Origin of the sequence: Pseudomonas sp. Sample_22 (assembly GCF_004307635.1) — a bacterium.
Classification (GTDB): domain Bacteria; phylum Pseudomonadota; class Gammaproteobacteria; order Pseudomonadales; family Pseudomonadaceae; genus Aquipseudomonas.
Map to the genome: position 1 here is coordinate 1 of NZ_RCNY01000005.1, position 57,140 is coordinate 57,140.

Below are 57,140 nucleotides of genomic sequence, written 5' to 3' on the forward strand. Positions count from 1 at the left end.
GGAACGCGGAGCGTCCCTTGAGGCATTCCCACGCAGAGCGTAGGAACGATCATCAAGGTCGATCTGGCCGAATTCGTCAGCGCCTGGCCAGCCGGTTAAAGATCGTTCCCATGCTCTGCGTGGCAATGCAGCCCGGGACGCTCTGCGTCCCATTGGAACGCGGAGCGTGACTTGAGGCATTCCCACGCAGAGCGTGGGAACGATCATCAAGGTCGATCTGGCCGAATTCGTCAGCGCCTGGCCAGCCGGGTAAAGATCGTTCCCACGCTCTGCGTGGGAATACAGCCCGGGACGCTCTGCGTCCCATTGGAACGCGAAGCGTGACTTGAGGCATTCCCACGCAGAGCGTAGGAACGATCATCACTTAGGCGACGGCCCCTGGCACCAGCGGAAATTCCAGGCTGGCAATGAATCCCCCCTCAGGATGATTGGCCAGCACCAGGCTCCCGCCATGCCGCTCCGCCGCACGCCGGGCGATGGCCAGACCCAGGCCATGCCCGGGCGCTGTCTGCCCGGGTGCCCGATAGAACGGCTCACCGAGCTGATTCAAGTGTTCGGTGTTTACCCCCGGCCCATGATCGCGCACGGTCACGACAATTTTCTCGCCATGACGTAGCGCCTGCATTTCAATCGGCAGCCCCCCTGGGGGATTGAAACGCTGGGCGTTGCGCAACAGGTTGTCCACGGCGCGCTCGATCATGGTCGGCCAGCCGGTGAGATTCAATTGTGGTTCGGCTTCCAGATGCACGAGTTGGTCAGGTGAGCCCAGTTGAGCATCCTTTTGCAGGGCGTTGAGCAGTCCGTTGAGATCCACCTCTTCGGCGCTGGCGTTGTCGGCATCGACTCGCGCCAATACCAGAATCTCGCTGATCAGTGCTTCGAGCCGGTCGCACTCACGGGTCAGGCGCGGCCAGAGCTTTTCCCGTTCTTCAGGCGTGGCCCGTTCGGCCAATGCCAGCGCTATGCGCAGGCGGGCGAGGGGGGAGCGCAATTCGTGGGACACGTCACGCAGCAATTGCCGCTGGCTGCCGATCAGGCTTTGCAGGCGTGCGCCCATGCGGTTGAAGTCGTTGGCCAGCACCCCGAACTCATCGCGGCGATTGGCCAGCTTGACCAGGCTGTTCTGCTGATAGGTGGTTTGCCCCAGATCATGCACGGCGCCGCGCAAACGGCTGAGCGGGCGGGTGATGGAGAGGGTCACGAACAGGCTGAACAGGGTCAGCACCACCAGCGCGATCCCTAGCGCACTCAATGGCCAGAGCAGGCTGTCGCGGTGCCAGGCATCGAGTTCCGGATGGGGAATGCGGTAGATCAGCAGGTAGGTATCGCCGGTTTTTTCGCTGGTGTATTCGTCGGTCAGACGACGCCAGGGCAGGCGGCGGTCATCGTTGTTCTGCCGTGCTTCGAAGGCTGCCGCGCGGCGGGGGAAGGTGCCGCGAACCACTGGGTCGCCACTTTCGTTGAGCACCTGAACGTCGATGTGATAATGGCGCTTGCGTTCCTGCAGCAGATCTTGTGCTGCGTCCTCACCTTGAGATTCGTATATTTGCGTCCACTCTTGCGCCAGGGTGTTGAGGCCCGGGTGGCGGCTGAGGATCCAGGCATCCTGGTTGAGCATGTGCCCGAGCAGAATGGAAAGCCCTGCAACCAGAGCGATGGCCAGCCAGAAGCTGGCCAGGATCCGCCAGAACAATGAACGCACAGAAAGCCCTCAACCAGACACGAATCATTGTAGGAGTGAGCCTGCTCGCGATAACGGTGTGTGAGTCAATAGTTGTATCAACTGACACTCCGTTATCGCGAGCAGGCTCACTCCTACATGGAAATCAACAACATCAGACCCAACGGTGTTCAGCAGTTGGGTCCGGGTTAACGCATTATTGCGCTTTTTGCGGTTGTTGCGCTTTCCAGGCCTTGAATTCAGCCCATTCGGCGCGACGCTCAGCTTGCTTTTTCTGGATTTCGTCGAATTTCTTCTGCTGATCCGGTTTCAGCAAGGCGCGGACATCAGCCTCCGCTTTTTTGTGGTTGGCGGCCATTTCGTCCTTCATGGCTTTCTGGTCGGCTGGCGACAGTTTCTCCAGGTATTTGTCGACCAGTTGCTTACGCTCATGCATCTGCTCGCCCATGATCTTGCGGATCTGCTCACGCTGTTCGCGGCTCAGGTCCAGTTGGCTGTAGGGGCCTTTACCGTGCATCCCGTGCATCTGGCCGCCGTGGCGCGGGCTATCCATCGGCCCATCCATCGTGCCGTGACCTTCAGGCATGGCCATGGCGACGGTGGGCAGGGCGGCAGCGAACATCAGAGCGATTAGGGTCTTGCGCATGGTGAATCTCCTTGTCTCATTCCCGGTACGTTCCGGATGAGTACAGATTACGCAGATCAAGGTCAGCGGCAGTCAGCGGAGTGTAAGGCTTGGGTAAAGATGGTTTTCTACCTTCCTGACAAAACAAAACCCTGTGGGATCCGGTTGCCAGCGATGGCGTCATGGTTTACGACGCATGGCTCAAGGCCCATAGCAGGCAAGCCAGTTCCCACAGTCAATCGGGTTGGGTTCAGAGACTGTAGTAATAACCGCGGCTACGCAGCGCCACGATGCGTGGACGCCCATCGGGGTGCGGGCCGATTTTCTTGCGCAGGTTGCTGACGTGCATGTCCAGGCTGCGGTCATACAGGGTCAGCTTGCGGCCGAGGGCGATTTGCGCCAGTTCCTGTTTGTCCAGTGGCTCGCCGGGCTGCTTGAGCAGGGCTTCGAGCAGACGGCTTTCGGAAACCGTCAGGGTCAGTTCCTTTTCATCGATGCTGACCACACCGCGTACCGGGCTGAAACACAAGTCGCCCAGTTCCAATTGGCTGGACACCGCGGCCGGATGGCTGCGACGCAACACGGCGCGCAGCCGGGCGGTCAGTTCACGCGGGTCGCACGGTTTGGCCAGGTAATCGTCGGCACCCAGTTCCAGACCCAGGATGCGATCCAGGGGTTCGCCGCGGGCCGAGAGCATCAGCACCGGCAGGTCCGGGTGATCGCTGCGTAACTGCTTGAGCAGTTCCAGGCCGCTGCCGTCCGGCAGCATCACATCCAGAACCACGGCCGCCGGAGAGGTTTCAGCCAGCGCACGACGGGCGCTCTGGCCATCGTGGCAGGCGCGAACCTGAAAGCCTTCCTGACTCAGCCAACTGCTCAGAAGCTCACACAGCTCCTGATCATCATCAATTAATAACAGTTCGCTCATGACTCACTCAATTTAGCCATTGTCGACGTTTTCGCCGTGCACCACTGGCGAAGATACCGCAGAGCAGGGCCAATAGCGCTACCCCGGCGCCAATGACGAACCACTGTTGCTGATCGGTCAGCAAACGCGGCAACGCACTGCCGGCCTGGGCCTCCTTGAGTTGCAGCTTCAGGCGCTGGTTCTCCTGGCGCAACCGGGTCAGCTGGGCGCTTTCGCGTTCGCCATCGGCATTCTGCAATTGTTTGCTCAGTTCTTCCCGTTGCCGTTCGCTTTCTTTCAAGCGTTGCTGCAACTCGTTGATCTGGCTGCCGGCGCTCAGGGACAAAGGCGTCGAATTGCCACCCTCGGAGCTTTCCTCACCGTGGGCGGGGGCCATGATCGACAACGTGACCAACAACAGACACAACGGACCTTTGCGCATCGCGACTCCTCATTCCAATACGAGTATTGGGAAGTTGTCGGCCGGCAAACGGGAATAATGAGCGCTTGAGAACGCGATGAACCGATAAGGTTCACCGCGTGAGGGAGGCGTTACGGCAGGACTTGCTTGAACGGTTTGACCAGAACGCTGGCGTAGACGCCTGCGGCGATGTACGGATCGGCATCGGCCCAGGCTTGTGCGGCGCTCAGCGAATCGAATTCGGCGACGATCAGGCTGCCGGTGAAACCCGCTGCGCCCGGATCATTGCTGTCGACAGCCGGATGTGGACCGGCCAGAACGATGCGACCTTCACCCTTGAGCACTTGCAGACGCTCAAGGTGCGCAGGCCGTGCGGCCAGGCGGGCTTCCAGGGAGTTGGCGACGTCTGTGGCAATGATTGCGTAAAGCATGTCAGTCCTCGGTTTTTGGCGATGGGGTATCGGCGTCGTGCAGATGACGGGACAGGTAGATGCCCTGGCCAATCAGGAACAGCAAGGTCATGCCCAGGCTGCCGAAGACCTTGAAGTCGACCCAGTAGCTCTGGAAGGTGAACGCGACGAACAGGTTGGCGGCACCGCAAAACAGGAAAAACACGATCCAGGCGATGTTCAGGCGCGTCCAGACAGGTTCCGGCAACGTCAGCGCGTGGCCCATGATGCGTTTGATCAGCAGGCGGTCACCGATGAAGTGGCTGCCGATGAAGCCCAGGGCGAACAGCCAGTTGACCACCGGCGCCTTCCATTTGAGGAAGGTTTCGCTGTGGAAGGCCAGGGTCAGGCTGCCGAAGACCAGACAGGCGACGAGGGTCAGCCACTGGCTCTTCTCCAGCTTGCGCTGTTTGATGAACAGCGCGCCGTAGACCACCAGCGAACTGATGATCAGCATCGCGGTAGCGCTGTAAATACCGCCTACAGTTACCTCATGGCCGGCGATGTCGACGACCCGTGGATCGATTTTGAAGACGATGAAAAACAGCAGGAGCGGGATGAAATCGATGAATTGTTTCACAGTGGCAGCCAGAAGCAGGATGTGGCGGCATAATAACAAACATATGGGCGCGCGATAGCGCCAGCTGATTTGAGGTTACAAAGCCCTGTGAATGTTGATTTGCACTGCCATAGCACGGCCTCCGATGGCGCCCTGGCGCCTGCGGTACTGGTTGCGCGTGCATTCGAGAAAGGCGTGCGAGTCCTGGCCTTGACCGATCACGATACCCTTGAAGGCATCGCCGAGGCCCGCGAAGCGGCGGATGCGCTGGGAATGCAACTGGTCAATGGCATCGAATTGTCCTGCACCTGGGGCGGGGCGACCATTCATGTGCTGGGCTACGGTTTCGACGTCCATGCCGCGCCATTGGTCGAGGCGATTGCCAAATTGCACGATGGCCGCTGGCTACGGTCCGAAGAAATAAGTCGCAAACTGGCGTTGAAAGGCATGCCGGGGGCGCTGGAAGGCGCCCGGCAGATCCAGCAGGAGCTGGGCGACAGTGGCAACGCTCCGGCCCGGCCGCATTTTGCCGACTGGATGGTCCGCGAAGGTTTTGTAAAGGATCGCGCCGAAGCGTTCCGCAAATGGCTGGGTGCCGGCAAGCTGGGCGACGTCAAGCAACACTGGCCGACCCTTGAAGACACCGTCGAAACCCTGCGCGCGGCCAAGGCCTGGGTCAGTCTGGCCCATCCTTGGCATTACGAGTTCACTCGCAGCAAGCGTCGTCGCCTGATTGCCGACTATATTCAAGCAGGCGGCCACGCGATCGAAGTGGTCAATGGCTATCAGCCCGCCGAGCAAGTGGGCAGCCTGGCCATCCTGGCTCGCGAGTTCGGTCTGCTGGTCAGCGCCGGCAGTGATTTCCATGGCCCGGGCGGGTGGTCGGAAATCGGTGAGTACCGCCCGCTCCCGGAGGATCTGCCACCCCTGTGGTGCCGATTCAAACATGACCCAGTTATTGCCGCCGTCTGAACAGGTAGAGAATGTGAGTCAATTTTTCCAGATTCATCCGGAAAACCCGCAAGCGCGCCTGATCAAACAGGCTGTCGAGATCATCCGTAGCGGCGGGGTGGTGATTTATCCCACGGACTCCTCCTACGCCATCGGTTGCCAGATCGGCGACAAGGTCGCCGTGGAGCGTGTGCGCCGTTTGCGTGGCCTGGACGACAAGCACAACTTCGCATTGATCTGCAGCGACCTGTCGCAACTGGGCCTGTTCGCCAAGATCGATACCGGCACTTTCCGCATTCTCAAGGCTCATCTGCCGGGGCCGTACACCTTCATTCTCAACGCCACCCGTGAAGTCCCGCGGCTGTTGCTGCACCCGAAAAAACGCACCATCGGCCTGCGGGTGCCGAGCCATCCGATCGCCTTGGCGTTGCTGGACCAACTCGGCGAGCCGCTGATGAGCGTGAGCCTGATCATGCCCGGTGAAACCGATCCGATGTTCGATCCTTATGAAATGCGCCAATTGCTCGAGCATCAGGTCGACCTGATCATCGACGGCGGTTTCGGCGGAATCAAGGCCTCCACGGTGATCAACCTCGCCGATGGCGAACCGGAAGTGATCCGCGTCGGTTGCGGCGATCCAACGCCGTTCATGGCCGAGGCGTAGATGTCTGCAGTAGAACCCGTCGACAGTCAGGCCGGAGCCCAGCAAGAGCTGCCCTTCGCCATGGTCTATGGCCAGGCGGTCATGGAAATGCCGCTGGATCTGTACATCCCGCCGGATGCGCTGGAAGTCTTTCTCGAAGCCTTCGAAGGCCCGCTCGACCTGTTGCTGTACCTGATCCGCAAACAGAACATCAACATCCTCGACATCCCGGTGGCGGAAATCACCCGCCAATACATGGGTTATGTCGAACTGATGCAGTCGGTGCGCCTGGAACTGGCCGCCGAATATCTGGTGATGGCCGCGATGCTGGCCGAGATCAAGTCGCGAATGCTGCTGCCGCGGGCCGAAACCGTCGAGGAAGAGGAAGAGGATCCGCGTGCCGAACTGATCCGCCGCTTGCAGGAGTACGAGCGTTTCAAGGCTGCGGCCGAAGGCATCGACGGCCTGAGTCGTGTGGGTCGCGATGTGCTGGTGCCCAAGCTCGACGCCCCGGAGGCACGGGCGCGCAAGTTGTTGCCGGATGTGCGCTTGTCAGAGTTGTTGATGTCGATGGCGGAAGTGTTACGCCGCGGCGACATGTTCGAAAGCCATCAGGTCAGCCGCGAGGCACTGTCGACCCGCGAACGCATGAGCGATGTACTGGAACGGCTCAAAGGCGGCGGTTTCGTGCCGTTCGTCGAGCTGTTCACCGCTGAAGAAGGGCGCCTGGGGGTTGTCGTGACGTTCATGGCCGTCCTCGAACTGGTCAAGGAATCCTTGGTCGAGTTGGTGCAGAATGAGCCGTTCGCCGCGATCCATGTCCGAGCCCGAGCCGAATAACGAGTTTAATCATGAACCTGAGTGAACCCCGCGAGCTGGCGCCATTGCTTGAAGCCTTTCTGTTGGCCTCGGGAAAGCCGCAATCCCTGGACCGTCTGTTCGAACTTTTCGAAGAGGGCGAACGGCCGGAGCCGGCGGTTTTCAAGAAAGCCCTGACCCTTCTCGGCAAGTCTTGCGATGGCCGGGCGTACGAGTTGAAAGAAGTCGCTTCCGGCTATCGTCTGCAAATCCGCGAGAAGTTTTCGCCGTGGGTCGGTCGCTTGTGGGAGGAACGACCGCAGCGCTATTCGCGGGCCATGCTCGAAACCATTGCCCTGATCGCCTATCGACAGCCGATCACCCGGGGCGAAATTGAAGATGTACGGGGGGTGGCGGTCAACAGCCAGATCGTCAAGACGCTGATGGAGCGCGAGTGGATTCGTATTGTCGGTTACCGCGATGTGCCGGGCAAACCGGCGATGTTCGCCACCACCAAGGCGTTTCTCGATCACTTCAACCTGAAAAACCTCGACGATCTGCCGCCGCTGGCGGAGTTGCGCGAACTGGAGCCCGACCCTGTGCTCGATTTCGACGACGCGCCTGTTCCGGCGGCGTTGCAGGAATTGGCGGACGCCAGCGCCGAGCCGGAAGAGCCGAAGGAGGAAACCAGTTTCCACACGCTGTTGCTGGAACTGGACAGCATGGAAGAGGGGATCAAGACCGATTTCGACGATTTGTTGCGAGATGGCGTGGCGCCTGAGTTGGATTCGGAGCAGCCGGACATCGAGCCCGAAACTGAAGTTTTGCAGATCGAACCTGAGCCGGAAATTGAACCCGAGCAGGAAGACGACATCCTCGGCGTGGCCGAGGCCCGGGAAAAACTCCTGGCTGCCGTTGCCGCACTGGAACAGCCGAAACCCGAGCCTGAACTGAGCGACGAAGAAGCCGAAGCCCTGGCCTTGGCCGAAGCCATCGAAGTCGAACGCCGCCAATTCGAAGACTGACACAACCCTGTAGGAGCCGGCTTGCTGGCGATCGCATCACCGCTATTCCTCCGATGCACCGTGGTGATGCCATCGCCAGCAAGCCGGCTCCTACAGAAGGTTTGCAACCATCGAGGTCACCGGTCGGCGGAAAATTAAGTAAGCCACCATCGATCGGCTACTCTCTGATGCGCAAACGCCCGCATGCGCGTATGATTCGCGACCCTTCGGCGATCCCTTCGCCCGAGTACCCAGTTTTCAGAACACACCGGGAGGTGCCCAGATGAGTATCAAAGACCAGAAAGACGACCAGGAAATCGGCCCAGCAGGCGAAAAACTGCAGAAAGTCCTCGCCCGTATCGGCGTCGGCTCGCGCCGTGACGTGGAAGCCTGGATCAGCCACGGCCGTATCAAGGTCAACGGCAAAGACGCCACCCTTGGTCAGCGTGTCGACATGCACGACGCCATCACCATCGATGGCAAGGTGATCAAGCGCGAAGAGGCTGCCGAGTCGGTCCGCCGCGTGATCATGTACAACAAGCCCGATGGCGAGATCTGCACCCGTGTCGACCCGGAAGGCCGCCCAACCGTGTTCGACAAGATGCCGCGCCCTAAAGAGGGCCGCTGGATCAACATCGGTCGTCTGGACATCAACACCACCGGTCTGCTGATGTTTACCACCGACGGTGAGCTGGCCAACCGCCTGATGCACCCTTCCTACGAAATGGACCGTGAATACGCGGTACGTGTGCGTGGCGAAGTCGACGACGAGATGATCGAGCGCCTGAAGGCTGGCGTTGTCCTTGAGGACGGCCCGGCCAAGTTCACCGATATCAAGCAGGCACCCGGTGGTGAAGGTTTCAACCACTGGTATCACTGCGTGGTAATGGAAGGTCGTAACCGTGAAGTTCGTCGTCTGTGGGAATCCCAGGGCCTGGTGGTCAGCCGTCTGAAGCGCGTGCGTTTCGGCCCGGTGTTCCTCAACTCCGACCTGCCGATGGGTCGCTGGCGCGAAATGAGCCAGTACGAAGTCGACATTTTGAGTGCCGAGGTTGGCCTGACGCCGGTCGCAATGCCGCAGATGAACGCCAAGAGCAAAGACAAGCTTGACCGGATGCAGCGTAAATCGTCGCGGCCGATGGCCAAGACCGAGCGCGTGCGGACTTTGCGTCCAGCCACTGGCGCGGCCGCTGCACCTGCCGCACCACGTGCAAGCCGTGAGCCGCAGATCGAAGGCGAGCGCCCAGGTCGCAAGCCTGTTGCCCGTCAGGACGGTGAGCGCGGCCCGCGTACGCCGCGTCCGGCCAATGGCCGTACCGAGCGTGGCGAAGGTCGTGGTACGCCGGTAGCGGATCGCCCGGCCGACACCAAGCGCCCGGCCAAGCCTGCGCCGAAGCGTCCGGGGATCAAGCTGGTCGACGGTGATACGCCATCGGGCAAGCGCCGTGGTGCACCAGCGGGTTCGGGTCAGCGCCCGGGCTTCGGTCGTCGCAAGCCGGAGTGAAGCAGCGGTAAGCTTCAGGCGACAAGCTGCATGTGAAAACGCCAACCTTCGGGTTGGCGTTTTTTTTCGTCCGGCTTTATGTCTGTGCTGTTTTTGAAGGCCTCATCGCGGGCAAGCTCAATCCCACAGCGTTCTATGCCGGGTACAAAACAGTGAATAAAACACAGATCCCTGTGGGCTTGCCCGCGATGGCGCCATATGCAGCACAGAGTTGCCCAAGGTGGAAAGCCAAAATTACAGCCTGTAAAGATTTCATGACGAAATCAACGGGTAAACCCCATGAAATCGCCTTCCCCTTGGTTTCGTAAGAAAATTCTTACGCGCCATTGCCTCGCATCCATCTTTCACCGCTCTAGCCCGCTTGTTTCAATACGCCATGCAGGGTCAGATGCGCGCCATGCCTGTCGTGCAGGTGCATAACAAAAAGGAGGCGCAATGAACGCCGCAATCCGTTTTCATTTCTCCGCAAGGGGCGTTTGGTTATTCGTCCCTGTCGCTGATCCGCAAGGGTCTGATCCTTTATTTGCAGCCGTCCGACTCGTTCGGGACGGACACGGGCAATCCCGGCCATAGACACGCTTGTCCAGCGGGTCTGGCAGCAGGGGGTTAGCGGTGTACAATGCGCGCGTTTTACCTGTGACCTCCTGCGCATCTGCGCAAACCTCAAGGCTATCCGCCTTGTTCACTCCGCCGCGTCACGAGCGTGTCGGGTTCGATTTCGTCACAGATAAAAACAAACAGGTGACGCATGACCGTTGTAAATACGCTGAACTCCTGGTGCCTGCGCTGGGGTTTGATCGGTGCCGCTTAACGCCTTTGCTGAGCAGCAACGTCTTCTGAACATCATCAAACCTTGCGTGAGACCCTTTTCATGAGTGGACAAAACTCGCATTCAGGCGAGCTGAAACGCGGCCTGAAAAATCGCCACATTCAACTGATTGCCCTCGGTGGCGCGATCGGTACCGGTTTGTTCCTCGGTTCGGCCGGGGTGCTGAAATCCGCCGGGCCGTCGATGATTCTCGGCTACGCCATTTGCGGCTTCATTGCCTTCATGATCATGCGCCAACTGGGCGAAATGATTGTCGAAGAGCCGGTGGCCGGTTCCTTCAGCCACTTCGCACACAAATACTGGGGCGGTTTTGCCGGTTTCCTCTCGGGCTGGAACTGCTGGATCCTGTACATCCTGGTGGGCATGTCCGAACTGACAGCCGTCGGCAAATACATCCACTACTGGGCGCCGGACATCCCGACCTGGGCCACCGCGGCAGCGTTCTTCGTGCTGATCAATTTGATCAACCTGGCCAACGTCAAAGTGTTTGGCGAAGCCGAGTTCTGGTTCGCGATCATCAAGGTCGTGGCGATTGTCGGCATGATCGGCCTGGGCAGCTATCTGCTGGTAAGCGGTAACGGCGGCCCACAGGCTGCGGTGAGCAATCTGTGGTCCCACGGTGGCTTCTTCCCGAACGGCGTCAGCGGTCTGGTGATGGCCATGGCAATCATCATGTTCTCTTTCGGCGGCCTGGAAATGCTCGGTTTTACCGCCGCCGAAGCCGACAAACCGAAAACCGTGATCCCGAAAGCGATCAACCAGGTGATCTACCGGATCCTGATTTTCTACATCGGCGCACTGGTGATCCTGCTGTCGTTGACTCCATGGGACAGCCTGCTGACTACCCTGAACGCTTCCGGTGATTCCTACAGCGGCAGCCCGTTCGTGCAAGTGTTCTCGATGCTGGGCAGCAACACCGCCGCGCACATCCTCAACTTCGTGGTCCTGACGGCGGCGTTGTCGGTGTACAACAGCGGCACCTACTGCAACAGCCGCATGCTGTTGGGCATGGCCGAACAGGGCGATGCGCCGAAAGCTCTGGCGAAGATCGACAAGCGTGGCGTGCCGGTTCGTTCGATCCTGGCGTCGGCTGCGGTGACGTTGATTGCGGTCCTGCTGAACTACCTGATTCCACAGAACGCACTGGAACTACTGATGTCGCTGGTAGTAGCGACCCTGGTGATCAACTGGGCGATGATCAGCTTCTCGCACTTCAAGTTCCGCCAGCACATGAACAAAACCAGACAGACGCCGTTGTTCAAGGCCTTGTGGTACCCGTACGGGAACTACGTCTGCCTGGCGTTCGTGGTGTTCATCCTTGGCGTGATGCTGATGATCCCGGGGATCCAGATCTCGGTGTACGCGATTCCGGTGTGGGTCGTGTTCATGTGGGTTTGCTACGGCATCAAGAACAAGCGCAGTGCCCAGCGTGCCATGCAGGCAGCGGTGGAGTAACTCCGCGCAAAAACAACAAACCCGGCCAAGTGCCGGGTTTTTTGTTTTCAGGCTTCACACAAAACCCTGTGGGAGCGGGCTTGCCCGCGATGGCGGAGTGTCAGGCGCTATCAATATTGAATGTGCCGGCCTCTTCGCGGGCAAGCCCGCTCCCACAGGTTTATCAGCGCATCATTCGCGGTATCCTGCACGCTCTGACTACGGACGTTTTTCCATGCTGGTGATTTCCAACAATGTGCATCTGCCGGATGCCGAGATCGAGTTGACCGCCATTCGTGCCCAGGGCGCGGGTGGGCAGAACGTCAACAAGGTGTCGAGCGCGGTGCACCTGCGCTTCGACATTCCGGCGTCTTCCTTGCCTGAGTTCTACAAGGAGCGGCTGCTGGCGTTGCGCGACAGTCGGATCACCAGTGACGGCGTGCTGATCATCAAGGCCCAGCAATATCGCACGCAAGAGCAGAACCGCGCCGATGCCCTGGAGCGTTTGGTCGAGCTGATCCAGAGCGCCACCAAGGTCGAAAAGAAACGCCGCCCGACCAAACCGACCCTTGGCTCGAAAACCCGTCGGCTCGAATCCAAGAGCAAGCGCGGCAACATCAAGGCCGGGCGTGGTAAGGTCGATTTCTAGCGCGCATCCCGGGTTTCACGCAGCTTCGGAGCCTGACGATACAAGTAGACGCTGAGCGCCAGGCCACTGAGTGCCGCCAGCGCGGCGAACAAAAAGATCGACGCAAAACCGAAACCGGCCGCAATGGCACCGGCCAGCGGTCCGGTGATCCCCAGCGACAAATCGATGAACAGTGAATAAGCCCCCACTGCCGCGCCACGGCTGGAGGCGGGCACCAGATTGACCGCTTCCACACCGAGCGCCGGAAACACCAGCGAGAAACCGAAACCCGTCAAAGCCGCGCCTGCCAGCGCCCAGTACGCGTCGGGTGCCAGCCACAGCAACAACAGGCCCAGGGTTTCTACCGACAAACAGGCAATCGCCACGCGAAAGCCGCCGAGGCGGTTGATCAGGTTGCCGAACAAAAGGCGCGCGCCAATGAAGCTGGCACCGAACAGGCTCAGGCATAACACCGCGTTGTCCCAGTGCTGCGTGGCGTAATACAACGTAATGAACGTGGCGATGGTGCCGAAACCGATGGAGCCCAAGGCCAGGCCGCAGCCGTGCGGCAATACTCGGCCGAGCACATGCATGAATGGCAAGCGCTCACCGACAACAATGGGCGCGGCGGTTTTCGGCCAGGCCAGCAGCAGGCCAAGCGCAGCCAGCAGCACGATGCTGACGCCCATGCTCCACAAGCCCATTTTGCTGACCAGCAATACGCCCAGCGGCGCGCCGACCGCCAGCGCGCCATAGCTGGCAATACCGTTCCACGAAATGACCTTGGCGGTGTTCGCCGCGCCGACCCGGCCGATGCCCCAGCCAATTGAACCCGAGCCCACCAGACTTTCCGCGCTGCCCAGGACCAGGCGGCCGATCAACAGGCTGATCAGGCTGAGCATCGGCAAGCTTTGCGTCCAGGCTGAAATCAGCATGAACACACCGCTCAAGCCACAACCGGCGAGGCCATACATGACCGCCAGTTTGCTGCCTTTGTTGTCGATGATTTTCCCGGCATACGGGCGGCTGAGCAGGGTGGCCAGGTACTGCACGCTGATTACCAGGCCCGCAATCACTGCGCCGAAGCCCAGGTCGCTATGGACATAACCGGGCAATACGGCCAAGGGGATGCCGATGTTCAGGTAGCCGATGAAGGTAAAAAGGACGATGGATACAACTTGCAGCGTGACCGCCAAGGGGCGCTGGTGTTCAGGCATGGGTAAAGGTCCACGGTAAAGCAGGATAGATAGGCTGCTTATGATAGCGGGGCTGGCTGTCGTGGGTTGCGAAAAAGTAAAACTATTTGCCGGGCGGTGTCACTCGGGCTTGGCAGGGGCAACCAGTTGCGTGGTGACCAGTGCAGCCAAGGCATTTTCTTCGGTGCCGAAGCGGGCAAGCAAAGCGGCTTGTTTCTCGGGGGAGAGGCGATTCCAGATCTCGATCATTTTCTCGGCGGTGCCGATCAGGACGCTGGCCTGGGCTTCGCTAAATTCATCGGTCATGGTTCAAGGCTCGTTCAGGCAGTGTGGAAAGCGCATGTTAGCGCTTTCCACACGGTCTGTACGGCGGGTGTTTCAGTCTTCTCTGTCAGCCTGGCGGCTGTCAGGTGCTTCTTTTGGCTCGGGCTGTTGGGCACCGGCTTGTTGCGTGGTCGTCTGCTCAGGTACGTGCAGGCTTGGGAAGGGGAGATTAGGAATCTCGTGCATGGTTGCGCTCCTCGCTAAGTCTGTTGATAGATCTGGTAGATCCGCGCTTTTAAAAAAGCCTGGGCAGGATACAGCACTAAAAATGACAATCGGACTTTTATATCCATTTGTTTCGACGGATGGAGTTGTCTATACAAATCGGTAGATTCGCGCACATACAACTGTGGGAGCGAGCCTGCTCGCGATGCGGTGTGTCATTCAACGGTGTTGTTGACTGATTGACCGCTATCGCGAGCAGGCTCGCTCCCACAGAGGGACTCGCAGTATTTGCGATTTTACTTGCAGACGCTGGCAATCGCCTCGGCCAGCAAATCCAGACGCGTGGCATCAATCCCCGCCACGTTGGCCCGGCCTGAGCTGACCATGTACACGCTGTGGTGATCGCGCAGGTTTTTCACTTGCTCCGGCGACAGGCCGGTATAGGAGAACATCCCGCGCTGCACGCCAATGTGCGCAAATCGCTCGCGCAAACCGTGGGGCTCGAGTGCTTCCACCAGACCGCTGCGCAGTTGGGCGATACGCAGGCGCATCGCTTCCACTTCGTCGGCCCACAGGCGTTTGAGCTCCGGATCGCCGAGGATGGTTGCGACGACGGCGGCACCGTGGTCCGGCGGTGTCGACCACAGGTTGCGGGCGATGTTGGCCAATTGACTGCGGATATCGGTGAGTTTGTCGGCGGTTTTCGCGCAGACAATCAGCGCACCGGTACGGTCGCGGTACAGCCCGAAGTTCTTCGAGCAGGAGCTGGTGATCAGCACCTCCGGCAGCTCGGCGGCGAACAGTCGGGTGGACCAGGCATCCTGTTCCAGACCATCGCCGAAGCCCTGATAAGCGAAGTCGATCAGCGGCAGCAGCTCGCGTCTGCGAACAACTTCAAGCACCCGGCGCCAGTCCTCGTGGGACAGATCGAACCCGGTCGGGTTGTGGCAGCAGGCATGCAGCAACACCACGTCGCCCTTTGGGGCTTCATTGAGCGCTGCGAGCATCCCGTCGACGTCGAGTCGGTTGTCACTGCCCACGTACGGGTAATGACTGACCTTGACCTTGGCTGCTGCGAAAATCGTTTCGTGGATCGGCCAGGTCGGGTTGCTCAGCCATACCCCGCGACCCGGCAGGCATTGGGCGATGAAGTCAGCGCTCAGGCGCAACGCTCCGGTGCCGCCGGGCGTTTGAGTGGCGCCAGCGCGCTGTGACTCGATCAGCTTGGAATCGGCGCCAAGCACCAATTCATTGATCGCTTTGCCAAATGCAGGTTCGCCGTGACCACCAATGTAGGTCTTGGTGGTCTGACGTTCCACCAGGCGCGCCTCGGCCAGCTTCACCGATTGCGGAATCGGCGTCAGGCCCTGGGCGTCCTTATAGACGCCCACGCCAAGGTCGAACTTGCGCGGATTCGGGTCCTGCGCATAAGCCTCCATCAGGCCCAGGATCGGGTCGCCGGGCACGCGGCCGATGGCGTCGAAGTGCATTACTTGCGGCCCTCGGCGTCCTTGGCAACGATGTCAGTGCGCGCGGCCATGATGAAGTCATTGCGGTGCAAGCCTTTGATCGAGTGGCTCCACCAGGTCACGGTGACTTTGCCCCATTCGGTCAGCAGGCCCGGGTGGTGACCTTCGGCCTCGGAGATTTCACCGACAGCGTTGGTGAACGCCAGGGCGTGTTTGAAGTTCTTGAACAGGAAAATCTTTTCCAGCTGCATGATGCCGTCGCGGACTTCGATGTTCCAATCCGGGATCTGCTTGATCAGGATCGGCAGTTCTTCGTCGCTGACCTGTGGAGCATCGGCGCGGCAGGCTTCGCAATGGGCTTGGGTAAGTGCGGTCATGATGTGTTCCTGAAATCGAATGTTGAAAATCGGCCGTCAGTAGCGCCCACGCTAATGCAAAGCGTCGGTTTCTGACAGGCTCACTTGATTCTAAAAGCGACGGATCACGCGGCTTTTGGTTTGGGCGGAAATTTTGGTGCGTGAAGACCCATCTGCATCGCTTGCTTGACCATGCCCATGATGTCTTCGTGGGCGAGGTCGAACAGGCGCTTGAGGTTCGGCAGCGCGAAATACAGTGGCTGCAAAATGTCGATGCGGTACGGCGTGCGCATGCATTCCAGCGGATCGAACGCCTGGTGTTCGGGTTCGTCCGACAGGCAATAAACGGTTTCTTTAGGCGAGGACAGAATGCCGCCGCCGTAGATGCGCTGGCCTTGTGGAGTGTCGACCAGGCCGAACTCGATGGTCATCCAGTACAGGCGCGCCAGGTACACGCGTTCTTCCTTGGTCGCTTGCAGACCAAGCTTGCCGTAGGTGTGGGTGAATTCGGCGAACCAAGGGTTGGTCAGCAACGGACAGTGGCCGAAGATCTCGTGGAAAATATCCGGCTCTTGCAGGTAATCCAGCTCTTCGCGGGTACGAATAAAGGTGGCCACCGGAAACTGCTTGCTGGCGAGCAATTCGAAAAAGGTCTGGAAGGGGATCAGCGCCGGTACACGGGCGACCTGCCAACCGGTGGTTTCACCGAGGACCTTGTTGATCTCGCCCAATTGCGGAATGCGGTCGTGGGGCAGACCGAGTTTTTCGATACCGTCCAGGTACTCCTGGCACGCACGCCCTTCGATCACTTTCAGTTGGCGAGTGATCAGCGTGTTCCACACCGCGTGTTCTTCGGCGGGGTAGTCGATAAAACCTTGCGCATCGGGCTCGCGAGCCACGTATTGCGTCTGCTTCATGCTGCTCTCCTGCTAAGGGATTTCATTCTTGTTATGTGCTGCTATGGACCCAGAAATAACCCATGAATTGCGCGATGGCAGCAGGTGATCCCCGTTGTACGTAGGAAAATCCTCCAAATATCGTAAAGTTTTCGTTACGTTTTATAGGTTGTCGCGCAGGTGTTGAGATTGGTGGGTGGGAAAAGCGCTCCACCTGTCACATAATCTTGACGACTAACTGAGCGCTCTAGCAGAAATATTCTTGCCGTGGGCCTCATTCACCACTGTTCGGGCCTTTATATGCGTATCAAAGTCCACTGCCAGAACCGCATCGGCATCCTGCGTGACATTCTCAACCTGCTGGTGGAGTACGGCATCAACGTCGCTCGCGGTGAAGTGGGTGGTGAGCATGGCAACGCGATCTACTTGCACTGTCCGAACCTGATCAACATTCAGTTCCAGGCTTTGCGTCCGAAATTCGAAGCGATTGGCGGGGTGTTTGGCGTCAAGCGTGTAGGCCTGATGCCTAGCGAACGTCGGCACATGGAGCTCAATGCGCTGCTTGGTGCGCTGGAGTTTCCAGTGCTGTCGATCGACATGGGCGGCTCCATCGTCGCGGCCAATCGTGCGGCGGCGCAGTTGCTTGGTGTTCGAGTCGATGAAGTGCCGGGGATTCCGCTGTCTCGATATGCCGAGGACTTCGATTTGCCGGAACTGGTGCGCGCCAACAAGTCGCGAATCAATGGGCTGCGGGTCAAGGTCAAGGGCGACGTGTTCCTGGCCGACATCGCGCCGCTGCAATCAGAGCATGACGACAGCGAAGCCATGGCCGGTGCCGTATTGACGCTGCACCGCGCCGACCGGGTGGGCGAACGCATCTATAACGTGCGCAAGCAGGAGCTGCGTGGTTTCGACAGCATCTTTCAAAGCTCGAAAGTCATGGCCGCGGTGGTGCGCGAAGCGCGGCGCATGGCACCCCTTGATGCGCCGCTATTGATCGAAGGCGAAACCGGAACCGGCAAGGAGCTGTTGGCGCGCGCCTGTCATTTGGCCAGCCCGCGCGGGCAATCGCCGTTGATGGCGCTCAATTGCGCCGGTCTGCCGGAGTCCATGGCCGAGACGGAATTGTTCGGCTACGGCCCGGGTGCCTTCGAAGGTGCGCGTGCCGAGGGCAAGCTCGGGCTGTTGGAACTGACGGCGGGCGGTACGCTGTTTCTCGATGGCGTCGGGGAAATGAGCCCGCGCCTGCAGGTGAAATTGCTGCGCTTTCTGCAGGATGGCTGCTTCCGCCGCGTAGGCAGTGATGAAGAGGTTTATCTGGATGTACGGGTGATCTGCGCCACCCAGGTCGATCTCTCCGAACTGTGCGCGCGGGGCGAGTTTCGCCAGGACCTCTATCACCGCCTGAACGTGCTGTCGCTGCACATTCCGCCCCTGCGCGAATGCCTCGACGGTCTGACGCCGCTGGTGGAGCACTTCCTCGACCAGGCGAGTCGGCAGATCGGTTGCCCGCTGCCGAAACTGGCGCCAGCGGCCATGGACAGGCTCAGTCATTACCACTGGCCGGGCAACGTCCGGCAACTTGAAAACGTATTGTTCCAGGCGGTTTCCCTGTGCGACGGCGGTACGGTCAAAGCCGAGCACATTCGGTTGCCGGACTACGGCGTGCGTCAGCCGCTTGGCGATTTTTCGCTCGAAGGCGGGCTGGACGAAATTGTCGGGCGCTTCGAGAAAGCGGTGCTGGAGCGGTTGTACTCCGAACATCCGAGCAGTCGGCAATTGGGCAAGCGGCTGGGGGTTTCGCACACCACCATCGCCAACAAGTTACGCGATTATGAGGTGGGCAAGGAGCCTGGCACCTGAGTCAGTCCCATGAGCCAGGCCTCTAAATCAGGCCCATAAATCAGACCCTAAGTCAGGCACCTGTGGCGAGGGAGCTTGCTCCCGTTCGGGCGCGAAGCGGCCGCAGTACTGTCATTGATTGATCGTTCCCACGCAGAGCGTGGGAACGAGCAGGTGGCGGAAGCTGAAGGTTGCCGTGAAGCGGCATGACACCGCCGGTTTTTCGTCTCTGTACAAATCCCCCATCCCCCTCCGAATCCCCTCGAGTCCTTTGTTTACCGGGCCTCGCGCCGCCAAAAACAAGTTGGTCTGCAAATTGCTTATGCCACGTCAATACAGCAGTGGGCGGCAAACGTCCGGCAGGCAGAGGAAAGATTGTGGACAAGTACCTTTATGTGGCAATGACCGGCGCCAGCCAGAATGCACTGGCGCAGAAGGCTCATGCCAACAACCTCGCGAACATCTCCACCAACGGCTTCCAGAAAGACCTGGAGCAGGCGCGTTCGATGCCGGTGTTCGGCGACAGCTTTCCGGCGCGAGCGTTTGCCATGTCCGAACGCCCGGCCACCGACTTTTCTCCCGGCTCGCTGGTAGAAACCGGCCGCGACCTCGATGTCGCCGTGCAGGGCAACGGCTGGCTGGCGGTGCAGAATCCCGATGGCGGCGAAAGCTACGTGCGCACCGGTAGCCTGGTAGTCGATGCACTTGGCGTCTTGCGCGCCGGCAACGGCATGCCGGTGATCGGCAACGGCGGACCGATTGCCGTGCCGCCCGAGCAGCAGATCGAAGTGGGCGAAGACGGCACCATCAGCATTCGTGCGATGGGTGAAGGTCCTCGCGTGATGGCCGAAGTCGATCGCATCAAGCTGGTCAATCCGGACATCAAGAACATGACCAAGGGCCTGGACGGTTCGATCCACACCAGGGACGGTCAGCCGGCGCAAGCCGATGCCAACGTCAAGCTGGTGTCCGGTTTCCTTGAGTCGAGCAACGTCAACGCCGTGGACGAGATGACCTCGGTGCTGGCCTTGTCGAAGCAGTTCGAACTGCACATCAAGATGATGAACACCGCCAAAGAAGACGACCAGGCCATGGCTCGGGTCTTGCAGATCAGCTAATTACCAGAACGTCGCGCCGTAAAACAGGCGCACGAGGAGAATCGAATGCTTCCGGCTCTATGGGTTGCCAAAACCGGTCTGTCCGCCCAGGACACCAACCTGACCACCATTTCCAACAACCTGGCGAACGTGTCGACCACGGGTTTCAAACGTGACCGTGCCGAGTTCCAGGACTTGCTCTACCAGATCAAGCGTCAGCCAGGCGCCCAGTCGACCCAGGACAGCGAACTGCCGTCGGGCCTGCAACTGGGTACCGGTGTGCGCATTGTCGGCACCCAGAAAAACTTCAACGCCGGCAGCCTGCAAACCACCGAGCAGCCACTGGACATGGCCATCGACGGCCGCGGTTTCTTCCAGATCCTGCAGCCGGACGGCACCACGTCCTACACCCGCGACGGTACTTTCCACCTGGACTCCAACGGCCAGATCGTCAACGCCAGTGGCTTCGCCCTGGAACCGGCGATTGTCATCCCGAACGATGCCCAGACCTTCACCGTCGGCAAGGACGGCACCGTGTCCATCACCGTGGCCGGCAACCCGGCTTCCCAGGTGATCGGCAACCTGCAAACCGCCGACTTCATCAACCCGGCCGGCCTGCAAGCGGTGGGTAACAACCTGTTCCTGGAAACCGCCGCCAGTGGTGCACCGCAAGTCGGTACCCCGGGTCTGGCAGGTTTCGGTACCACGCTGCAGAACACCCTGGAAACGTCCAACGTCAGCACCGTTGAAGAGATGGTCAACATGATCACCACTCAGCGTGCCTACGAGATGAACTCCAAGGTGATCTCCACCGCCGATCAGATGCTCTCGTTTGTAACGCAGAATCTGTAATCAAGTCTATGAGGCGGTCATGCGGCCGCCTGCAACACCGTGAGGTAAGGGTCATGAATCGCTTCGTTTCTGTTCTGGCATTGAGTGGGATCACCGTGCTCGCCGGCTGTGTCGGTCCGACACCCAAGCCCAATGATCCTTACTACGCTCCGGTGTTGCCGCGCACGCCGCTGCCGGCTGCCGCGAACAACGGTTCGATCTACCAGGCCGGTTTCGAGCAGAACCTCTATAGCGACCGCAAGGCGTTCCGGGTCGGTGACATCATCACCATCACCCTGAACGAGAAGACCCAGGCCAGTAAAAACGCCAACTCGCAAATCGGCAAGAACAGCAAGGCCAGCATCGGCCTGAGCTCGCTGTTCGGTTCCACCCCCAACACCAACAACCCGTTCGGCAGTGGCGACTTGAGCCTGGACGCCAGCTATGAAGGCGACCGCGCGACCAAGGGTGACAGCAAGGCGGCGCAGGGCAACACCCTGACCGGTTCGATCACCGTGACCGTGGCCGACGTGCTGCCCAACGGCATCATTGCCGTGCGCGGCGAGAAGTGGATGACGCTGAACACCGGCGATGAGCTGGTACGGATTGCCGGATTGGTTCGTGCCGACGATATCTCCACCGATAACACCGTGTCGTCGACCCGTGTCGCCGATGCGCGCATCACTTATTCGGGCACCGGTTCGTTTGCCGATGCGAGTCAGCCAGGCTGGTTCGACCGTTTCTTCCTCAGCCCGCTGTTCCCTTTCTAGGTGGCTACGTTGAATTTCAGAAGTCTCATCGTTGCCGCACTGATGCTGTCCGCGGCCTTCAACGCTCAAGCCGAGCGGCTGAAGGACATCGCCAGTATTTCCGGCGTGCGTTCCAACCAATTGATCGGTTACGGCCTGGTGGTCGGGCTTAACGGTACCGGCGACCAGACGACGCAAACCCCGTTCACCCTGCAGACCTTCAACAACATGCTGTCGCAGTTCGGCATCAAGGTGCCGCCTGGCTCGGGCAACGTGCAATTGAAAAACGTCGCGGCAGTGTCGATCAGCGCCGATTTGCCTCCGTTCGCCAAACCGGGGCAGCAGGTCGACATTACCGTATCGTCCATCGGTAACTCCAAGAGCCTGCGCGGCGGTACATTGCTGCTGACGCCGCTCAAGGGTATCGATGGCAACGTCTATGCGGTGGCCCAGGGCAACCTGGTGGTGGGCGGTTTCGATGCCGAAGGTCGCGACGGTTCGAAGATCACTGTCAACGTTCCCTCGGCCGGTCGCATCCCTGGCGGTGCTTCGGTTGAACGAGCGGTGCCGAGCGGTTTCAACCAGGGCAATAGCTTGACCCTGAACCTCAATCGTTCCGACTTCACCACGGCCAAGCGCATCGTCGACAAGATCAATGACATGCTCGGCCCAGGCGTGGCCCAGGCCATCGACGGCGGTTCGATTCGCGTGACTGCGCCGCTCGATCCAAGCCAGCGGGTCGACTATCTGTCGATCCTCGAAAACCTCGAAATCGATCCGGGCCAGGCGGTGGCGAAAGTCATCATCAACTCCCGTACCGGCACCATCGTGATCGGTCAGAACGTCAAGGTTTCTCCGGCCGCCGTCACCCACGGCAGCCTGACGGTAACCATCACCGAAGACCCGATCGTCAGCCAACCCGGCCCGCTGTCCAATGGCCAGACCGCCGTCGTGCCGCGCTCGCGGGTCAACGCCGAGCAGGAAGCCAAGCCGATGTTCAAATTCGGCCCGGGCACCACCCTCGACGAAATCGTCCGTGCGGTGAACCAGGTCGGCGCGGCACCGGGCGACCTGATGGCCATCCTCGAAGCACTGAAGCAGGCCGGCGCGTTGCAAGCCGACCTGATCGTGATTTAAGGACGGCAATCTATGGACATGTTCAAGAGTGGGCGGGTCAGCAGCAGCGATTCGGGTGCATTCTCCGACCTGAACCGCCTGAACCAGCTCAAGGTCGGCGACAAGAACAGCGACGCCAACATGCGCAAGGTTGCGCAGGAATTCGAATCGCTGTTCCTCGGCGAGATGCTCAAGTCCATGCGCTCGGCCACCGAAGCGCTGGGCAAGGACAACCCGCTGAACACCGCCGAGGCCAAGCAGTATCAGGAAATGTACGACCAGCAACTGGCCGTCTCCATGTCCCGCGAGGGCGGTGGCATCGGGCTGGCGGACGTGTTGATGCGGCAGATGTCGAAAAACAAACCGCTGGCTCCGGGTGAGGCGGCGACGTTGTCCGCCGCCAAGCAGGAGGCGGCGAAAGCCGCCGCGCAAACGCCGATCGCGGCGGGCACGGTGGCAATCAACGGGCCGTTGTCGCGGGTCAATGGTCAACGTCCTTTATGGGCTTCGCGTTCGGTCAGCGCACCGACAGGCGAGGGCGCACACAGCAACGACATGGCGCTGATCAATCAGCGGCGCCTGGCATTGCCGCCGAAACTGGCTGACCGCTTGCTCGCCGGCCTGGTGCCTTCGGCAACGACTACGGCGACTGCGGCAGTCAACAAAACGCCATTGCCGGAGCGCACCACCCTCACCGGTGCCGGGCCTCTGTACAACGGCGACTGGTTGGCCAATGCGCAGGCAGCATCGGGCGCAGGCTTGCAGATCCATGGTCGCGCCATCGCCCAGATTCCACTGGCGCCGGCGAAGAAAGCCTTCAGTTCCGCCGACCAATTCGTCAACACCATGCTGCCGATGGCCAAGGAAGCCGCCGAACGCATTGGTGTCGATCCGCGTTACCTGGTGGCGCAGGCTGCCCTGGAAACCGGTTGGGGTAAATCGGTCATGCGCGCACAGGACGGCAGCAGCAGCCACAACCTGTTCGGCATCAAGGCCAGCAGCAATTGGAAGGGCGATTCAGCGCGCGCGATCACCAGCGAATTCAGAAATGGCGAGATGGTCAAGGAGACGGCCGAGTTCCGTTCCTATGCCTCTTACAAGGACAGTTTCCATGATCTTGTGACGTTGTTGCAGACGAATAATCGCTATCAAGATGTCGTGAAGTCGGCCGATAACCCAGAACAGTTTGTACGCGAGTTGCAAAAGGCCGGTTATGCAACCGACCCGGACTACGCAAGCAAGATTTCGCAGATAGCCAAGCAGATGACGAGTTACCAGAACTACGCTGCGGCGGGCGTTTCCACCACGCCTTTATAGGCATAAGGTCATAAGGTCTGAACCATGAGTTTGCTCAACATCGGAATGTCGGGTTTGTCCGCTAGCCACGCCTCGCTGGTGACTACCGGTAATAACATTTCCAACGTCGATACCGTCGGGTACTCGCGCCAACAAACTGTGCAGAACAGCAAAAATTCTATTCAGTATGGCAATGTGTTCATTGGCACCGGGACCACGCTGGCCGATGTGCGTCGGGTATACAACAGCTATCTCGATGCCCAGTTGCAAACCACCACTTCGCTCAACAGCGATGCCCAGGCTTACCTGGGACAGGCTACTCAGGTCGACAAGCTGTTGTCCGACAGCGGCACCGGTGTGAGCAAGACCTTGCAATCGTTCTTCGCTTCCTTGCAGACGTTGGCCGGTAACTCCAACGACAACGCCGCACGTCAGGCCTTGCTGACCAATGCCCAGGGCCTGAGCAGCCGTTTCAACGCGATCTCCGAGCAGTTGAAGCAGCAAAATACCTACATCAACGACCAGTTGGGTTCGATGGCCGATCAGGTCAACAAGCTGGCGTCGACCGTTGCCGCGTACAACAAGAAAATCGCCGAAGTCAGCGGTTCCGGTGGCACGCCCAACGAACTGCTGGACCAGCGTAACGAAACCATTCGCCAGCTCAACGAACTGGTTGGTACTCAGGTGACTGAAACCGAAGGCCGCCTCGATATCTATCTGGGCAGCGGCCAGCCACTGGTGGTCGGCGATACCGTCAACAAATTACGCGTGGCGCCGGATCCTGCCGATCCAACTCGCTCCGCGATCATCATGGATCGCAACGGCTCGTCTGTGGATATCACGTCGGTGATGAGCGGCGGTGAGATGGGCGGGCTGGTGCGTTATCGCAATGAGGTGTTGACGCCAGCGGTCAATGGCCTGGGGCGCATCGCCATGGTCGTGGCTGATCAGGTCAACAAGCAGTTGGGCCAAGGTCTGGACCAGAACGGCAACTTCGGCGCGAATCTGTTCAACAACATCAACAGTGCCGCAGCGATCAGCCAGCGCAGCATTGCCAACGGCAACAACAACCCGGCTTCCGGCAACCTGAACGTCACCATCAATGACACCAGCAAGGTGCAGGCCAGTGACTATCAGGTGACCATCACCGCCACCGGTTACAACGTGCGTCGCCTGTCGGACAACACCGACATGGGCAACTTCGCCTTCGCCACGCCGCCCGCTGCACAACCGGTCATCGACGGCTTCAGCCTGAGCATCAACGCCGGCACCGTCGCCGCTGGCGACAGTTTCAAGATCACCCCGACCCGCGGCTCAGCGGCGGACATGACCACCGTCATGACCGACACAAAGACCCTGGCCACCTCCGCGCCGCTGACCTCGACCAAGGCCTCGGGTAACGACGGTACCGGTGCGGTCAGCCAGCCGAGCCTGAAAACCCAGCTGGATATTTATGATCCAGTGCAGCGTTTGGAAGTGCAGACGGCGGTCAAGGCATCGATGCCGGTCCGGATGTTGATGACCAGTGCCACCGCCTATGAAGTGTTCGACTCCAAGGGCAACAGCATCGGCACCGGTAGCATCGTCCCGGGTCAGAATAACGACCTGAACATCGCCGTGCCGTACACCGATGCCGGCGGCAACCCCAAGACCTTCAACGTTGCGATGACGGTAAGCGGCAGTCCCGCCTCGGGTGACAGTTTCAATATTTCCATGACGGCTGCCGACAGCACCGACAACCGCAATGCCCAGTCGCTGCTTGCCCTGCAAACCAAGGCTACCGTCGGCGCCAGCGCCACCAGCCCGGGCGTGAGTTTTACTGAGGCCTATGGTGGCCTGGTGACGACTGTTGGCTCCCTGACCAAGCAAGGTCAACTGGATGCCACGGCTACCGACACCATCATGACCGGTGCGCGCAATGCCCGTGACTCGTTGTCGGGCGTCGACCTCGATGAAGAGGCGGGCAACCTGACCAAATACCAGCAGTACTACACGGCCTCTTCGCAGATCATCAAGACTGCGCAGGAAATTTTCAGCACCCTGATCAATGCCCTTTAAGGAGCCGTAGAACATGCGTATTTCTACAGCACAGTATTACGCCACGACGGCTGCCAACTATTCGCGCAACCTCAACAACGTGATGAAGACTGCCGAGCAGGCCAGCAGCGGCGTCAAGCTTGAAACGGCGGCGGATGATCCTGTCGGTGCGGCTCGCCTGCTGCAGCTCGAGCAACAAAAAGCCATGCTGGGTCAGTACACCACCAATATCAGCGCGTTGAACACCGCTCAGGCGCAGGAAGAGAGCGTGCTGGACAGCATCAACAACGTGTTGCAGAAAGTCAGTGAGTTGGCGATTCGTGCCGGCGGTGGTTCGTTGAACGACGATGACCGCAAATCCATTGCCGCCGAACTGAAACAGTCCGAAGAGCAATTGCTGAGCCTGATGAACAGCAAGGATGCCAACGGCAAGTACATCTTCTCTGGCGCCAGCAACAACACTCAGCCTTTCGTGCACAACAGCGATGGCACCTACAGCTACCAGGGTGATCAGACTCAGTTGGAATTGAAGATCGGCGATTCCATGTCGCTGGGTCTGAACGATACCGGATGGGAAGTTTTCCAGCAGGCGATCAACGCTGCGCGCAGCAGCACCACCATGACCGCTCCTGCTGTTAATGACGGTCGCGTGGACCTGTCCCCGGGGCTGGTGAGTTCCGGTCCGGCGTTCGATGCGAATTTCCGCAACGGCCAGCCTTACACCATGTCATTCACCAGCAGTACCCAATTCGTGATTACCGATGCGTTGGGCAATGACGTCACCGCCGAAGCGACGGGGGGTGGCAAGTTTGACCCGAATGCCAAGGGCGGTTCCGACGTCAACTTCCGTGGTGTCACCTTCAAGCTCGATATCACCTTCCAGCCGGGTGATACGCCCGCCGACTCCGCCAGCGCTGATGCGGTGATCGCCGGGCACAGTTTCCAGTTGGCGGCAAAGCCGGACAGCTTCGTCGCCAACCGCGCTCCAAACAATCCGTCGACAGCGATCATTACCCAGACTGCGGTGACCAACGCTGCCGATTACAAGAGTTTCTTTCCCGAAGGCGGGGCGGTGCTTAAGTTCACCGGCCCTGGGACCTTTGAGCTGTACGCGCGCCCATTGACCAACACCAGCACGCCGGTAACCACCGGAACAGTGGTGGCTGGCGTGGCGACAGCAGCGGGTGTCAGCTTCACGCTCGGTGGTACCCCTGCAACGCCAGCTGCCGGTGATCAGTTCGACATCGCGGTCAACACCCACCAGACCCAGAATGTCCTCGATACCATCAGCCAGCTGCGTTCGGCGCTCGATGCGCCGACTCAAGGCAACCCTGTTGCCCAGCGTTTTCTGGAGGACACCATCGCTTCGGCCATTGCCAACCTGAACAACTCCAAGAACCAGGTCGACCTGGCGCGGGGTGCGATCGGTGCACGGGGCAATGTGATGGACATGCAGGCAGAGCAGAACACCAGCACTGGTCTGATCAACGAATCGACCGGCAACTCGATCAAGAACGCCGACCCGGCTGAAGTCCTGACGCGCCTGACCTTGCAGCAAACCATGCTGCAGGCTGCGCAACTGGCGTTCGCCAAGGTTTCCCAGCTGAGTCTGTTCAACAAGCTTTGAGTCGGTCTTGACCGCTCGCGGCCAGTCCCTGTCACCGGGGGCTGGCTTTTTTTTGCTCTTTTTTTGTAGGAAGCGAGGCGCAAAGGGCGGAATCAGGGCCATAAAATCAAATAAAGCAGCGATCTCTGAGTGACCCGTCAGTCAAAACGCGCATCTTCACTGTATCCTGTCTGCGGGCGGTGAAAGGTGGCGGATGTTCAAGGTGTTTGCTTGAGCGCCGACGATGCCAGGCCCTGACTGTAGACGCCCTCGATTCAGCGAGCGGCGATGTTCAGCTGTTTATTATTGGGAAGCCATAATGATTGGCATAAAAAATATTGCGAGTTACGTGCCGGTAGCCGGGGTTGATAACTACGCCCAGGGTGCAAAGTTCGACAAGGATGAAACCTTCATCCTTGGCAAGATCGGTTCGGCGTTTTTGCCGCGTATGGATGCCGATCAGGAAACCTCCGACCTGTGTGTCGAAGCCGCCAATGCGCTGTTCGCCGCCAGTCCCGAACTCAAGCGTGAAGCCATCGACTGTCTGATCGTCGTCACCCAGAACGGTGATGAAGAAGGGCTGCCGCACACCGCTGCGATCGTTCAGGACAAGTTGGGCCTGCCGACCCATGTCGCCGCTTTCGATATTTCCCTGGGCTGTTCCGGTTACGTCTACGGCATTTATGCGATCAAAGGCTTCATGGAAGCGGCGGGGCTGAAAAACGGCCTGCTCATTACCGCCGACCCGTATTCGAAGATTGTCGACCCGGAAGACCGTAACACCACCATGCTGTTCGGCGATGCCGCCACCGCAACCTGGATGGGCGAAAACGCTGTCTGGCAGTTGGGCAAGTCGAAGTTCGGCACCGACGGTTCCGGTGCACCGCACTTGAAGGTTACCGATGGTGTGTTCTTCATGAATGGCCGTCAGGTATTCAACTTTGCACTGTTGAAAGTCCCGGCGCATTTGCATGAGCTGCTGGACGAGTCGAACCTCCAAGCCGGCGACATCGATGCCTTCTGCATTCACCAGGGCAGCGCGGCCATCGTCGATGCCGTGGCGCGTCGCTTTGAAGAAGGTGAGCCGGAGAAGTTCGTCAAGGACATGCTCGAAACCGGTAACACGGTTTCATCGAGTATTCCGTTGCTGTTGCAGAACCACGTGTTCGATTCGAAATGGACGCGCGTGGCGATCAGCGGCTTTGGCGTAGGCCTTTCGTGGGGCTCGGCGATTCTTTATCGCGGCTGATCAATCCGAACGCAGGCAAAAAAAACGCCCGGCAACTCAGGTTACCGGGCGTTTTGCGTTTTTCTGGCGCCGATTTTTTGTCTGTAAAGCCTTGAAAATAAAGGGCTGGCACGCTGCCACTAAAAAATTAGAAAAAACCCCTCAAGCAAAGCCACCTCACGACGATAACTATTACGTAGGTTCTCTAGGCCACACCCGGCGGATGCCAGGGCCGGAAGCCGCAGTATCCATCCAACGAGGATTTCGTCATGGCTTTAACTGTAAACACTAACATTGCATCCTTGAGCGTTCAAAAGAACCTGACCCGTTCGTCCGACGCCCTGCAAACTTCGATGCAACGCCTGTCTTCCGGCCTGCGTATCAACAGCGCTAAAGACGATGCGGCCGGCCTGCAAATTTCCAACCGTCTGACCAGCCAGATCAACGGCCTGCAGACTGCCATCAAGAACGCCGGTGACGGTATCTCCATCGCGCAAACTGCTGAAGGCGCGATGCAGGAATCCACCAACATCCTGCAGAAAATGCGTACTCTGGCTCTGGCTTCTGCGAACGGCTCGCCAAGCGCTGAAGACCGTAAGTCGAACAACGCTGAATACGCTGCTCTGACTTCCGAGCTGACCCGTATCGCTACCACCACTACTTTCGGTGGTCGTAACCTGCTGGACGGTTCTTTCGGTACTACCGCTTTCCAAGTCGGCGCCAACGCCAACCAGACCATCAACATGACTCTGGGCGACGTATCGGCTAACAACATCGGTTCCCAGCAGCTGAAATCCGTGGCCATCGCGCCAAGCGCAGCCGGTGTGACTGGTGGTGCAATCGCAATCACCGGTGGCGGCCAAACCGCTTCTATCACTACCGTTACCGGTCAGTCTGCCAAAGCTACTGCTGCTCAGATGAACGGCGCTATCGGTGGTCTGTCGGCTACTGCCAGCACTGAAGTGAAATTCGGCGTCAACACCGCAGCCATCACTGGTGCTGCTCCAGGCACCGCGAACTTCTCCATCCAGGTAGGTTCGGGTACTGCTGTCAACCTGGTTGGTGTAACCGACACCGCTGGTCTGGCTGACCAACTGAAGTCCAACGCTGCCAAATTGGGCATCAGCGTTAACTTCAACGCCACTACCAACAACCTGGAAATCAAGTCCGACACTGGTGAGAACATCATCTTCGCCGGCGCTGACGCCAGTGCTCAGGCTGGTATCACTGTTGCTGCAAAAGATGGTGCTGGTAACTTCGGTGCCGGTGTTGCCGCTACCGCTGCTGCTCTGCAAGTGACCGGTGCTGTTTCCCTGAACTCCACCAACAGCTACTCGCTGAACGGCGCTGGTGCTACCGGTCTGTTCGTAGCTGCCGGTACTACCGTCAGCTCGGCCAAAACCGTCGTCAGCAACACTGACGTGACCACTGCCACCAACGCGCAAAACGCTGTTGACGTGATCACCCAGGCCATTGCCAACATCGACTCCCAGCGTGCTGACCTCGGTGCGGTACAAAACCGTTTCGACAGCACCGTGTCGAACCTGCGCAGCATCTCGGACAACTCCACTGCTGCTCGTGGCGTGATCCAGGACGTTGACTTCGCGGCCGAAACTGCTCAGCTGACCAAGCAACAAACCCTGCAACAGGCTTCCACCGCGATCCTGTCCCAGGCCAACCAGCTGCCATCGGCTGTACTGAAGCTGCTGGGTTAATCCTGCGCTTTGATGACTGACGGAAGGGCGCGTTTACGCGCCCTTTTGTCTTTTTCATGATGAGGAGATCAGGCATGGACATGAGCGTCAAGTTGAACCAGTCCTATCCCGCCGTTGCCCCTCAGGGCGCAACGCCGAATGTCACTGACAAGCAGGAGCAGTCCAGGGTTGAAGCTCTTTCGCTCTCGAAATCCGAGCCCAAGCGCGACGACCTGGAAAAGGCTGTCACCGATATTCAAGAGTTTGTCCAGGCTGCGCAGCGCAATCTGGATTTTTCCATTGATGATTCCACCGGCCGAGTCGTGGTCAAGGTCATTGCCACCGATACCGGTGACGTGATTCGCCAGATCCCTTCGGAAACCGCGTTGAAACTGGCGCAAAGCCTGTCGGACGCCAGTAGTTTGTTGTTTGACGACAAAGTCTGAACTGGCATGAATTTTGTTGCTGTCACCGATTAAGACGCGCTTAGTCAAGAAGTCGGCAGCCACTGGATAAGGAGAGAGATGATGGCGGGTACAACGGTTAGTGGTATTGGTTCGAACATCGATACCCAGTCGATCGTGAAGTCTTTGGTCGATTCCGAAAGGGCGCCGAAACAGACGCAGATCAACAACCAGACGCTGAAAGCAACCACCTCGCTGTCGTCTATCGGCAAAATCCAGGCGGCACTGGATGCCTTCCGTGGTGCGTTGGAAAACATGAAGACAGCCTCCAGTTTCAGTGGTCTGAGCGGCTCATCCTCTGACGAAAAAGTCGCCACCGTGACCACTGGCACCGGCGCGGCTGCAGGCAGTTTTTCGTTGCTGGTCACCCAGCTGGCAACCGCGTCGAAAATCTCGACCAAGGTCTTTGCCGGCGGCGCTTCTTCGGTGGTCAACGCAGGTTCCGTACCCAGTACGCTGACCATCAAGCAGGGCTCGGACACCTTTGATGTCAGCGTTCCCGCGGGAGCGACCCTGCAGCAGGTGCGGGATTCGATCAACTCTCAGTATGCCAACAAGGGGTTGAGTGCCAACATCCTGACTGATGCCAATGGTTCCCGGATGGTGCTGACCTCGACCACCACCGGCGTCGGTTCGGATCTGACACTGTCGGGTAGCTCCGGCCTGGAAACCGGCACTTCCGTCCTCGCTACGCCACAGAATGCCAAATACACGCTCGATGGCGTGGTGATGGAATCCAAAAGCAACACCATTGCTGATGCGGTCAGCGGCATTACCGTCAAGCTGACAGGGGTTTCTCCCGTGCCGTCTGGTGGTGGTGCGGCAACGCCGGCGACCATAACCGTGTCTGCAAACAATTCGACACTGAAGTCGTCGGTAAAGGGCTTTGTCGATACGTACAACGCTCTGATCAAGGCGGCCAACTCCGAGACCCAGGTAACCACTAATGCTGATGGATCAGTGACGTCGGGTGCCCTCACCGGGGATGCATCGCTGCGTTCCCTGCTGTCGGCGGTGCGCACCGAGCTGAACGCGATGGGTGGAACCGGTCAGATGAAGTCGCTTGCTCAGTTCGGCGTCAAGACCGACCAGAAGACCGGGTTACTGTCGATCGACGACAAGTTGTTCGACGCCGCAGCGCAGACCAATGCCGCTGACATCAATGGCATTTTCAGCGGTGATACCGGTTTGCTGGCGCGCATGAAAAAAGCCACTGACAGCTTTGCCCTGAGCAAGACCGGCGTCTTCGCCGCGCGCTCGGCAAGCCTGACCGACAGCCTTAACGATCTGAAAAAGCAGCAGGACTCCCTTGATGCACGCATGGCCAGCCTGCAGTTGAGTCTGACCGCCAAGTACACCGCAATGGACTCCCTGGTGGCCAAACTGCGGGCGCAGAGCGACAGCATCATGACCACGCTTAATGCGCTGAACAATCCGAAGGACGATTGATCGGCATCAAGCATTAAAAAACCCAGGCAGTCTGTAATGACAGCGCCTGGGTTTTTTCATTGGTGGACGGTCTGCGTTAAAGTTATCTGTCGCTCAGTCGACATAAAGATCAGAGCCTTCCCAATTTCAAGCTGTTGTCTGTCACGAGGTAGAAACATGAACCCCATGAGAGCCCTTCGCCAATACCAGAAGGTCAATTCCCATGCTCAGATCTCTGAAGCCAATCCCCATCGTCTGGTGCAACTGCTGATGGAAGGCGGGCTGGATCGCATGGCCCAGGCCAAGGGCGCTATGGAGCGTGGCGACATCGCACTCAAGGGGTTGATGATGGGCAAGGCCGTGGACATCATCATCGGCCTGCGCGATGGCTTGAATCCGGAAAAAACCGACGATCCAGCGTCGCTCCAACAGCTCGACAATTTGTACGCCTACATGATGACGCGCCTGATGGAAGCCAATCGCGATAACAATGCGGCGATCATCGACGAAGTCTCAGGCTTGCTCGAAACCCTGAAAAGCGGTTGGGATGCCATTGCCAATCAATAGGCCCAAGGGTCTGAGGATCACGTCATGAGTCAAGCACTGCGGCGCATAGAAGAAACCCGTGAAGCCCTGATCGATGCCCTGGCGGCGCGAAACTGGGATGCCATAGGCGAGCTGGATTCGGCCTGCCGCGAGTGCGTGGACGAAGTGCTCAGTGAGGCACCCATCGACGAAGAAGCTGTGCGCAGCAATCTTGAGGGGTTGTTGGCCGTGTATAAAGACTTGCTGACGGCGACGATGGGTGAGCGTCAGGCGATAGTCGACGAGATGTCGCAGATCACCCAAGCACAAAAGGCATCAAAGGTTTACCATCTGTTTGGTTAATTGACGCCAGTTAATCCAAACAAAGTGCGCCATAAATTTGACTGTGCACGGATTTTTGACTTAACTAGTGGCTGTTCCAGATTTCAGTCGTCTTCAGGCATATCAGGCCTGCAAGCGTTTAGCTTGCCCCAGCATTTTGGGCATTGAGTTGACTAGGGAAGTTGCTATTGCATGTGGCGTGAAACCAAAATTCTGCTGATTGATGACGATAGCGTCCGCCGCCGCGACCTGGCGGTGATTTTAAATTTTCTCGGTGAAGAAAATTTACCCTGCGGAAGCCATGACTGGCAGCAGGCTGTCGGCTCTTTGTCGTCTAGTCGAGAAGTAATCTGTGTCCTCATCGGGACGGTCAATGCTCCTGGTGCACTTTTGGGCTTGCTAAAGACACTCTCGACCTGGGATGAGTTCCTTCCGGTTTTGTTAATGGGCGATAATTCTTCCATTGACTTGCCTGAAGACCAGCGTCGCCGGGTGCTTTCGACTCTCGAAATGCCACCGAGCTACAGCAAATTGCTCGATTCGTTGCACCGTGCCCAGGTCTATCGCGAGATGTACGACCAGGCCCGCGAGCGCGGTCGTCATCGCGAACCCAATCTTTTCCGTAGTCTTGTCGGCACCAGCCGGGCGATTCAGCACGTCCGCCAGATGATGCAGCAAGTCGCCGACACCGATGCCAGCGTGCTGATCCTCGGTGAGTCCGGTACCGGCAAGGAAGTGGTCGCGCGCAACCTGCATTACCATTCCAAGCGCCGCGAAGCGCCGTTCGTGCCAGTCAACTGCGGGGCTATTCCTGCCGAGCTGCTCGAGAGCGAATTGTTCGGCCACGAGAAGGGCGCCTTCACCGGCGCGATCACCAGCCGCGCCGGGCGTTTTGAACTGGCCAACGGCGGTACCCTGTTCCTCGATGAAATCGGCGACATGCCGCTGCCGATGCAGGTCAAATTGCTGCGCGTGTTGCAGGAGCGCACCTTCGAGCGCGTGGGCAGCAACAAGACCCAGAGCGTCGACGTGCGCATCATTGCGGCGACCCACAAGAATCTCGAAAGCATGATCGAGATCGGCACTTTCCGCGAAGATTTGTACTATCGCCTGAATGTGTTCCCGATCGAGATGGCGCCCTTGCGCGAGCGCGTCGAAGATATTCCGCTGTTGATGAACGAGCTGATCTCGCGCATGGAGCACGAGAAGCGTGGTTCGATTCGCTTCAACTCCGCCGCCATCATGTCCCTGTGCCGTCATGGTTGGCCGGGCAACGTCCGTGAGTTGGCGAACCTGGTGGAGCGCATGGCGATCATGCACCCGTACGGGGTAATCGGCGTGGTCGAGTTGCCGAAGAAATTCCGCTACGTCGACGACGAAGACGAGCAGATGGTCGACACCCTGCGCAGTGATCTCGAAGAGCGCGTGGCGATCAACGGCCATACCCCGGACTTCACCGCCGGTGCCATGCTGCCGCCGGAAGGCCTGGACCTTAAGGACTACCTGGGTGGCCTGGAGCAGGGCTTGATTCAACAGGCGCTCGACGATGCCAACGGCATTGTGGCGCGTGCTGCCGAACGCCTGCGTATCCGACGCACCACGCTCGTGGAGAAGATGCGCAAGTACGGCATGAGCCGTCGTGACGGAGATGAACAGGCGGATGATTGACGCCTGTTTTTCAAGTCATTCATTTATAGGCGGTTTTTTTTTAGGCACGGGTATTGCTACATCCCTCGCAACGTTCCGTTTAACTGACGGTCAGCACAGCGAGAGAGCACGATGCCCCAAGCCGCCCAGATGTCTCATGGCCCTGATGCCCTGGGGCAATCATCGTCCGTAGAACAGGCCAGCCGGCTTGGCCTCGAGCAGGCTTTCGCACTGTTCAACCAGATGTCGAGTCAATTGACCGACTCCTACAGCATGCTTGAAGCGCGGGTCACCGAGCTCAAGGGCGAACTGGCGGTCGTCAGTGCCCAGCGCATGCAGGAGCTGGCGGAAAAAGAACGCCTGGCCAACCGTCTGCAAAACCTTCTCGATCTGTTGCCCGGTGGTGTCATCGTCATCGACGCTCAGGGTGTGGTGCGTGAGGCCAACCCGACGGCCTGCGAGCTGCTCGGCCTGCCGCTCGAGGGTGAGTTGTGGCGTCATGTCATTGCGCGCTGCTTTGCGCCGCGAAAAGACGATGGTCACGAAGTCTCTTTGAAGGATGGTCGACGCCTGTCGATTGCCACGCGTTCGCTGGACGCTGAGCCCGGTCAATTGGTGTTGCTCAACGACCTGACTGAAACCCGTCATCTGCAAGATCAACTGGCTCGACACGAGCGGCTGTCCTCCCTGGGGCGCATGGTTGCCTCGCTGGCCCATCAGATTCGTACGCCCTTGTCCGCTGCATTGCTCTACGCCAGTCATTTGACCGAGCAAGCGTTGCCCGTCGAGACTCAGCAGCGTTTCGCCGGGCGGCTCAAGGAGCGTTTGCACGAGTTGGAGCATCAGGTACGCGACATGCTGGTGTTCGCGCGCGGCGAGTTGCCGTTGACCGACCGCGTCACGCCGAAGCAATTGATGCAATCGTTACAAGCGGCGGCGCTGCCCCACGTGCAGGATCTGCCGATCCGCTGGCAGTGCGACAGTCATGCCGGTGATCTGCTGTGCAATCGCGACACCCTGGTCGGTGCGCTTCTCAACCTTATCGAAAACGCCATTCAAGCCAGCGCCGGTGACGTGCGCTTGAAGGTGCATCTGTATGCCCGGGACAACCATTTGCGCGTGTGTGTCAGCGACAGCGGCAGTGGCATCGAAGGCACCGTGCTGGCGCGTCTGGGTGAGCCATTTTTCACGACCAAAGCCACCGGCACCGGTCTCGGCCTGACCGTGGTCAAGGCGGTTGCCCGTGCTCATCAGGGAGAATTGCAGCTGCGTTCGCGAATCGGTCGCGGCACGTGTGCGCAGGTAGTCCTGCCGCTTTTTGTCAGCGATAAAAGCAGCGCTCAGGGAGCGGAGTGAAGGTCATGGGTATCAAGGTTCTGCTGGTCGAAGATGACCGCGCGCTGCGTGAAGCGTTGGCCGATACGCTCTTGCTCGCCGGGCATGATTACAAAGCCGTCGGTTCGGCGGAAGAAGCCCTGGCGGCGGTCGAAACCGAGGCGTTCAACCTGGTCATCAGTGACGTCAACATGCCGGGCATGGACGGGCATCAACTGCTTGGCCTGCTGCGCGCGCGACAACCGCAACTGCCGGTGTTGCTGATGACGGCGCACGGTGCGGTGGAGCGGGCGGTCGATGCAATGCGCCAGGGTGCGGCCGATTATCTGGTCAAGCCGTTCGAGGCCAGGGCATTGCTCGATCTGGTATCGCGCCATGCGTTGGGCAATCTTGGCGCCAGCGACAACGAAGGGCCGGTGGCTTTCGAGCCGGCCAGTGCGCAACTCCTGGAATTGGCCGCACGTGTAGCACGCAGCGATTCCACAGTGTTGATCTCGGGTGAGTCCGGCACCGGAAAGGAGGTGTTGGCGCGCTACATCCATCAGCACTCGCACCGCGCCAGTCAGCCATTCATTGCGATCAACTGCGCGGCGATTCCCGACAACATGCTCGAAGCCACGCTGTTTGGTCACGAGAAGGGCTCGTTCACTGGCGCCATCGCGGCCCAGGCCGGCAAGTTCGAGCAGGCCGACGGCGGGACCATCCTGCTCGACGAAATCTCCGAAATGCCCCTGGGGCTGCAAGCCAAGTTGTTGCGTGTGCTGCAAGAGCGCGAAGTCGAGCGGGTCGGTGCGCGCAAGCCGATCACGCTGGATATTCGCGTGGTCGCCACCACCAACCGGGATCTGGCCGGGGAAGTGGCGGCGGGGCGCTTCCGTGAGGACCTCTATTATCGTCTGTCGGTGTTCCCGCTGGCATGGCGGCCGCTGCGGGAGCGTACCGCCGATATTCTGCCGCTGGCCGAGCGGCTGCTGGCCAAGCACGTCAACAAAATGAAGCATGCCGCGGCGAGGCTGTCGCCCGAGGCGCAGGCGTGCCTGATCGCCTACCCGTGGCCGGGCAATGTGCGCGAACTGGATAACGCGATTCAACGCGCATTGATCCTGCAACAGGGCGGCATGATTCAGCCTCAGGATTTCTGTCTGGCAGGGCCGGTGGCTTGCGCGCCGTTGCCGGCATTGGTGCCGCTGTCGACGCCGCTGCGCACGGTGGAAGTTGACGCCGAGTCTGCCGGGGCGTTGGGCGATGACCTGCGACGTCGCGAGTTCCAGATGATCATCGACACCTTGCGCACCGAGCGCGGCCGCCGCAAGGAAGCTGCCGAGCGTCTGGGCATCAGCCCGCGCACCTTGCGCTACAAGCTGGCGCAGATGCGGGATGCCGGAATGGACGTCGAGGCGTATCTGTTCGCCACCTGACCCGCTCTTGCAGAGGGGCTGGCTGGAAAGCTGGCACCCTTGTTGCTAACACCTCATTACCCGCCGAGTGAGTGTCAAAAAATTGCGGGCCGCCAAAGAGAGAAATCATGAGCCAAGGTATTGAATTCAATCGGTTGATGCTGGATATGCGCGCCATGCAAATGGATGCCATGTCTGCGCCTAAATCGACTGCCGCCGTCCCTGAACTGAATGGCAGCAGCTTTTCCGACATGCTCGGTCAGGCCGTCAATAAAGTGAACGACACCCAACAGGCTTCCTCTCAGTTGGCCAGCGCCTTCGAGATCGGCAAGAGCGGCGTCGATCTGACGGACGTGATGATTTCCTCGCAGAAGGCCAGCGTGTCTTTCCAGGCATTGACCCAAGTACGTAACAAGCTGGTTCAGGCTTACCAAGACATCATGCAGATGCCGGTTTAAGGACGAGATTGAGTCATGGCAGAAGCAGTCGCCGATAATGTTCCGGCCAAGGCCACTCCAGTAGACGGCAAACCGCCGCTGTTCGGGTTGTCCTTCCTGGAAAACCTCTCCGAGATGACCATGCTGCGTCAGGTGGGCCTGTTGGTCGGCCTGGCTGCGAGCGTGGCGATTGGTTTTGCCGTGGTGTTGTGGTCCCAGCAGCCGGACTACCGTCCGTTGTACGGCAGCCTGGCCGGTATGGACGCCAAGCAAGTCATGGACACCCTGGCCGCCGCCGACATTGCCTACACCGTCGAACCGAACTCCGGCGCCTTGCTGGTCAAGGCTGAAGACCTGTCCCGTGCGCGGCTCAAGCTCGCCGGCGCTGGTGTCACTCCCAGCGATGGCAACATCGGTTTTGAAATTCTCGATAAAGAGCAGGGCCTGGGCACCAGCCAGTTCATGGAAGCGACCCGTTATCGTCGTGGCCTCGAAGGTGAACTGGCCCGGACCATTTCCAGCCTGAACAACGTCAAGGGTGCCCGCGTGCACCTGGCGATTCCGAAAAGCTCGGTGTTTGTGCGCGATGAACGCAAGCCGAGTGCGTCGGTACTGGTTGAACTGTATTCCGGCCGCTCGCTGGAGCCGGGCCAGGTGGTGGCCATCGTCAATCTGGTGGCGACCAGCGTTCCCGAGCTGAGCAAGTCGCAGATCACCGTTGTTGACCAAAAGGGCAACCTGCTCTCCGATCAGGCGGAAAACTCCGAACTGACCATGGCCGGCAAGCAATTCGATTACAGCCGCCGCATGGAAAGCATGCTCACCCAGCGTGTGCACAACATCCTGCAACCGGTGCTGGGCAACGATCGCTATAAAGCCGAAGTCTCGGCCGATGTGGACTTCAGTGCCGTCGAGTCGACTTCCGAGCAGTTCAACCCCGATCAACCGGCGTTGCGCAGCGAGCAGTCGGTCAACGAACAACGTACCGCCAGCAATGGTCCGCAAGGTGTCCCCGGTGCATTGAGCAACCAGCCACCCGCGCCGGCCTCCGCCCCGCAAACCACCGCTGGCGCCGCGCCTGCTGCCGGGATGGTCCAGCCAGGCCAGCCGCTGATCGATGCCAACGGCCAGCAAATCATGGACCCGGCCACCGGCCAGCCGATGCTGGCGCCATACCCGGCTGACAAGCGTCAACAATCCACCAAGAACTTCGAACTCGACCGTTCCATCAGCCATACCAAGCAGCAACAGGGTCGTCTGAATCGCCTGTCGGTGTCGGTGGTGGTGGATGACCAGGTCAAGGTCAACCCGGCCAACGGTGAAACCACCCGCGCACCGTGGACCGCCGACGAATTGGCGCGCTTCACCCGTTTGGTCCAGGACGCGGTCGGTTTCGATGCCAGCCGTGGTGACAGCGTCAGTGTGATCAACATGCCGTTCTCTGCCGATCGCGGCGAAGTGATCGCCGACATTCCGTTCTATTCCCAGCCTTGGTTCTGGGACATCGTCAAGCAAGTGCTGGGTGTCCTGTTCATTCTGGTGCTGGTGTTCGGCGTACTGCGCCCGGTGCTCAACAACATCACCGGTGGTGGCAAGGGCAAGCAGCTGGCCGGTATCGGCAGCGATGTCGAGTTGGGTGGCATGGGTGGTCTGGACGGCGAACTGGCCAACGACCGTGTCAGCCTTGGCGGCCCGCAAAGCATCTTGCTGCCTAGCCCGAGCGAAGGCTATGACGCACAGTTGAACGCAATCAAGAGTCTGGTGGCAGAAGATCCGGGTCGTGTGGCCCAGGTCGTGAAAGAGTGGATTAACGCAGATGAGTGATAACCGAGCCGTTGCCGCCAAGCTGACCAAGGTCGACAAAGCCGCGATTCTGCTGCTGTCCCTTGGCTCTACCGATGCCGCCCAGGTGTTGCGCCACATGGGGCCCAAAGAGGTCCAGCGTGTGGGCGTGGCCATGGCGCAGATGGGGAACGTTCACCGTGAGCAGGTCGAGCAGGTGATGAGCGAGTTCGTCGACATCGTCGGCGACCAGACCAGCCTGGGCGTCGGCTCCGACGACTACGTGCGCAAAATGCTCACCCAGGCCTTGGGCGAAGACAAGGCCAACGGCCTGATCGACCGCATTCTGTTGGGTGGCAACACCAGTGGCCTCGACAGCCTGAAGTGGATGGAACCCCGCGCCGTCGCCGACGTTATTCGTTACGAGCACCCGCAGATCCAGGCGATCGTGGTGGCGTATCTCGACCCGGACCAGGCCGGTGAAGTGCTCGGCAACTTCGACCACAAGGTGCGTCTGGACATCATTCTGCGGGTTTCCTCGCTGAACACCGTGCAGCCAGCGGCCCTGAAAGAACTCAACCAGATTCTCGAGAAGCAGTTCTCCGGCAACTCCAACGCTTCGCGAACCACCCTGGGTGGCATCAAGCGTGCGGCGGACATCATGAACTTCCTCGACAGTTCGATCGAAGGCCAGCTCATGGACTCGATCCGCGAAGTCGACGAAGACCTGTCCGGTCAGATCGAAGACCTCATGTTCGTGTTCAACAACCTGGCCGATGTCGACGACCGCGGTATCCAGGCATTGCTGCGCGAAGTGTCTTCCGATGTGCTGGTCCTGGCGCTCAAGGGCTCGGACGAAGGCGTCAAAGAGAAAATCTTCAAGAACATGTCCAAGCGTGCCGCCGAACTGTTGCGCGACGACCTCGAAGCCAAAGGCCCGGTGCGTGTCAGCGATGTGGAAACCGCGCAGAAAGAAATCCTCACCATCGCCCGCCGAATGGCCGAAGCCGGAGAAATCGTTCTCGGTGGCAAGGGCGGCGAGGAAATGATTTAAGCCCATGGCCAAGCATGATGATTTACCCACTGACCTGATCCGGGCCGGGGATGTCAGTGGTTTCGATACCTGGGCGCTGCCCAGCTTCGACCCGCCAGCCCCCGAGCCTGAACCGGAGCCGGAACCCGAGCCGCCGGAAATGGAAGAAGTGCCGCTGGAGGAAGTCCAGCCACTGACCCTCGAAGAACTCGAAAGCATTCGCCAGGAAGCCTATAACGAAGGCTTCGCGGTGGGTGAAAAAGAAGGTTTCCATAGCACCACCCTCAAGGTCCGCCAGGAAGCCGAACAGGCATTGGCGCCAAAGATCGCCGGGCTGGAGCAACTGATGGCGCATCTGTTCGAGCCGATCGCCGAACAGGACACCCAGATTGAAAAGTCCTTGGTCGATCTGGTGCAGCACATCACCAAACAAGTGATTCAGCGCGAACTGGCCATTGACTCGACGCAGATCGAACACGTCATGCGCGAGGCGCTCAAGTTGTTGCCGCTGGGCGTGGGCAACGTGCGGCTGTACATCAATCCGCAGGATTTCGAACAGGTCAAAGCCCTGCGCGAACGCCATGAAGAAACCTGGCGCATTGTCGAAGACGAATCGCTGTTGCCGGGCGGCTGTCGGGTCGAGACCGAGCACAGTCGTATTGACGCCACGGTGGAAACCCGGGTCAAACAGGTCATGGACAAATTGTTCGATCAGCTCCACGAGCAGGCACTGCACCCAGCTGCGCCGGACGTGAGCCTTGAGCTGCCGGTCGAAAACAAGCCCGCAGTCGCAGCCGATGCGGATCTCCCCGATGCGCCTTGAACGGACCAGTTTCGCCAAGCGTCTGAGCAGCTATGCAGAGGCCACGGAACTGGCTGGCGCACCGATTCTTGAAGGCCGCTTGCTGCGTATGGTCGGCCTCACCCTTGAGGCCGAAGGCTTGCGCGCGGCGATGGGCAGTCGTTGCATGGTCATCAATGACGACAGCTACCATCCGGTGCAGGTCGAAGCCGAAGTCATGGGCTTCTCCGGCAGCAAGGTCTTCCTGATGCCGGTCGGCAGCGTCGCCGGTATTGCACCCGGTGCCCGCGTCGTTCCTTTGTCCGACACGGGTCGCTTGCCGATGGGCATGAGCATGCTTGGCCGTGTACTCGATGGCGCCGGTCGTGCACTGGATGGCAAGGGCGGGATGAAGGCCGAAGACTGGGTGCCGATGGACGGCCCGACCATCAACCCGCTCAAACGCGAACCGATCAGCGAGCCGCTGGATGTAGGCATTCGTTGCATCAACGGCATGCTGACGGTCGGTCGCGGCCAGCGCCTCGGTCTGTTCGCCGGTACCGGCGTCGGTAAATCCGTGCTGTTGGGCATGATGACCCGCTTCACCGAGGCCGACATCATCGTCGTCGGGCTGATCGGCGAGCGGGGTCGTGAAGTTAAAGAGTTCATCGAGCACATCCTCGGTGAAGAAGGGCTCAAGCGTTCGGTGGTGGTGGCGTCCCCGGCGGACGATGCACCGCTGATGCGTCTGCGCGCCGCCATGTACTGCACACGAATCGCCGAATATTTTCGTGACAAGGGCAAGAACGTCCTGTTGCTGATGGATTCGCTGACCCGTTTCGCCCAGGCCCAGCGGGAAATCGCCCTGGCCATCGGCGAGCCACCTGCGACCAAGGGTTATCCGCCTTCAGTGTTCGCCAAGTTGCCGAAACTGGTGGAACGAGCGGGTAATGCCGAGAAGGGCGGCGGTTCGATCACAGCGTTCTACACCGTGCTGTCCGAAGGCGATGACCAGCAGGACCCGATTGCCGACTCGGCGCGGGGCGTGCTCGACGGGCACATCGTGCTGTCCCGGCGCTTGGCCGAGGAGGGGCATTACCCGGCCATCGATATCGAGGCGTCCATCAGCCGGGTAATGCCGGCGGTGGTGTCACCGGAACACATGACCCGTGCGCAGTATTTCAAGCAATTGTGGTCGCGTTATCAGCAAAGTCGCGACTTGATCAGCGTCGGCGCATACGTCGCCGGTGGTGACCGCGAGACCGACCTGGCGATCTCCCTGCAACCGCAACTGGTCAAGTACTTGCGCCAGGGTCTCAACGACAGCATCAGCCTGGGCGAAAGCGAAGCGTATCTCGCCTCGATCTTCGCGCCCGCGGCGGGCGGCTAACCGGCCATGGCCCAGACTCGGGCAGGGCGCCTGGCCCCCGTGGTGGAAATGGCCGAGAAGGCCGAAAAAACCGCGGTCCAGCGCTTGGGGCACTTTCAAGGGCAAGTGCGGCTGGCCGAAAGTAAACTCGCCGACCTTGAAGCCTTTCGTCTCGACTATCAGGAACAGTGGATCGTGCGCGGCAGTAGCGGCGTGTCGGGCCAATGGCTGCTCGGGTATCAGGGGTTTCTGGCGCAATTGGGCACGGCCATCGATCAGCAGCGGCAAAGCCTGGCCTGGCACCAGAACAACCTGAACAAGGCACGGGACACCTGGCAACAGGCGTTTGCCCGGGTCGAAGGTTTGCGCAAACTGGTGCAGCGGTATGCCGATGAAGCGCGGGCCATCGAGGACAAGCGCGAACAGAAACTGCTGGATGAATTATCGCAGCGCTTGCCACGGCAGGATCAGTATTGAATCAGGCTGACCGCGTTATCGTTCATCGCGGGCAAGCCATGCTCCTACGGGATTGTTGCGATCTTGTAAGCTTCATGAAACCTGTAGGAGCATGGCTTGCCCGCGATAGCGATCCGACGGCCGTCACAACGCCTTGCCTTGCCCCAACCTCTACCAAATGCTAAACCTTGTACAAGCAGGTTCACCAATGACAAGGAAGCCATGACATGTCAGTTGTTACAGAAGTATCCCCCGACGGCCAGAAGCTGACGATATCGGTCAAGGGAAGGTTCGATTTCGCCAAGCATCAAGAGTTTCGTGAGTCCTACGAACACAAAGATCTTGGAGCGGTTGTAGTCGACCTGAAAGAAGCGACCTATCTCGACAGCTCTGCGCTGGGCATGTTGCTGCTGTTGCGTGATCACGCTGGCGGTGAAAACTCCGATATCCGCGTGGTCAACAGCAGTTCGGATGTGAGGAAAATCCTCGCCATCTCCAACTTCGACAAACTGTTCGACATCAGTTGACCGCCGTGCACGCTGCACTGGAATCATTGACGATCCTCATCGCCGAAGACAGCGCGGCCGATCGCATGCTGCTATCGAGTATTGTCCGCCGTCAGGGCCACGAAGTACTGACGGCAGCCAACGGTGCCGAAGCGGTCGAGGCGTTTCGCCAGAATCGTCCGCAACTGGTGTTGATGGACGCGATGATGCCGGTGATGGACGGCTTCGAGGCAGCACAGCAGATCAAGGCACTGGCCGGGGAAACCCTGGTGCCGATCATCTTCCTGACCTCGCTTTCCGAAAGTGAAGCGCTCGCCCGCTGCCTGGAGGCCGGGGGCGACGATTTTTTGGCAAAACCCTACAACCAGGTGATCCTCGCCGCCAAAATCAAGGCGATGGATCGCTTGCGGCGGCTGCAAGCGACCGTGTTGCAACAGCGTGACCAGATTGCCCGGCACCACGATTATCTGCTCAACGAGCAGCGGGTGGCCAAGGCCGTGTTCGACAAGGTGGCCCATTCCGGTTGCTTGAACGCTGCCAATATCCGCTACCTGCAATCGCCTTACGCACTGTTCAACGGTGACTTGTTGCTGGCCGCGTACACACCGGCGGGCGACATGCATGTGCTGCTCGGTGACTTCACCGGCCATGGTTTGCCCGCCGCGGTAGGGGCCATGCCGCTGGCGGAAGTTTTCTACGGGATGACGGCCAAGGGTTACGGCTTGTCGGAAACCCTGCGCGAGATGAACGCCAAGCTCAAACGCATCTTGCCGGTGGACATGTTCTGTTGCGCAACGATGCTGTGTCTGAGTTTTCAGAGCCGTTCGGTGGAAGTATGGAACGGCGGCATGCCCGACGGTTATCTGCACAGCATCGCCACGGGTGAACGCACGCCGTTGTCGGCTCGGCACTTGCCGTTGGGCGTGCTGAGCGCGCAAACATTCGATGACAGCACGCAAGTGTTTCCGATGGCGGAGGGTGACCGGGTTTTCCTCTTGTCCGACGGGGTGATCGATACCTGCGATGCCAACGATCAGTTGTTCGGGGTGGAGCGCCTGCAACGGGTTTTTTCGGACAATCGTGAACCGGATGCGCTGTTCGAGGAAATCGGCCAGGCGCTGCGCGACTTTGGCGGTGAGACCCGCGACGATGTCAGTATGGTTGAAATCAGCTTGCTTGAGACTTCGCCGCTGATTGCGCCGACCCCGGTGTATTCCGACAGCGGTCAGTCGTGCCCGCTGGACTGGTCAGTGAGTTTCGAATTTCGCGCCGCGACCCTCAAGCGCTTCAATCCACTGCCGTTCCTCCTGCAATTACTGCTTGAGGTCCATGGTCTACGGACGCAGAGCGGGGCGCTCTACAGTGTGTTGGCCGAGTTGTATTCCAATGCGCTCGAGCATGGTGTCCTGGGTCTGGACTCAAGCCTCAAGCGCGATGTTTCGGGGTTCACCCGTTATTATCAACAGCGCAACACACGCCTGGACGAGCTGCAGGACGGCCACGTACGGGTGCATCTGCAGGTCACGCCGCAGGGTGAAGGTGGTTGTCTGGTGATCCGCGTCGAGGACAGCGGCAAAGGGTTTGACGTCGCGCGGGTGCTGGATCGCCCGGTTGATCCTGTCCGTCTGTCGGGACGTGGTGTGAGTCTGATCCGTCAGTTGGGGCGTAACGCCAGTTGGTCCGACGATGGTCGAAGTGCCCGCGTGGAGTTTTTCTGGGAGGCTCTGGCATAATCCACGCATTCTTGATCAAGGAGTGAGCAAGTGGCTGACACACATCTTGACCCGGGCGCGCTGAGCGCGTTGCGGGAAGTCATGGAGGATGGGTTTTCGACATTGGTCGATACCTTCCTCGCTGACTGCGAAGTACGCCTGCAATTGTTGCGACAGGCAGATACGGCCACGCAAGTAATCGAGGCTGCCCACAGCTTCAAAGGCAGCAGCAGCAACATGGGCGCTGTGCGGCTCGCCGAGTTGTGTGGTCAGCTTGAGCGGATGGCCAGTGCGTTCCCGACTGCCGAAATTGGCCAATTGATCACCGACATCGATGGCGAGTTCGCCATCGTTCGTCCTCTCTATGAATTTGAACGACAGCGTTCCCCGGCGGCGAGCTGAGTCGTTTGGCGCCTTTCGTCGTCTGCTGGCGAAACTGGCGCGACCCTTGCAGTTAACTCTTCCAACTGTACCTACGATCCCAGTGCAGCGGAGACCGTTAAATGCCCGTTACCCCCAATAATCTTCTTCAGGCCGTCGCGCCGGCCAAGGCTCAAGCGGCGTCCGCCAATTCCACGGCATTGACCGCTGAGCCCGGGGACAAGGCTGCAAGCTTCGCTCAGGTGTATGCCAAGCAAGCCCAGAACAAACCTGCCGCAACAGCTGATAGCCCGGTCAAACCGGTGCGTGAAAAGGCTGTGGACAGCGCTGGCAAGAAAGACGTCGTGGACGACAACTCTGCCGCCGCGCAACCGGAGGTTGCCGATAGCGGCAAAACCTTGCCCGCCGATAATCCGGCGCAGACCGAAGGCCAGGCTGCCAGCGACGATGCTACCGATACCGCACAAACGCCGGTCGCCGAAACCGCACCTGTTGATCCGACGCTTGATCCTGCCTTGCTGCTGGTGGTTCAACCCGCCGTGGTCGCGCCTGCACCGGTGACGACGCCGGTCGTGGATGCCGCTCAATTGCCGGTTGAGGCTGCGCTTGGCGCGCCAGTTGCTGCTCCTGTGACAGCCGCGTCGGCGGCTGTTGTCACGGATGCCGAATTCGATCCCGAGGCTGATCCTCTTGATGCATTGCCGGCCTTGCGCATGGCGATGGAGCAAAGCGGCCACGTTTCCGCGTCAAGTCAGGCACAGCCGAAAGCGGCTTCGACTACCGCCCAGGCCCAGGCCGATGGCGAACAGACCGCTGCGCAAAATTTTGCTGCCGGGATGGCCGGTATGCTCGAGGTGCAGGCCGACAAGGACAGCACCAGCCAAGGTGGCGATAAGGCCTTCAGTGGCTTGATCGATGACGGTCTCAAGGACTTGAAATCGGCCAGCAGCGATACCCGGGTCGACGATTTCGCCAACCGTCTGGCGGCGCTGACCCAGGCTGCCACGCCGAAAACCGCCAACGCCTTGCCGGTCAATCAACCGATTGCCATGCATCAGAATGGCTGGACCGAAGAGGTGGTGAACCGGGTCATGTACCTGTCCAGCGCCAATCTCAAGGCAGCGGACATTCAGTTGCAACCGGCAGAGTTGGGGCGTCTCGACATTCGGGTCAACATGGTTCCGGATCAGCAGACCCAGGTTACCTTCTTGAGCGCGCACCCGAGTGTTCGCGAAGCGCTCGACGGGCAGATGCATCGCCTGCGTGACATGTTTGCCCAGCAGGGCATGGGCCAGGTTGACGTCAACGTCTCCGACCAGAACCGTGGCTCCCAGGATCAGGGGCAGAATCAGCAGGCGCAGAGTGGCAGGACCAATACCACTGGTGGTCGTCTTGATTCGATGGATGACGACGTGGCGCCAGCCGTTGCTGAAGTCGCTGCTCCGGTGACCAGTGTTATCGGCTCCAGCGCAGTCGACTATTACGCCTGATCCCGGCAGACCTATGACTCTGTGGGAGCGGGCTTGCCCGCGAAGGCGTCGGCACCGTCAGCATCAATGTTGAATGTTCCGGCCTCTTCGCGGGCAAGCCCGCTCCCACAGGGGGCGCAGTGTTCTTCAAAACGCGCACATCCCCACCCATCCCTCTCCCGACACTTCTGGCATAACACTTGCTCTTGCCTTGCCGTGCGACTGTGAAAACCCGAATAGTGACGGATTATTGGCATGGCGAAGAGCGACGCAGCAGTAAAAGACCCCGCAACCAAAGGCAAACTCAAGCTGATTATTGTGATCGTGCTGGCCCTGCTGCTGGCGGTCGGTTTGTCCGTGGGGGCGACCTGGTACTTCATGCACAGCGCCCAGAGCAAGCCTGCCGCCGTGGTCGAAACCGCGCCGCTGGGCAAGCAGCCGGCGATATTCGAGCCGATGGCGCCAGCGTTTGTCGCCAATTACAACCAGAACGGCCGTCAGCGCTACATGCAGGTGAGCATCACCATGCTTGGCCGCAACCAGGCCGATCTGGAAGCGCTCAAAGTGCACATGCCGGTGATCCGCAACAACCTGGTCATGCTGTTTTCCGGGCAGGATTTCGCCACGCTGGCGTCGCCGGTCGGTCAGGAAATGCTGCGCCAGAAAGCCACGGCCAGCGTCCAGGAAGTGGCGCAGAAAGAGCTCGGCAAAGTGGTTGTCGAACAGTTGCTTTTCACTAATTTCGTACTGCAGTAGGAACACGACATGGCCGTGCAGGACCTGCTGTCCCAGGATGAAATCGACGCGCTGTTGCACGGCGTGGACGATGGTCTGGTACAGACCGATAACGCTGCCGAACCCGGCACCGTCAAAAGCTACGACCTGACCAGCCAGGATCGCATCGTCCGTGGACGCATGCCGACCCTGGAAATGATCAACGAACGATTCGCCCGCTACACGCGCATCAGCATGTTCAACATGCTGCGCCGTTCGGCAGACGTGGCGGTCGGTGGCGTGCAGGTGATGAAGTTCGGCGAATACGTGCACTCGCTGTACGTGCCGACCAGTCTCAACCTGGTCAAGATCAAGCCGTTGCGCGGCACCGCGCTGTTCATCCTCGACGCCAAACTGGTGTTCAAGCTGGTGGACAACTTCTTTGGCGGCGACGGTCGTCACGCCAAGATCGAAGGGCGTGAATTCACCCCGACCGAACTGCGCGTGGTGCGCATGGTGCTGGAGCAGGCCTTCATCGATTTGAAGGAAGCCTGGCAGGCGATCATGGAAGTCAACTTCGAGTACATCAACTCGGAAGTGAACCCGGCCATGGCCAACATCGTCGGCCCGAGCGAAGCGATTGTCGTGTCGACCTTCCACATCGAACTCGATGGCGGTGGCGGCGACCTGCACGTGACCATGCCGTATTCGATGATCGAGCCGGTGCGCGAAATGCTCGACGCCGGCTTCCAGTCGGATCTCGACGATCAGGACGAACGCTGGGTCAATGCCCTGCGTCAGGACGTGCTGGATGTCGACGTACCGATCGGCGCCACGGTTGCTCGCCGCCAGTTGAAGCTGCGCGACATCCTGCACATGCAGCCGGGGGACATCATTCCGGTGGAGATGCCGGAAGACATGATCATGCGCGCCAACGGCGTGCCGGCCTTCAAGGTCAAGATGGGCTCGCACAAAGGCAACCTTGCGTTGCAAGTGATCGAGCCGATCGAGCGTCGTTGATCGACGCCTGACACATTCGCTTTTAACTGACGGCCTCCCCTCAAAGGTGGCCCGCCGAGGACAAATGATGGCTGATGATATGAATACCCAGGACGACCAGGCACTGGCTGATGAATGGGCTGCGGCCCTGGAAGAAACCGGTGATGCCGGGCAGGCGGATATCGACGCGCTGCTGGCGGCCGATGCATCCGGATCCTCCAACAATCGCCTGCCCATGGAAGAGTTCGGCAGTGTGCCGAGAAACAACGATCCGGTGAGCCTGGAAGGGCCGAACCTGGACGTGATCCTTGATATCCCGGTGTCGATTTCCATGGAAGTGGGCAGCACCGACATCAACATTCGCAACCTGCTGCAACTCAACCAGGGTTCGGTGATCGAGCTCGATCGCCTGGCCGGTGAGCCGCTTGACGTACTGGTGAACGGCACGCTGATCGCTCATGGCGAAGTGGTCGTGGTCAACGAGAAGTTCGGCATCCGCCTGACCGACGTGATCAGCCCAAGCGAACGCATCAAGAAGCTGCGCTGAGTGAAAAGGCTTCTCGGGGTTCTTCTGGCGTTGCCGTTGAGCGTGCTGGCGGCAGAGCCTGTTGCGACCGCCACCGCTGCAGCGGCGCCTGTAGCGAGCAGCGGTGTGGCCGGGCAATTGACGCAACTGGTGTTCGGCCTGCTGCTGGTGCTGGGGTTGATCTTCTTCCTCGCCTGGCTGTTGCGTCGGGTTCAGCAAGCGGGGCCTGCCGGCAAGGGCCAGGTGATCGAGCTGATCGGTTCCCGCGCCCTTGGCCCACGTGACCGGCTGATGCTGGTGCAGGTCGGCAACGAGCAGATTCTGCTCGGCCTGAGCCCCGGCAGCATTACCGCATTGCACGTGCTCAAGGAACCGGTGCAGGTGCCGAGCACCACTGAGAAAACGACGCCGGAATTTGCCCAGCGCCTGCTGGATATCCTGGGCAAAGATCAGAAGGATAAGAAGTAATGGGTGCGCTGCGCATCGTCTTGACGCTGGCCCTGATGCTGGCCGCACCTTTGGCGTTCGCCGCCGATCCGCTGTCGATCCCGGCGATCACCTTGGGCACCAACGCCGAAGGCGCTCAGGAGTACTCGGTCAGCCTGCAGATCCTGCTGATCATGACTGCGCTGAGTTTCATCCCGGCGTTCGTCATGCTGATGACCAGTTTCACCCGGATCATCATCGTCTTCTCGATCCTGCGCCAGGCCCTTGGCTTGCAGCAGACACCGTCGAACCAGATTCTCACTGGCATGGCGCTGTTCCTGACGCTGTTCATCATGGCGCCGGTGTTCGACCGGGTGAACCAGGACGCCTTGCAGCCGTATCTCGCGGAAAAGATGAGCGCTCAGGATGCGGTGGCCAAGGCCCAGGTGCCGATCAAGGACTTCATGCTGGCCCAGACCCGAACCAGTGACCTGGAGCTGTTCATGCGTTTGTCCAAGCGCACGGACATAGCCTCGCCGGATCAGGCGCCGCTGACCATTCTGGTACCGGCCTTCGTGACGTCGGAGCTCAAAACCGCGTTCCAGATCGGCTTCATGATTTTCATCCCGTTCCTGATCATCGACCTCGTCGTGGCCAGTGTGTTGATGGCCATGGGTATGATGATGCTGTCGCCGCTGATCATTTCCTTGCCGTTCAAGATCATGCTGTTCGTTCTGGTCGATGGCTGGGCGCTGATCATCGGCACCTTGGCCAGCAGCTTCGGCGGTGTTTCGCCATGACGCCCGAAGTTGCGGTCGACATCTTCCGTGAGGCGTTGTGGCTGACCACGTTGATGGTCGCGGTGCTGGTGATCCCGAGCCTGCTGGTGGGCCTTGTCGTGGCAATGTTCCAGGCGGCTACCCAGATCAACGAACAAACCTTGAGCTTCCTGCCGCGCCTGCTGGTGATGCTGGTGACGCTGATCGTCGCCGGCCCATGGCTGGTGCAGACGTTCATGGAGTACATCCTGCAGTTGTACGGCAGCATTCCGCAGGTCATCGGCTAAGCCATGTCGTCGCTACTGCAACTGACGGACACCCAGATCAGCACCTGGGTGGCGACGTTCATGTTGCCCTTGTTTCGTGTCGGCGCCTTGCTGATGGTCATGCCGGTATTCGGTACGTCTCTGGTTCCCAAACGCATCCGCCTGTATTTCGCCCTCGCCATCACCGTGGTCATTGCCCCCAACCTGCCGCCGATGCCGCCGGTCAATGCGCTGGACTTGAGCGGGTTGCTGCTGATTGCCGAACAGATCCTCATAGGCGCGGTACTGGGATTTTCGCTGCAGTTGTTTTTCCAGGCGTTTGTGATTGCCGGGCAAATCGTCTCCATTCAAATGGGCATGGGTTTCGCTTCGATGGTCGACCCCACCAACGGCGTCTCGGTCGCGGTCATCGGGCAATTCTTCACCATGCTGGTGACCCTTATTTTCCTGTCGATGAATGGCCATCTGGTGGTGTTCGAAGTCCTCACCGAGAGCTTCACCACGTTGCCGGTGGGCAGCGGCCTGACGGTCAATCATTACTGGGAACTGGCTGGCAAGCTCGGCTGGGTGCTGGGCGCGGCGCTGTTGCTGGTGCTGCCGGCGATCACTGCGCTGCTGGTGGTCAACATTGCCTTCGGCGTGATGACCCGAGCGGCACCGCAACTGAACATTTTCTCCATCGGCTTCCCGCTGACCCTGGTGCTCGGGCTGTTTATCGTCTGGGTCGGGTTGGCGGACATCATCAATCAGTATCAACCGCTGGCCACCGAGGCCCTGCAGTTTTTACGCGAACTGGCACAGGCGCGCTGAGTCATGGCTGAGAGCGAAAGCGGTCAGGACAAAACAGAAGACCCCACGGAGAAAAAGAAAAAGGACGCCCGGGAGAAGGGCGAGATTGCCCGTTCCAAGGAGCTCAACACCCTGGCGATCATGCTTGCCGGTGCGGGCGCTTTGCTGATATTCGGTGGTGCGTTGGCCGAGGAAATGATGGATCTGATGCGCCTGAACTTTTCCCTGTCGCGGGAGGTGGTGCTGGATCAGCGTTCGATGGGCACCTATCTGCTGCACTCGGGGCAGATCGCGCTGCTGGCGATTCAGCCGGTGATGATCACTTTGCTGCTGGCTGCTTTGATCGGCCCGATTTCCCTGGGCGGCTGGCTGTTTTCAGCGGGTACCATGGCGCCCAAGTTCAGCCGCATGAACCCTGGCGCGGGCCTCAAGCGCATGTTTTCGGCCAAGGCCATTGCCGAATTGCTCAAGGCCCTGGCGAAGTTTTTCATCGTGCTGTTCGTGGCGCTGGTGGTGTTGTCGGCGGACATCGACGACTTGCTGCGCATCGCTCATGAACCGTTGGACCGGGCGATCATCCACAGCTTGCAAGTGGTCGGCTGGAGTACGTTGTGGATGGCGTGCGGCTTGATCATCATCGCCGCCGTGGACGTACCGATCCAGCTCTGGGAAAGCATCAAGAAGCTGAAAATGACCAAGCAGGAAGTGCGCGACGAGCACAAGGACCAGGAAGGTCGGCCCGAGGTGAAACAGCGCATTCGCCAGCTCCAGCGCGAAATGTCTCAGCGGCGAATGATGGCGGCGATCCCTGACGCCGATGTGGTCATCACCAACCCGACCCACTACGCCGTCGCCCTCAAGTACGACCCGGACAAGAGCGGCGCGCCGATGCTGATCGCCAAGGGCAGCGACTTCCTGGCCCTGAAAATTAGAGAGATCGCGGCGGCCAACGAGATTCTGTTGCTGGAATCGCCGGCGCTGGCACGATCGATTTATTACTCCACCGAACTGGAGCAGGAAATTCCTGGCGGCCTCTACCTCGCCGTCGCCCAGGTTCTGGCCTACGTCTATCAGATCCGCCAGTACCGCGCAGGCAAGGGCAAGCGCCCGGATCCGCTCAAGGATGATTTGCCGATTCCACCGGATTTGCGCCGCGATTCCTGATGTGTGCCGGCAGTTCCGGCCTCTTCGCGGGCAAGCCTCGCTCTCACAAAATATCGATTCACCCGTAGGAGCAAGGCTTGCCCGCGAAAGGGCCCGTTCATGCGATACAAATCCCTCCGATAAAACCCTGTATTTCAACCCCCCGCAAAAGTTGGAAGGCTTCTTGCAATAGCCGCCCCGAGCCTGCTTCAGGCGTCAAAAGTTTGCTTCAAAGGAACGGGGAATACCGGTGGATCGCTCTCAGTTAATCAACAGTGCCCGCACGAACATGGCAGACCTCAGTCGAGGCAATCTGGGCGTGCCGCTGTTGCTGCTGGTCATGTTGGCAATGATGATGTTGCCGATTCCGCCGTTTCTGCTGGACGTGTTCTTCACCTTCAACATTGCCTTGTCCATCGTCGTGCTGCTGGTTTGCGTCTACGCCCTGCGGCCGCTGGATTTTGCCGTGTTCCCGACCATTCTGCTGGTGGCGACGCTGTTGCGGCTGGCGTTGAACGTGGCGTCGACGCGGGTGGTGATGCTCCATGGTCAGGACGGCCACGCTGCCGCCGGTAAGGTGATCCAGGCCTTCGGTGAGGTGGTGATCGGCGGTAACTACGTGGTCGGTATCGTGGTTTTCGCGATCTTGATGATCATCAACTTCGTCGTGGTAACCAAGGGTGCCGGGCGGATTTCCGAGGTGAGTGCGCGATTCACCCTCGATGCCATGCCCGGTAAACAGATGGCCATCGACGCCGACCTCAACGCCGGTCTGATCGACCAGAACCAGGCCAAGGCCCGCCGTTCGGAAGTGGCACAGGAAGCCGAGTTCTATGGCTCCATGGATGGTGCCAGCAAATTCGTGCGTGGTGACGCCATTGCCGGTTTGCTGATTCTGTTCATCAACCTGATCGGTGGCATGGCGGTCGGTATCTTCCAGCACAACATGACCTTCGCCGATGCCGGCAAGGTTTACGCACTGCTGACCATCGGTGACGGTTTGGTGGCGCAATTGCCATCACTGTTGTTGTCCACCGCTGCGGCGATCATGGTGACCCGTGCTTCCGGTTCGGAGGACATGGGTAAACAGATCAATCGTCAGATGTTCGCATCGCCCAAGGCGCTGGCCGTATCGGCAGGCTTGATGGCGGTGATGGGGCTGGTGCCCGGCATGCCGCACTTTTCCTTCCTGACCATGGCTGCCCTGGCGGCGGGTGGTGCCTACCTGTTCTGGCGCAAGCAGAACCAGGTCAAGGTCCAGGCGTTGCAAGAGGTCAAGCGTCAACAAGAGTTGCTGCCATCGCCAGCGCGCGCGCAGGAAACCAAGGAGCTCGGCTGGGATGACGTGACGCCGATCGACATGATCGGCCTGGAAGTCGGCTACCGCCTGATTCCATTGGTGGATCGCAATCAGGGTGGTCAATTGCTGGCGCGGATCAAGGGCGTGCGCAAGAAGTTGTCCCAGGACCTGGGCTTCCTGATGCCGACCGTGCACATCCGCGACAACCTCGACCTGGCACCGAGTGCCTACCGCCTCACCTTGATGGGGGTGATCCTGGCCGAGGCCGAGATTTACCCGGATCGCGAACTGGCGATCAACCCGGGGCAGGTGTACGGCACGCTCAATGGCATTACCGCCAAAGATCCGGCTTTCGGTCTGGAAGCGGTCTGGATCGAAATCAGTCAACGTGCCCAGGCACAATCCCTTGGCTATACAGTGGTCGATGCCAGTACAGTAGTGGCCACTCACTTGAACCAGATTCTGTACAAGCATTCCAGTGAGCTGATCGGGCACGAGGAAGTGCAGCAACTGATGCAGTTGCTGGCGAAAAACTCGCCGAAACTGGCCGAAGAATTGGTGCCGGGTGTGTTGTCGCTGTCGCAACTGCTCAAGGTTCTGCAAGCGCTGCTGGCAGAGCAGGTGCCGGTGCGTGACATTCGAAGCATTGCCGAAGCCATCGCCAACAATGCTTCCAAGAGTCAAGATACCGCCGCCCTGGTGGCTGCGGTGCGTGTCGGCGTTAGCCGCGCAATCGTGCAAAGCATTGTAGGCACTGACTCCGAGCTGCCAGTGATCACGCTTGAGCCAAGGTTGGAACAAATATTGCTCAATAGTCTGCAGAAGGCAGGACAAGGCTCGGAAGAGGGCGTTCTGCTGGAGCCAAGCATGGCTGAAAAGCTGCAACGCTCGCTGATCGATGCGGCGCAGCGCCAGGAGATGCAAGGTCAACCGGTGATTCTGCTGGTGGCCGGTCCGGTTCGCGCGATGCTCTCGCGATTTGGCCGGCTGGCAGTCCCGGGTTTGCACGTGTTGGCTTATCAGGAAATCCCTGACAACAAGCAAGTGACCATCGTTGCGACAGTAGGGCCCAACGGCTGAGGTAGTGGTTTATGCAAGTTAAGCGTTTTTTCGCCGCCGATATGCGTCAGGCCATGAAACTGGTTCGTGATGAGCTGGGCGCTGAAGCGGCCATCATCGGCAACCGCCGCATCGCCGGTGGTGTCGAGCTCACGGCTGCCCTGGATTACAAACTGTCGGCGCTGGCGCCACGCGTGCCGAACATGGAACTCGAAGACGAGCTGCGCAAGACGCAGTCGCGCATCGTCACCGCCCAGGCCGAGCTGAGCCTGCGCAGCGACGGCGAAAGCGACAATGCCACCAATCGCCAGTTGTTCGCCGGGTTGCCCCTCACCGCCGCCGAGCCACTGATCGAGCCGACCTACGCCGAGCCTCGGCGTCCTGCGCCAGCGCCTGCTGCGGCGCCCGCGGTGGACTCCCGGGTATTTGACTCGATGCGTTTTGAGCTCAACAGCCTGCGCGAACTGATGGAAGTACAGCTGGGCTCCCTGGCATGGAATCAGCTGCAAGGCAGCAGCCCGGGCCAGGCCAACCTCTGGCGCCGTCTGCAACGTATCGGTTTGTCCGGGCCGTTGTCCCGCGACTTGCTGGCACTGATCACCGATATTCAAGAACCCCGCCAAGCCTGGCGCATGTTGCTGGCGCATCTGGCGCGGATGATTGCCACGCCGGAAATCGAGCCGCTGGAAGAGGGCGGTGTGATTGCCATGGTCGGCCCTGCCGGCATGGGCAAGACCACCACCCTGGCCAAGCTGGCTGCCCGTTATGTGCTCAAGTACGGCGCGCAGAACATCGCGCTGGTGAGCATGGACAGCTACCGTATCGGTGCCCAGGAACAGCTCAAGACCCTCGGCCGGATTCTCAATGTGTCGGTGACCCACGTCGATCCGGGGCAATCGCTGGTGCAGGCGCTGGAACCTTTGCTGCGCAAGCGCGTGGTGCTGATCGATACCGCCGGCCTTCAAGCCAGCGATCCGGCATTGCGCATGCAGCTCGAAAGCCTGGCCGGTCGTGGCATCAAATCGAAAAATTATCTGGTTCTGGCAACCACCAGCCAGAAACAGGTTCTAACCGCCGCTTATCACAGTTACAAGCGTTGCGGGCTCGCTGGCTGCATCCTGACTAAACTGGATGAAACGGCCAGTCTGGGCGAGGTGTTGAGCCTGGCCATCAGCCATGAGTTGCCGGTAGCCTACCTGACTGATGGCCCGCGGATTCCGGATGATTTGCATCTGCCGCGCCGTCATCAACTGGTCAGCCGTGCCGTGAGCGTGCAAATGCAGGAAGAACCCAGCGAAGAAGCCATGGCTGACATGTTCGCTGATATCTACCACAGCCCCACCAAGCAGGTAGGCTGAGGTAACAATGAATAGTTTTTGTACCTACATCGATGGTCTGCCATGCATTGTTCCGATTGTGAACGCGCAGCCAGTAATGTGGCCTCCGTCTATGCAAGACAAGGTAAAGAAATAACATGGGCAGCATGCATCCCGTACAGGTGATCGCGGTGACCGGCGGCAAAGGTGGCGTCGGGAAAACTAACGTGTCAGTGAACTTGTCCCTGGCTTTGGCTGAACTTGGCCGGCGCGTCATGTTGCTGGACGCCGACCTGGGGCTGGCGAACGTCGACGTTCTGCTGGGGCTGACACCCAAACGTACCCTGGCCGACGTGATCGAAGGTCGCTGCGAGCTGCGCGATGTCCTGTTGCAGGGCCCGGGCGGCATCCGCATCGTTCCCGC

The 57,140-nt window shown here is 59.6% G+C and carries 58 protein-coding genes (1 of these 58 running past the window's edge); 46 read left to right on the forward strand and 12 right to left on the reverse strand.

Annotation, left to right across the window (positions count from 1 at the left end):
- Window positions 1-364: 364 nt before the first annotated feature.
- From D8U73_RS00680 to D8U73_RS00705, 6 genes are all read right to left on the reverse strand, one after another.
- A complete protein-coding gene (locus D8U73_RS00680) occupies window positions 365-1,702 on the reverse strand; it encodes a HAMP domain-containing sensor histidine kinase (RefSeq protein WP_130903462.1) in 1,338 nt (445 codons plus the stop codon).
- A gap of 175 nt (window positions 1,703-1,877) precedes the next feature.
- A complete protein-coding gene (locus D8U73_RS00685; RefSeq protein ID WP_130903463.1) occupies window positions 1,878-2,327 on the reverse strand; it encodes an LTXXQ domain protein in 450 nt (149 codons plus the stop codon).
- A 229-nt stretch (window positions 2,328-2,556) separates the two neighbouring features.
- The gene (locus tag D8U73_RS00690; RefSeq protein ID WP_056853056.1) at window positions 2,557-3,234 is read right to left on the reverse strand and encodes a response regulator transcription factor; all 678 of its coding nucleotides are present in this window, start codon (window positions 3,232-3,234) and stop codon (window positions 2,557-2,559) included.
- A gap of 7 nt (window positions 3,235-3,241) precedes the next feature.
- Entirely contained in the window at window positions 3,242-3,655 is a 414-nt protein-coding gene (locus D8U73_RS00695; protein ID WP_056853055.1) for a hypothetical protein, read from the reverse strand.
- 110 nt (window positions 3,656-3,765) lie between these two features.
- A complete protein-coding gene (locus D8U73_RS00700) occupies window positions 3,766-4,065 on the reverse strand; it encodes a YciI family protein (protein WP_056853054.1) in 300 nt (99 codons plus the stop codon).
- Window position 4,066: 1 nt separating this feature from the next.
- Complete coding sequence (locus D8U73_RS00705) at window positions 4,067-4,663, reverse strand: septation protein A (protein ID WP_056853053.1); 597 nt, start codon at window positions 4,661-4,663, stop codon at window positions 4,067-4,069.
- 87 nt (window positions 4,664-4,750) lie between these two features.
- On the opposite strand from D8U73_RS00705, the gene D8U73_RS00710 reads away from it, so the two are divergent.
- The 8 genes from D8U73_RS00710 (at window position 4,751) to arfB (ending at window position 12,454) form a co-directional block, all read left to right on the forward strand.
- Window positions 4,751-5,614, forward strand: a complete 864-nt coding sequence (locus D8U73_RS00710; RefSeq protein WP_056853052.1) for a PHP domain-containing protein — start codon at window positions 4,751-4,753, stop codon at window positions 5,612-5,614.
- 13 nt (window positions 5,615-5,627) lie between these two features.
- Window positions 5,628-6,257 (forward strand): L-threonylcarbamoyladenylate synthase, encoded by a 630-nt coding sequence (locus D8U73_RS00715; protein ID WP_130903464.1) that lies wholly within the window; start codon window positions 5,628-5,630, stop codon window positions 6,255-6,257.
- 120 nt (window positions 6,258-6,377) lie between these two features.
- A complete protein-coding gene (locus D8U73_RS00720) occupies window positions 6,378-7,076 on the forward strand; it encodes a ScpA family protein (RefSeq protein WP_177336555.1) in 699 nt (232 codons plus the stop codon).
- An 11-nt stretch (window positions 7,077-7,087) separates the two neighbouring features.
- Window positions 7,088-8,059: an SMC-Scp complex subunit ScpB gene (scpB, locus tag D8U73_RS00725; protein WP_130903465.1), complete on the forward strand. Its 972-nt coding sequence runs from the start codon at window positions 7,088-7,090 to the stop codon at window positions 8,057-8,059.
- A gap of 262 nt (window positions 8,060-8,321) precedes the next feature.
- Window positions 8,322-9,542 (forward strand): 23S rRNA pseudouridine(2605) synthase RluB, encoded by a 1,221-nt coding sequence (gene rluB, locus D8U73_RS00730; protein ID WP_130903466.1) that lies wholly within the window; start codon window positions 8,322-8,324, stop codon window positions 9,540-9,542.
- A 32-nt stretch (window positions 9,543-9,574) separates the two neighbouring features.
- Entirely contained in the window at window positions 9,575-9,850 is a 276-nt protein-coding gene (locus D8U73_RS00735; protein ID WP_130903467.1) for a hypothetical protein, read from the forward strand.
- Window positions 9,851-10,413: 563 nt separating this feature from the next.
- Complete coding sequence (locus D8U73_RS00740) at window positions 10,414-11,826, forward strand: amino acid permease (RefSeq protein WP_056853047.1); 1,413 nt, start codon at window positions 10,414-10,416, stop codon at window positions 11,824-11,826.
- 214 nt (window positions 11,827-12,040) lie between these two features.
- The gene (arfB, locus tag D8U73_RS00750) at window positions 12,041-12,454 is read left to right on the forward strand and encodes an alternative ribosome rescue aminoacyl-tRNA hydrolase ArfB (RefSeq protein WP_056853046.1); all 414 of its coding nucleotides are present in this window, start codon (window positions 12,041-12,043) and stop codon (window positions 12,452-12,454) included.
- Here arfB and D8U73_RS00755 read toward each other — a convergent pair.
- From D8U73_RS00755 to phhA, 6 genes are all read right to left on the reverse strand, one after another.
- Window positions 12,451-13,650, reverse strand: coding sequence for an MFS transporter (locus D8U73_RS00755; RefSeq protein ID WP_056853045.1), 1,200 nt, complete (start codon window positions 13,648-13,650; stop codon window positions 12,451-12,453). The genes arfB and D8U73_RS00755 overlap by 4 nt on opposite strands.
- A gap of 99 nt (window positions 13,651-13,749) precedes the next feature.
- Window positions 13,750-13,935 (reverse strand): hypothetical protein, encoded by a 186-nt coding sequence (locus D8U73_RS00760; RefSeq protein WP_056853044.1) that lies wholly within the window; start codon window positions 13,933-13,935, stop codon window positions 13,750-13,752.
- A gap of 72 nt (window positions 13,936-14,007) precedes the next feature.
- On the reverse strand, window positions 14,008-14,139 hold the full coding sequence (locus D8U73_RS29645; protein WP_269083288.1) for a hypothetical protein: 132 nt from the start codon (window positions 14,137-14,139) through the stop codon (window positions 14,008-14,010).
- Between the two features lie 275 nt (window positions 14,140-14,414).
- Window positions 14,415-15,608: an amino acid aminotransferase gene (locus D8U73_RS00765; RefSeq protein ID WP_130903468.1), complete on the reverse strand. Its 1,194-nt coding sequence runs from the start codon at window positions 15,606-15,608 to the stop codon at window positions 14,415-14,417.
- Window positions 15,608-15,964, reverse strand: a complete 357-nt coding sequence (locus tag D8U73_RS00770; RefSeq protein WP_056853042.1) for a 4a-hydroxytetrahydrobiopterin dehydratase — start codon at window positions 15,962-15,964, stop codon at window positions 15,608-15,610. The genes D8U73_RS00765 and D8U73_RS00770 overlap by 1 nt, the downstream gene beginning before the upstream one ends.
- Before the next feature lie 104 nt (window positions 15,965-16,068).
- On the reverse strand, window positions 16,069-16,860 hold the full coding sequence (gene phhA / locus D8U73_RS00775; protein ID WP_056853041.1) for a phenylalanine 4-monooxygenase: 792 nt from the start codon (window positions 16,858-16,860) through the stop codon (window positions 16,069-16,071).
- Window positions 16,861-17,139: 279 nt separating this feature from the next.
- Between phhA and D8U73_RS00780 the strand changes: the two genes are divergently transcribed.
- From D8U73_RS00780 to fleN, 38 genes are all read left to right on the forward strand, one after another.
- The gene (locus D8U73_RS00780; RefSeq protein ID WP_056853040.1) at window positions 17,140-18,702 is read left to right on the forward strand and encodes a sigma-54-dependent transcriptional regulator; all 1,563 of its coding nucleotides are present in this window, start codon (window positions 17,140-17,142) and stop codon (window positions 18,700-18,702) included.
- 356 nt (window positions 18,703-19,058) lie between these two features.
- Window positions 19,059-19,799, forward strand: a complete 741-nt coding sequence (locus tag D8U73_RS00785) for a flagellar basal body rod protein FlgF (protein ID WP_056853039.1) — start codon at window positions 19,059-19,061, stop codon at window positions 19,797-19,799.
- A gap of 45 nt (window positions 19,800-19,844) precedes the next feature.
- On the forward strand, window positions 19,845-20,630 hold the full coding sequence (gene flgG, locus D8U73_RS00790; protein WP_008055493.1) for a flagellar basal-body rod protein FlgG: 786 nt from the start codon (window positions 19,845-19,847) through the stop codon (window positions 20,628-20,630).
- Window positions 20,631-20,683: 53 nt separating this feature from the next.
- On the forward strand, window positions 20,684-21,379 hold the full coding sequence (gene flgH / locus D8U73_RS00795; RefSeq protein ID WP_056853038.1) for a flagellar basal body L-ring protein FlgH: 696 nt from the start codon (window positions 20,684-20,686) through the stop codon (window positions 21,377-21,379).
- A 42-nt stretch (window positions 21,380-21,421) separates the two neighbouring features.
- Window positions 21,422-22,495, forward strand: a complete 1,074-nt coding sequence (locus D8U73_RS00800; protein ID WP_162250571.1) for a flagellar basal body P-ring protein FlgI — start codon at window positions 21,422-21,424, stop codon at window positions 22,493-22,495.
- Between the two features lie 12 nt (window positions 22,496-22,507).
- Window positions 22,508-23,791, forward strand: a complete 1,284-nt coding sequence (flgJ, locus tag D8U73_RS00805) for a flagellar assembly peptidoglycan hydrolase FlgJ (RefSeq protein ID WP_130903469.1) — start codon at window positions 22,508-22,510, stop codon at window positions 23,789-23,791.
- A gap of 24 nt (window positions 23,792-23,815) precedes the next feature.
- Window positions 23,816-25,828, forward strand: a complete 2,013-nt coding sequence (gene flgK, locus D8U73_RS00810; RefSeq protein ID WP_130903470.1) for a flagellar hook-associated protein FlgK — start codon at window positions 23,816-23,818, stop codon at window positions 25,826-25,828.
- 13 nt (window positions 25,829-25,841) lie between these two features.
- Complete coding sequence (locus D8U73_RS00815) at window positions 25,842-27,434, forward strand: flagellar hook-associated protein 3 (protein WP_130903471.1); 1,593 nt, start codon at window positions 25,842-25,844, stop codon at window positions 27,432-27,434.
- Window positions 27,435-27,732: 298 nt separating this feature from the next.
- Window positions 27,733-28,662: a ketoacyl-ACP synthase III gene (locus tag D8U73_RS00820; RefSeq protein WP_056853033.1), complete on the forward strand. Its 930-nt coding sequence runs from the start codon at window positions 27,733-27,735 to the stop codon at window positions 28,660-28,662.
- A 248-nt stretch (window positions 28,663-28,910) separates the two neighbouring features.
- On the forward strand, window positions 28,911-30,356 hold the full coding sequence (locus D8U73_RS00825; protein WP_130903472.1) for a flagellin: 1,446 nt from the start codon (window positions 28,911-28,913) through the stop codon (window positions 30,354-30,356).
- A 74-nt stretch (window positions 30,357-30,430) separates the two neighbouring features.
- A complete protein-coding gene (locus D8U73_RS00830) occupies window positions 30,431-30,781 on the forward strand; it encodes a flagellar protein FlaG (protein ID WP_130903473.1) in 351 nt (116 codons plus the stop codon).
- An 81-nt stretch (window positions 30,782-30,862) separates the two neighbouring features.
- Window positions 30,863-32,248 (forward strand): flagellar filament capping protein FliD, encoded by a 1,386-nt coding sequence (gene fliD, locus D8U73_RS00835; protein ID WP_130903474.1) that lies wholly within the window; start codon window positions 30,863-30,865, stop codon window positions 32,246-32,248.
- Window positions 32,249-32,404: 156 nt separating this feature from the next.
- A complete protein-coding gene (gene fliS, locus D8U73_RS00840) occupies window positions 32,405-32,794 on the forward strand; it encodes a flagellar export chaperone FliS (protein ID WP_056853029.1) in 390 nt (129 codons plus the stop codon).
- A gap of 24 nt (window positions 32,795-32,818) precedes the next feature.
- Window positions 32,819-33,115, forward strand: a complete 297-nt coding sequence (gene fliT / locus D8U73_RS00845) for a flagellar protein FliT (RefSeq protein ID WP_056853028.1) — start codon at window positions 32,819-32,821, stop codon at window positions 33,113-33,115.
- A gap of 171 nt (window positions 33,116-33,286) precedes the next feature.
- The gene (locus D8U73_RS00850) at window positions 33,287-34,762 is read left to right on the forward strand and encodes a sigma-54 dependent transcriptional regulator (protein WP_056853027.1); all 1,476 of its coding nucleotides are present in this window, start codon (window positions 33,287-33,289) and stop codon (window positions 34,760-34,762) included.
- Window positions 34,763-34,891: 129 nt separating this feature from the next.
- Window positions 34,892-36,097: an ATP-binding protein gene (locus D8U73_RS00855; protein WP_162250570.1), complete on the forward strand. Its 1,206-nt coding sequence runs from the start codon at window positions 34,892-34,894 to the stop codon at window positions 36,095-36,097.
- A 5-nt stretch (window positions 36,098-36,102) separates the two neighbouring features.
- Window positions 36,103-37,494 (forward strand): sigma-54 dependent transcriptional regulator, encoded by a 1,392-nt coding sequence (locus tag D8U73_RS00860; protein WP_130903475.1) that lies wholly within the window; start codon window positions 36,103-36,105, stop codon window positions 37,492-37,494.
- A gap of 107 nt (window positions 37,495-37,601) precedes the next feature.
- Entirely contained in the window at window positions 37,602-37,931 is a 330-nt protein-coding gene (fliE, locus tag D8U73_RS00865; protein ID WP_056853024.1) for a flagellar hook-basal body complex protein FliE, read from the forward strand.
- Between the two features lie 15 nt (window positions 37,932-37,946).
- Complete coding sequence (fliF, locus tag D8U73_RS00870; RefSeq protein WP_056853023.1) at window positions 37,947-39,734, forward strand: flagellar basal-body MS-ring/collar protein FliF; 1,788 nt, start codon at window positions 37,947-37,949, stop codon at window positions 39,732-39,734.
- The gene (gene fliG, locus D8U73_RS00875) at window positions 39,727-40,746 is read left to right on the forward strand and encodes a flagellar motor switch protein FliG (protein ID WP_056853022.1); all 1,020 of its coding nucleotides are present in this window, start codon (window positions 39,727-39,729) and stop codon (window positions 40,744-40,746) included. Before fliF ends, fliG begins: the two co-directional genes overlap by 8 nt.
- Window positions 40,747-40,750: 4 nt before the next feature.
- The gene (fliH, locus tag D8U73_RS00880; RefSeq protein ID WP_130903476.1) at window positions 40,751-41,548 is read left to right on the forward strand and encodes a flagellar assembly protein FliH; all 798 of its coding nucleotides are present in this window, start codon (window positions 40,751-40,753) and stop codon (window positions 41,546-41,548) included.
- Window positions 41,538-42,896 carry a flagellar protein export ATPase FliI gene (gene fliI / locus D8U73_RS00885; RefSeq protein ID WP_056853020.1) on the forward strand — a complete coding sequence of 453 codons (1,359 nt, stop codon included), beginning with the start codon at window positions 41,538-41,540 and terminating at the stop codon, window positions 42,894-42,896. Before fliH ends, fliI begins: the two co-directional genes overlap by 11 nt.
- A 6-nt stretch (window positions 42,897-42,902) precedes the next feature.
- The gene (fliJ, locus tag D8U73_RS00890) at window positions 42,903-43,352 is read left to right on the forward strand and encodes a flagellar export protein FliJ (RefSeq protein WP_056853019.1); all 450 of its coding nucleotides are present in this window, start codon (window positions 42,903-42,905) and stop codon (window positions 43,350-43,352) included.
- 206 nt (window positions 43,353-43,558) lie between these two features.
- The gene (locus D8U73_RS00895; protein ID WP_056853018.1) at window positions 43,559-43,858 is read left to right on the forward strand and encodes an STAS domain-containing protein; all 300 of its coding nucleotides are present in this window, start codon (window positions 43,559-43,561) and stop codon (window positions 43,856-43,858) included.
- 5 nt (window positions 43,859-43,863) lie between these two features.
- Window positions 43,864-45,570 carry a fused response regulator/phosphatase gene (locus tag D8U73_RS00900; RefSeq protein WP_130903477.1) on the forward strand — a complete coding sequence of 569 codons (1,707 nt, stop codon included), beginning with the start codon at window positions 43,864-43,866 and terminating at the stop codon, window positions 45,568-45,570.
- Window positions 45,571-45,600: 30 nt separating this feature from the next.
- Window positions 45,601-45,951 (forward strand): Hpt domain-containing protein, encoded by a 351-nt coding sequence (locus tag D8U73_RS00905; RefSeq protein WP_130903478.1) that lies wholly within the window; start codon window positions 45,601-45,603, stop codon window positions 45,949-45,951.
- A 101-nt stretch (window positions 45,952-46,052) separates the two neighbouring features.
- On the forward strand, window positions 46,053-47,420 hold the full coding sequence (locus tag D8U73_RS00910) for a flagellar hook-length control protein FliK (RefSeq protein WP_130903479.1): 1,368 nt from the start codon (window positions 46,053-46,055) through the stop codon (window positions 47,418-47,420).
- A 234-nt stretch (window positions 47,421-47,654) separates the two neighbouring features.
- Entirely contained in the window at window positions 47,655-48,155 is a 501-nt protein-coding gene (gene fliL, locus D8U73_RS00920; RefSeq protein WP_056853015.1) for a flagellar basal body-associated protein FliL, read from the forward strand.
- 9 nt (window positions 48,156-48,164) lie between these two features.
- Window positions 48,165-49,133: a flagellar motor switch protein FliM gene (gene fliM, locus D8U73_RS00925; RefSeq protein WP_056853014.1), complete on the forward strand. Its 969-nt coding sequence runs from the start codon at window positions 48,165-48,167 to the stop codon at window positions 49,131-49,133.
- Between the two features lie 67 nt (window positions 49,134-49,200).
- Window positions 49,201-49,659, forward strand: a complete 459-nt coding sequence (gene fliN, locus D8U73_RS00930) for a flagellar motor switch protein FliN (protein ID WP_056853168.1) — start codon at window positions 49,201-49,203, stop codon at window positions 49,657-49,659.
- Window positions 49,660-50,106 (forward strand): flagellar biosynthetic protein FliO, encoded by a 447-nt coding sequence (gene fliO, locus D8U73_RS00935; RefSeq protein ID WP_056853013.1) that lies wholly within the window; start codon window positions 49,660-49,662, stop codon window positions 50,104-50,106. It abuts the gene before it with no gap.
- Window positions 50,106-50,864: a flagellar type III secretion system pore protein FliP gene (gene fliP / locus D8U73_RS00940; protein WP_056853012.1), complete on the forward strand. Its 759-nt coding sequence runs from the start codon at window positions 50,106-50,108 to the stop codon at window positions 50,862-50,864. The genes fliO and fliP overlap by 1 nt, the downstream gene beginning before the upstream one ends.
- The gene (gene fliQ / locus D8U73_RS00945; RefSeq protein ID WP_020796969.1) at window positions 50,861-51,130 is read left to right on the forward strand and encodes a flagellar biosynthesis protein FliQ; all 270 of its coding nucleotides are present in this window, start codon (window positions 50,861-50,863) and stop codon (window positions 51,128-51,130) included. Before fliP ends, fliQ begins: the two co-directional genes overlap by 4 nt.
- Window positions 51,131-51,133: 3 nt before the next feature.
- A complete protein-coding gene (fliR, locus tag D8U73_RS00950; RefSeq protein WP_056853011.1) occupies window positions 51,134-51,919 on the forward strand; it encodes a flagellar biosynthetic protein FliR in 786 nt (261 codons plus the stop codon).
- 3 nt (window positions 51,920-51,922) lie between these two features.
- Window positions 51,923-53,062 (forward strand): flagellar biosynthesis protein FlhB, encoded by a 1,140-nt coding sequence (gene flhB, locus D8U73_RS00955; protein WP_056853010.1) that lies wholly within the window; start codon window positions 51,923-51,925, stop codon window positions 53,060-53,062.
- A gap of 229 nt (window positions 53,063-53,291) precedes the next feature.
- The gene (flhA, locus tag D8U73_RS00960; protein ID WP_056853009.1) at window positions 53,292-55,421 is read left to right on the forward strand and encodes a flagellar biosynthesis protein FlhA; all 2,130 of its coding nucleotides are present in this window, start codon (window positions 53,292-53,294) and stop codon (window positions 55,419-55,421) included.
- Window positions 55,422-55,432: 11 nt separating this feature from the next.
- Window positions 55,433-56,758, forward strand: a complete 1,326-nt coding sequence (gene flhF, locus D8U73_RS00965; protein ID WP_130903480.1) for a flagellar biosynthesis protein FlhF — start codon at window positions 55,433-55,435, stop codon at window positions 56,756-56,758.
- Window positions 56,759-56,874: 116 nt separating this feature from the next.
- On the forward strand, window positions 56,875-57,140 hold the 5' end (the start) of the coding sequence (fleN, locus tag D8U73_RS00970) for a flagellar synthesis regulator FleN (RefSeq protein WP_008001746.1). It continues 565 nt past the right edge of the window; only the first 266 of its 831 coding nucleotides appear in the window; its start codon is at window positions 56,875-56,877; its stop codon lies off the right edge, out of view.

Excerpts from the sequence above, each read along its gene's own strand:
- D8U73_RS00685 (WP_130903463.1), bottom strand. The coding sequence starts at position 2,327 with ATGCGCAAGACCCTAATCGCTCTGATGTTCGCTGCCGCCCTGCCCACC.
- D8U73_RS00690 (WP_056853056.1), bottom strand. The coding sequence starts at position 3,234 with ATGAGCGAACTGTTATTAATTGATGATGATCAGGAGCTGTGTGAGCTT.
- D8U73_RS00695 (WP_056853055.1), bottom strand. The coding sequence starts at position 3,655 with ATGCGCAAAGGTCCGTTGTGTCTGTTGTTGGTCACGTTGTCGATCATG.
- D8U73_RS00700 (WP_056853054.1), bottom strand. The coding sequence starts at position 4,065 with ATGCTTTACGCAATCATTGCCACAGACGTCGCCAACTCCCTGGAAGCC.
- scpB (WP_130903465.1), top strand. The coding sequence starts at position 7,088 with ATGAACCTGAGTGAACCCCGCGAGCTGGCGCCATTGCTTGAAGCCTTT.
- rluB (WP_130903466.1), top strand. The coding sequence starts at position 8,322 with ATGAGTATCAAAGACCAGAAAGACGACCAGGAAATCGGCCCAGCAGGC.
- D8U73_RS00740 (WP_056853047.1), top strand. The coding sequence starts at position 10,414 with ATGAGTGGACAAAACTCGCATTCAGGCGAGCTGAAACGCGGCCTGAAA.
- arfB (WP_056853046.1), top strand. The coding sequence starts at position 12,041 with ATGCTGGTGATTTCCAACAATGTGCATCTGCCGGATGCCGAGATCGAG.
- D8U73_RS00755 (WP_056853045.1), bottom strand. The coding sequence starts at position 13,650 with ATGCCTGAACACCAGCGCCCCTTGGCGGTCACGCTGCAAGTTGTATCC.
- D8U73_RS00760 (WP_056853044.1), bottom strand. The coding sequence starts at position 13,935 with ATGACCGATGAATTTAGCGAAGCCCAGGCCAGCGTCCTGATCGGCACC.
- D8U73_RS29645 (WP_269083288.1), bottom strand. The coding sequence starts at position 14,139 with ATGCACGAGATTCCTAATCTCCCCTTCCCAAGCCTGCACGTACCTGAG.
- D8U73_RS00765 (WP_130903468.1), bottom strand. The coding sequence starts at position 15,608 with ATGCACTTCGACGCCATCGGCCGCGTGCCCGGCGACCCGATCCTGGGC.
- D8U73_RS00770 (WP_056853042.1), bottom strand. The coding sequence starts at position 15,964 with ATGACCGCACTTACCCAAGCCCATTGCGAAGCCTGCCGCGCCGATGCT.
- phhA (WP_056853041.1), bottom strand. The coding sequence starts at position 16,860 with ATGAAGCAGACGCAATACGTGGCTCGCGAGCCCGATGCGCAAGGTTTT.
- D8U73_RS00780 (WP_056853040.1), top strand. The coding sequence starts at position 17,140 with ATGCGTATCAAAGTCCACTGCCAGAACCGCATCGGCATCCTGCGTGAC.
- flgG (WP_008055493.1), top strand. The coding sequence starts at position 19,845 with ATGCTTCCGGCTCTATGGGTTGCCAAAACCGGTCTGTCCGCCCAGGAC.
- flgH (WP_056853038.1), top strand. The coding sequence starts at position 20,684 with ATGAATCGCTTCGTTTCTGTTCTGGCATTGAGTGGGATCACCGTGCTC.
- D8U73_RS00800 (WP_162250571.1), top strand. The coding sequence starts at position 21,422 with ATGCTGTCCGCGGCCTTCAACGCTCAAGCCGAGCGGCTGAAGGACATC.
- flgJ (WP_130903469.1), top strand. The coding sequence starts at position 22,508 with ATGGACATGTTCAAGAGTGGGCGGGTCAGCAGCAGCGATTCGGGTGCA.
- flgK (WP_130903470.1), top strand. The coding sequence starts at position 23,816 with ATGAGTTTGCTCAACATCGGAATGTCGGGTTTGTCCGCTAGCCACGCC.
- D8U73_RS00815 (WP_130903471.1), top strand. The coding sequence starts at position 25,842 with ATGCGTATTTCTACAGCACAGTATTACGCCACGACGGCTGCCAACTAT.
- D8U73_RS00820 (WP_056853033.1), top strand. The coding sequence starts at position 27,733 with ATGATTGGCATAAAAAATATTGCGAGTTACGTGCCGGTAGCCGGGGTT.
- D8U73_RS00825 (WP_130903472.1), top strand. The coding sequence starts at position 28,911 with ATGGCTTTAACTGTAAACACTAACATTGCATCCTTGAGCGTTCAAAAG.
- D8U73_RS00830 (WP_130903473.1), top strand. The coding sequence starts at position 30,431 with ATGGACATGAGCGTCAAGTTGAACCAGTCCTATCCCGCCGTTGCCCCT.
- fliD (WP_130903474.1), top strand. The coding sequence starts at position 30,863 with ATGGCGGGTACAACGGTTAGTGGTATTGGTTCGAACATCGATACCCAG.
- fliS (WP_056853029.1), top strand. The coding sequence starts at position 32,405 with ATGAACCCCATGAGAGCCCTTCGCCAATACCAGAAGGTCAATTCCCAT.
- fliT (WP_056853028.1), top strand. The coding sequence starts at position 32,819 with ATGAGTCAAGCACTGCGGCGCATAGAAGAAACCCGTGAAGCCCTGATC.
- D8U73_RS00850 (WP_056853027.1), top strand. The coding sequence starts at position 33,287 with ATGTGGCGTGAAACCAAAATTCTGCTGATTGATGACGATAGCGTCCGC.
- D8U73_RS00855 (WP_162250570.1), top strand. The coding sequence starts at position 34,892 with ATGTCTCATGGCCCTGATGCCCTGGGGCAATCATCGTCCGTAGAACAG.
- D8U73_RS00860 (WP_130903475.1), top strand. The coding sequence starts at position 36,103 with ATGGGTATCAAGGTTCTGCTGGTCGAAGATGACCGCGCGCTGCGTGAA.
- fliE (WP_056853024.1), top strand. The coding sequence starts at position 37,602 with ATGAGCCAAGGTATTGAATTCAATCGGTTGATGCTGGATATGCGCGCC.
- fliF (WP_056853023.1), top strand. The coding sequence starts at position 37,947 with ATGGCAGAAGCAGTCGCCGATAATGTTCCGGCCAAGGCCACTCCAGTA.
- fliG (WP_056853022.1), top strand. The coding sequence starts at position 39,727 with ATGAGTGATAACCGAGCCGTTGCCGCCAAGCTGACCAAGGTCGACAAA.
- fliH (WP_130903476.1), top strand. The coding sequence starts at position 40,751 with ATGGCCAAGCATGATGATTTACCCACTGACCTGATCCGGGCCGGGGAT.
- fliI (WP_056853020.1), top strand. The coding sequence starts at position 41,538 with ATGCGCCTTGAACGGACCAGTTTCGCCAAGCGTCTGAGCAGCTATGCA.
- fliJ (WP_056853019.1), top strand. The coding sequence starts at position 42,903 with ATGGCCCAGACTCGGGCAGGGCGCCTGGCCCCCGTGGTGGAAATGGCC.
- D8U73_RS00895 (WP_056853018.1), top strand. The coding sequence starts at position 43,559 with ATGTCAGTTGTTACAGAAGTATCCCCCGACGGCCAGAAGCTGACGATA.
- D8U73_RS00910 (WP_130903479.1), top strand. The coding sequence starts at position 46,053 with ATGCCCGTTACCCCCAATAATCTTCTTCAGGCCGTCGCGCCGGCCAAG.
- fliL (WP_056853015.1), top strand. The coding sequence starts at position 47,655 with ATGGCGAAGAGCGACGCAGCAGTAAAAGACCCCGCAACCAAAGGCAAA.
- fliM (WP_056853014.1), top strand. The coding sequence starts at position 48,165 with ATGGCCGTGCAGGACCTGCTGTCCCAGGATGAAATCGACGCGCTGTTG.
- fliN (WP_056853168.1), top strand. The coding sequence starts at position 49,201 with ATGGCTGATGATATGAATACCCAGGACGACCAGGCACTGGCTGATGAA.
- fliP (WP_056853012.1), top strand. The coding sequence starts at position 50,106 with ATGGGTGCGCTGCGCATCGTCTTGACGCTGGCCCTGATGCTGGCCGCA.
- fliQ (WP_020796969.1), top strand. The coding sequence starts at position 50,861 with ATGACGCCCGAAGTTGCGGTCGACATCTTCCGTGAGGCGTTGTGGCTG.
- fliR (WP_056853011.1), top strand. The coding sequence starts at position 51,134 with ATGTCGTCGCTACTGCAACTGACGGACACCCAGATCAGCACCTGGGTG.
- flhB (WP_056853010.1), top strand. The coding sequence starts at position 51,923 with ATGGCTGAGAGCGAAAGCGGTCAGGACAAAACAGAAGACCCCACGGAG.
- flhF (WP_130903480.1), top strand. The coding sequence starts at position 55,433 with ATGCAAGTTAAGCGTTTTTTCGCCGCCGATATGCGTCAGGCCATGAAA.